This window comes from Phaeodactylibacter xiamenensis (genome assembly GCF_965229835.1).
GTDB classification, from domain to species: domain Bacteria; phylum Bacteroidota; class Bacteroidia; order Chitinophagales; family Saprospiraceae; genus Phaeodactylibacter; species Phaeodactylibacter xiamenensis.
Genome location: NZ_OZ245931.1, coordinates 6,198,835 through 6,253,857, shown reverse-complemented (window position 1 = coordinate 6,253,857; position 55,023 = coordinate 6,198,835). Strand labels below are relative to the sequence as shown.

The 55,023-nt window shown below is 50.7% G+C and carries 58 protein-coding genes (2 of these 58 cut by a window edge); 25 read left to right on the top strand and 33 right to left on the bottom strand.

Going from position 1 to position 55,023, the window contains the following annotated elements; all coding sequences use genetic code 11:
• Nucleotides 1-1,136 carry the 3' portion of a DNA polymerase IV gene (dinB, locus tag ACO08I_RS23925; RefSeq protein WP_421947334.1) on the top strand. 4 nt of this gene lie to the left of the window's left edge, so only the last 1,136 of its 1,140 coding nucleotides appear in the window; its start codon lies beyond the left edge, outside the window; it ends in the stop codon at nucleotides 1,134-1,136.
• A gap of 70 nt (nucleotides 1,137-1,206) precedes the next feature.
• On the opposite strand, the gene ACO08I_RS23920 is transcribed toward dinB, so the two are convergent.
• Nucleotides 1,207-2,730 (bottom strand): PKD domain-containing protein, encoded by a 1,524-nt coding sequence (locus ACO08I_RS23920; protein WP_421947333.1) that lies wholly within the window; start codon nucleotides 2,728-2,730, stop codon nucleotides 1,207-1,209.
• Between the two features lie 118 nt (nucleotides 2,731-2,848).
• On the opposite strand from ACO08I_RS23920, the gene ACO08I_RS23915 reads away from it, so the two are divergent.
• Entirely contained in the window at nucleotides 2,849-3,547 is a 699-nt protein-coding gene (locus tag ACO08I_RS23915) for a lysoplasmalogenase (protein ID WP_282778109.1), read from the top strand.
• 118 nt (nucleotides 3,548-3,665) lie between these two features.
• Nucleotides 3,666-4,136, top strand: a complete 471-nt coding sequence (locus tag ACO08I_RS23910; protein ID WP_421947332.1) for a hypothetical protein — start codon at nucleotides 3,666-3,668, stop codon at nucleotides 4,134-4,136.
• A 63-nt stretch (nucleotides 4,137-4,199) separates the two neighbouring features.
• Here ACO08I_RS23910 and ACO08I_RS23905 read toward each other — a convergent pair whose 3' ends face one another.
• From ACO08I_RS23905 to ACO08I_RS23890, 4 genes are read right to left on the bottom strand one after another with little or no spacing between them, the layout of a single operon-like run.
• Nucleotides 4,200-5,372: a thiolase family protein gene (locus tag ACO08I_RS23905; protein WP_044215644.1), complete on the bottom strand. Its 1,173-nt coding sequence runs from the start codon at nucleotides 5,370-5,372 to the stop codon at nucleotides 4,200-4,202.
• Nucleotides 5,373-5,385: 13 nt separating this feature from the next.
• The gene (locus tag ACO08I_RS23900; RefSeq protein WP_282778106.1) at nucleotides 5,386-5,802 is read right to left on the bottom strand and encodes a putative toxin-antitoxin system toxin component, PIN family; all 417 of its coding nucleotides are present in this window, start codon (nucleotides 5,800-5,802) and stop codon (nucleotides 5,386-5,388) included.
• Nucleotides 5,803-5,804: 2 nt separating this feature from the next.
• Nucleotides 5,805-6,023, bottom strand: coding sequence for a hypothetical protein (locus tag ACO08I_RS23895; RefSeq protein ID WP_282778104.1), 219 nt, complete (start codon nucleotides 6,021-6,023; stop codon nucleotides 5,805-5,807).
• A 40-nt stretch (nucleotides 6,024-6,063) separates the two neighbouring features.
• Nucleotides 6,064-8,457, bottom strand: coding sequence for a 3-hydroxyacyl-CoA dehydrogenase/enoyl-CoA hydratase family protein (locus ACO08I_RS23890; RefSeq protein ID WP_282778103.1), 2,394 nt, complete (start codon nucleotides 8,455-8,457; stop codon nucleotides 6,064-6,066).
• Between the two features lie 265 nt (nucleotides 8,458-8,722).
• Between ACO08I_RS23890 and ACO08I_RS23885 the strand changes: the two genes are divergently transcribed.
• From ACO08I_RS23885 to ACO08I_RS23860, 6 genes are all read left to right on the top strand, one after another.
• Nucleotides 8,723-9,421 carry a MotA/TolQ/ExbB proton channel family protein gene (locus ACO08I_RS23885; RefSeq protein ID WP_044145311.1) on the top strand — a complete coding sequence of 233 codons (699 nt, stop codon included), beginning with the start codon at nucleotides 8,723-8,725 and terminating at the stop codon, nucleotides 9,419-9,421.
• Nucleotides 9,422-9,432: 11 nt separating this feature from the next.
• Nucleotides 9,433-9,831, top strand: coding sequence for an ExbD/TolR family protein (locus tag ACO08I_RS23880; RefSeq protein ID WP_044215647.1), 399 nt, complete (start codon nucleotides 9,433-9,435; stop codon nucleotides 9,829-9,831).
• Nucleotides 9,832-9,847: 16 nt separating this feature from the next.
• Nucleotides 9,848-10,243, top strand: coding sequence for an ExbD/TolR family protein (locus tag ACO08I_RS23875; RefSeq protein WP_421947331.1), 396 nt, complete (start codon nucleotides 9,848-9,850; stop codon nucleotides 10,241-10,243).
• Nucleotides 10,244-10,337: 94 nt separating this feature from the next.
• Entirely contained in the window at nucleotides 10,338-11,219 is an 882-nt protein-coding gene (locus ACO08I_RS23870) for a TonB family protein (protein WP_282778098.1), read from the top strand.
• Nucleotides 11,220-11,377: 158 nt separating this feature from the next.
• Nucleotides 11,378-11,533, top strand: a complete 156-nt coding sequence (locus ACO08I_RS23865; protein ID WP_282778096.1) for a hypothetical protein — start codon at nucleotides 11,378-11,380, stop codon at nucleotides 11,531-11,533.
• Between the two features lie 146 nt (nucleotides 11,534-11,679).
• A complete protein-coding gene (locus ACO08I_RS23860) occupies nucleotides 11,680-12,972 on the top strand; it encodes a bifunctional folylpolyglutamate synthase/dihydrofolate synthase (protein ID WP_421947330.1) in 1,293 nt (430 codons plus the stop codon).
• Here the strand turns inward: ACO08I_RS23860 and ACO08I_RS23855 are convergent.
• The 4 genes from ACO08I_RS23855 to ACO08I_RS23840 all read right to left on the bottom strand — a co-directional run bounded on the left by ACO08I_RS23855 (nucleotide 12,969) and on the right by ACO08I_RS23840 (nucleotide 15,215).
• A complete protein-coding gene (locus tag ACO08I_RS23855; protein WP_282778093.1) occupies nucleotides 12,969-13,892 on the bottom strand; it encodes a YihY/virulence factor BrkB family protein in 924 nt (307 codons plus the stop codon). The genes ACO08I_RS23860 and ACO08I_RS23855 overlap by 4 nt on opposite strands.
• Complete coding sequence (locus ACO08I_RS23850) at nucleotides 13,889-14,224, bottom strand: hypothetical protein (RefSeq protein WP_282778091.1); 336 nt, start codon at nucleotides 14,222-14,224, stop codon at nucleotides 13,889-13,891. The genes ACO08I_RS23855 and ACO08I_RS23850 overlap by 4 nt, the downstream gene beginning before the upstream one ends.
• A 4-nt stretch (nucleotides 14,225-14,228) precedes the next feature.
• Entirely contained in the window at nucleotides 14,229-14,585 is a 357-nt protein-coding gene (locus tag ACO08I_RS23845) for a phage holin family protein (RefSeq protein ID WP_044215654.1), read from the bottom strand.
• 201 nt (nucleotides 14,586-14,786) lie between these two features.
• Nucleotides 14,787-15,215 (bottom strand): YtxH domain-containing protein, encoded by a 429-nt coding sequence (locus ACO08I_RS23840; protein ID WP_282778088.1) that lies wholly within the window; start codon nucleotides 15,213-15,215, stop codon nucleotides 14,787-14,789.
• Nucleotides 15,216-15,385: 170 nt separating this feature from the next.
• Between ACO08I_RS23840 and ACO08I_RS23835 the strand changes: the two genes are divergently transcribed.
• From ACO08I_RS23835 to ACO08I_RS23825, 3 genes are all read left to right on the top strand, one after another.
• The gene (locus ACO08I_RS23835) at nucleotides 15,386-15,907 is read left to right on the top strand and encodes a helix-turn-helix domain-containing protein (protein WP_282778086.1); all 522 of its coding nucleotides are present in this window, start codon (nucleotides 15,386-15,388) and stop codon (nucleotides 15,905-15,907) included.
• Nucleotides 15,908-16,079: 172 nt separating this feature from the next.
• On the top strand, nucleotides 16,080-16,607 hold the full coding sequence (locus tag ACO08I_RS23830) for an RNA polymerase sigma factor (RefSeq protein ID WP_044215656.1): 528 nt from the start codon (nucleotides 16,080-16,082) through the stop codon (nucleotides 16,605-16,607).
• Nucleotides 16,608-16,733: 126 nt separating this feature from the next.
• Nucleotides 16,734-17,408: a hypothetical protein gene (locus ACO08I_RS23825; RefSeq protein WP_282778083.1), complete on the top strand. Its 675-nt coding sequence runs from the start codon at nucleotides 16,734-16,736 to the stop codon at nucleotides 17,406-17,408.
• Nucleotides 17,409-17,692: 284 nt separating this feature from the next.
• On the opposite strand, the gene ACO08I_RS23820 is transcribed toward ACO08I_RS23825, so the two are convergent.
• From ACO08I_RS23820 to ACO08I_RS23800, 5 genes are all read right to left on the bottom strand, one after another.
• Nucleotides 17,693-18,823 carry an AI-2E family transporter gene (locus tag ACO08I_RS23820; RefSeq protein WP_044215658.1) on the bottom strand — a complete coding sequence of 377 codons (1,131 nt, stop codon included), beginning with the start codon at nucleotides 18,821-18,823 and terminating at the stop codon, nucleotides 17,693-17,695.
• Between the two features lie 211 nt (nucleotides 18,824-19,034).
• The gene (locus tag ACO08I_RS23815) at nucleotides 19,035-19,358 is read right to left on the bottom strand and encodes a hypothetical protein (protein WP_044215659.1); all 324 of its coding nucleotides are present in this window, start codon (nucleotides 19,356-19,358) and stop codon (nucleotides 19,035-19,037) included.
• A gap of 165 nt (nucleotides 19,359-19,523) precedes the next feature.
• Nucleotides 19,524-20,012 carry a Dps family protein gene (locus ACO08I_RS23810; RefSeq protein ID WP_044215660.1) on the bottom strand — a complete coding sequence of 163 codons (489 nt, stop codon included), beginning with the start codon at nucleotides 20,010-20,012 and terminating at the stop codon, nucleotides 19,524-19,526.
• Nucleotides 20,013-20,088: 76 nt separating this feature from the next.
• On the bottom strand, nucleotides 20,089-22,620 hold the full coding sequence (locus ACO08I_RS23805; RefSeq protein ID WP_421947329.1) for a sigma 54-interacting transcriptional regulator: 2,532 nt from the start codon (nucleotides 22,618-22,620) through the stop codon (nucleotides 20,089-20,091).
• A gap of 362 nt (nucleotides 22,621-22,982) precedes the next feature.
• Nucleotides 22,983-23,393 (bottom strand): hypothetical protein, encoded by a 411-nt coding sequence (locus tag ACO08I_RS23800; protein ID WP_044215661.1) that lies wholly within the window; start codon nucleotides 23,391-23,393, stop codon nucleotides 22,983-22,985.
• A gap of 280 nt (nucleotides 23,394-23,673) precedes the next feature.
• Between ACO08I_RS23800 and ACO08I_RS23795 the strand changes: the two genes are divergently transcribed.
• Nucleotides 23,674-25,209, top strand: a complete 1,536-nt coding sequence (locus ACO08I_RS23795) for a GH3 family domain-containing protein (protein ID WP_421947328.1) — start codon at nucleotides 23,674-23,676, stop codon at nucleotides 25,207-25,209.
• Here ACO08I_RS23795 and ACO08I_RS23790 read toward each other — a convergent pair.
• Nucleotides 25,206-25,781 (bottom strand): hypothetical protein, encoded by a 576-nt coding sequence (locus ACO08I_RS23790; protein WP_282778075.1) that lies wholly within the window; start codon nucleotides 25,779-25,781, stop codon nucleotides 25,206-25,208. The genes ACO08I_RS23795 and ACO08I_RS23790 overlap by 4 nt on opposite strands.
• Nucleotides 25,782-25,893: 112 nt before the next feature.
• On the opposite strand from ACO08I_RS23790, the gene ACO08I_RS23785 reads away from it, so the two are divergent.
• Both ACO08I_RS23785 and ACO08I_RS23780 read left to right on the top strand, forming a co-directional pair.
• A complete protein-coding gene (locus tag ACO08I_RS23785; protein ID WP_044215664.1) occupies nucleotides 25,894-26,127 on the top strand; it encodes a hypothetical protein in 234 nt (77 codons plus the stop codon).
• A 56-nt stretch (nucleotides 26,128-26,183) separates the two neighbouring features.
• Entirely contained in the window at nucleotides 26,184-27,329 is a 1,146-nt protein-coding gene (locus ACO08I_RS23780; protein WP_421947327.1) for a hypothetical protein, read from the top strand.
• Between the two features lie 136 nt (nucleotides 27,330-27,465).
• Here ACO08I_RS23780 and ACO08I_RS23775 read toward each other — a convergent pair whose 3' ends face one another.
• Nucleotides 27,466-28,203: a DUF4197 domain-containing protein gene (locus ACO08I_RS23775; RefSeq protein WP_044215666.1), complete on the bottom strand. Its 738-nt coding sequence runs from the start codon at nucleotides 28,201-28,203 to the stop codon at nucleotides 27,466-27,468.
• A gap of 70 nt (nucleotides 28,204-28,273) precedes the next feature.
• Nucleotides 28,274-28,711 carry a dihydroneopterin aldolase gene (locus ACO08I_RS23770; protein ID WP_044215667.1) on the bottom strand — a complete coding sequence of 146 codons (438 nt, stop codon included), beginning with the start codon at nucleotides 28,709-28,711 and terminating at the stop codon, nucleotides 28,274-28,276.
• A 157-nt stretch (nucleotides 28,712-28,868) separates the two neighbouring features.
• Between ACO08I_RS23770 and ACO08I_RS23765 the strand changes: the two genes are divergently transcribed.
• Both ACO08I_RS23765 and ACO08I_RS23760 read left to right on the top strand, forming a co-directional pair.
• Complete coding sequence (locus ACO08I_RS23765; RefSeq protein WP_044215668.1) at nucleotides 28,869-30,092, top strand: acyl-CoA dehydrogenase family protein; 1,224 nt, start codon at nucleotides 28,869-28,871, stop codon at nucleotides 30,090-30,092.
• Between the two features lie 264 nt (nucleotides 30,093-30,356).
• On the top strand, nucleotides 30,357-31,562 hold the full coding sequence (locus ACO08I_RS23760) for an OmpA family protein (RefSeq protein ID WP_282778070.1): 1,206 nt from the start codon (nucleotides 30,357-30,359) through the stop codon (nucleotides 31,560-31,562).
• A gap of 36 nt (nucleotides 31,563-31,598) precedes the next feature.
• On the opposite strand, the gene ACO08I_RS23755 is transcribed toward ACO08I_RS23760, so the two are convergent.
• From ACO08I_RS23755 to ACO08I_RS23745, 3 genes are all read right to left on the bottom strand, one after another.
• Complete coding sequence (locus tag ACO08I_RS23755) at nucleotides 31,599-32,840, bottom strand: 3-phosphoshikimate 1-carboxyvinyltransferase (protein WP_421947326.1); 1,242 nt, start codon at nucleotides 32,838-32,840, stop codon at nucleotides 31,599-31,601.
• Between the two features lie 66 nt (nucleotides 32,841-32,906).
• Nucleotides 32,907-33,083, bottom strand: a complete 177-nt coding sequence (locus tag ACO08I_RS23750) for a hypothetical protein (protein ID WP_282778067.1) — start codon at nucleotides 33,081-33,083, stop codon at nucleotides 32,907-32,909.
• Between the two features lie 12 nt (nucleotides 33,084-33,095).
• Entirely contained in the window at nucleotides 33,096-34,142 is a 1,047-nt protein-coding gene (locus ACO08I_RS23745) for a PhoH family protein (protein WP_421947325.1), read from the bottom strand.
• A 244-nt stretch (nucleotides 34,143-34,386) separates the two neighbouring features.
• Between ACO08I_RS23745 and ACO08I_RS23740 the strand changes: the two genes are divergently transcribed.
• The 8 genes from ACO08I_RS23740 to ACO08I_RS23705 all read left to right on the top strand — a co-directional run bounded on the left by ACO08I_RS23740 (nucleotide 34,387) and on the right by ACO08I_RS23705 (nucleotide 41,186).
• Entirely contained in the window at nucleotides 34,387-35,160 is a 774-nt protein-coding gene (locus ACO08I_RS23740) for an SAM hydrolase/SAM-dependent halogenase family protein (RefSeq protein WP_421947324.1), read from the top strand.
• A complete protein-coding gene (locus ACO08I_RS23735) occupies nucleotides 35,157-35,456 on the top strand; it encodes a putative quinol monooxygenase (RefSeq protein WP_421947323.1) in 300 nt (99 codons plus the stop codon). Before ACO08I_RS23740 ends, ACO08I_RS23735 begins: the two co-directional genes overlap by 4 nt.
• Before the next feature lie 569 nt (nucleotides 35,457-36,025).
• Complete coding sequence (locus ACO08I_RS23730; RefSeq protein ID WP_421947322.1) at nucleotides 36,026-36,805, top strand: YoaP domain-containing protein; 780 nt, start codon at nucleotides 36,026-36,028, stop codon at nucleotides 36,803-36,805.
• Between the two features lie 65 nt (nucleotides 36,806-36,870).
• On the top strand, nucleotides 36,871-37,947 hold the full coding sequence (meaB, locus tag ACO08I_RS23725; RefSeq protein WP_421947321.1) for a methylmalonyl Co-A mutase-associated GTPase MeaB: 1,077 nt from the start codon (nucleotides 36,871-36,873) through the stop codon (nucleotides 37,945-37,947).
• A 102-nt stretch (nucleotides 37,948-38,049) separates the two neighbouring features.
• The gene (locus ACO08I_RS23720) at nucleotides 38,050-38,637 is read left to right on the top strand and encodes a LemA family protein (protein WP_039723333.1); all 588 of its coding nucleotides are present in this window, start codon (nucleotides 38,050-38,052) and stop codon (nucleotides 38,635-38,637) included.
• Between the two features lie 75 nt (nucleotides 38,638-38,712).
• Entirely contained in the window at nucleotides 38,713-39,141 is a 429-nt protein-coding gene (locus ACO08I_RS23715; RefSeq protein WP_044215736.1) for a TPM domain-containing protein, read from the top strand.
• A gap of 10 nt (nucleotides 39,142-39,151) precedes the next feature.
• Nucleotides 39,152-39,997 carry a TPM domain-containing protein gene (locus ACO08I_RS23710; protein WP_421947320.1) on the top strand — a complete coding sequence of 282 codons (846 nt, stop codon included), beginning with the start codon at nucleotides 39,152-39,154 and terminating at the stop codon, nucleotides 39,995-39,997.
• A 55-nt stretch (nucleotides 39,998-40,052) separates the two neighbouring features.
• The gene (locus ACO08I_RS23705) at nucleotides 40,053-41,186 is read left to right on the top strand and encodes a hypothetical protein (RefSeq protein WP_421947319.1); all 1,134 of its coding nucleotides are present in this window, start codon (nucleotides 40,053-40,055) and stop codon (nucleotides 41,184-41,186) included.
• 2 nt (nucleotides 41,187-41,188) lie between these two features.
• Here the strand turns inward: ACO08I_RS23705 and ACO08I_RS23700 are convergent, their stop codons facing one another.
• The 13 genes from ACO08I_RS23700 to ACO08I_RS23640 all read right to left on the bottom strand — a co-directional run.
• The gene (locus ACO08I_RS23700) at nucleotides 41,189-41,692 is read right to left on the bottom strand and encodes a flavodoxin family protein (RefSeq protein WP_282778047.1); all 504 of its coding nucleotides are present in this window, start codon (nucleotides 41,690-41,692) and stop codon (nucleotides 41,189-41,191) included.
• Nucleotides 41,693-41,851: 159 nt separating this feature from the next.
• A complete protein-coding gene (locus ACO08I_RS23695) occupies nucleotides 41,852-43,087 on the bottom strand; it encodes a hypothetical protein (protein WP_421947318.1) in 1,236 nt (411 codons plus the stop codon).
• 126 nt (nucleotides 43,088-43,213) lie between these two features.
• Nucleotides 43,214-46,393 carry an esterase/lipase family protein gene (locus ACO08I_RS23690; protein ID WP_421947317.1) on the bottom strand — a complete coding sequence of 1,060 codons (3,180 nt, stop codon included), beginning with the start codon at nucleotides 46,391-46,393 and terminating at the stop codon, nucleotides 43,214-43,216.
• 22 nt (nucleotides 46,394-46,415) lie between these two features.
• On the bottom strand, nucleotides 46,416-46,952 hold the full coding sequence (locus ACO08I_RS23685; RefSeq protein WP_282774416.1) for a hypothetical protein: 537 nt from the start codon (nucleotides 46,950-46,952) through the stop codon (nucleotides 46,416-46,418).
• A 721-nt stretch (nucleotides 46,953-47,673) separates the two neighbouring features.
• On the bottom strand, nucleotides 47,674-48,777 hold the full coding sequence (locus ACO08I_RS23680; protein WP_421947316.1) for an Rpn family recombination-promoting nuclease/putative transposase: 1,104 nt from the start codon (nucleotides 48,775-48,777) through the stop codon (nucleotides 47,674-47,676).
• Nucleotides 48,778-48,853: 76 nt separating this feature from the next.
• Nucleotides 48,854-49,405, bottom strand: a complete 552-nt coding sequence (locus tag ACO08I_RS23675; RefSeq protein ID WP_421947315.1) for a hypothetical protein — start codon at nucleotides 49,403-49,405, stop codon at nucleotides 48,854-48,856.
• Nucleotides 49,406-50,032: 627 nt separating this feature from the next.
• A complete protein-coding gene (locus ACO08I_RS23670; RefSeq protein ID WP_421947314.1) occupies nucleotides 50,033-50,434 on the bottom strand; it encodes a hypothetical protein in 402 nt (133 codons plus the stop codon).
• 101 nt (nucleotides 50,435-50,535) lie between these two features.
• Nucleotides 50,536-51,090: a hypothetical protein gene (locus tag ACO08I_RS23665; protein WP_421947313.1), complete on the bottom strand. Its 555-nt coding sequence runs from the start codon at nucleotides 51,088-51,090 to the stop codon at nucleotides 50,536-50,538.
• Nucleotides 51,091-51,718: 628 nt separating this feature from the next.
• Nucleotides 51,719-52,096 (bottom strand): hypothetical protein, encoded by a 378-nt coding sequence (locus tag ACO08I_RS23660; RefSeq protein ID WP_421947312.1) that lies wholly within the window; start codon nucleotides 52,094-52,096, stop codon nucleotides 51,719-51,721.
• 16 nt (nucleotides 52,097-52,112) lie between these two features.
• Nucleotides 52,113-52,661: a hypothetical protein gene (locus ACO08I_RS23655; RefSeq protein ID WP_421947311.1), complete on the bottom strand. Its 549-nt coding sequence runs from the start codon at nucleotides 52,659-52,661 to the stop codon at nucleotides 52,113-52,115.
• Between the two features lie 627 nt (nucleotides 52,662-53,288).
• Nucleotides 53,289-53,516, bottom strand: coding sequence for a hypothetical protein (locus ACO08I_RS23650; protein ID WP_421946934.1), 228 nt, complete (start codon nucleotides 53,514-53,516; stop codon nucleotides 53,289-53,291).
• Nucleotides 53,517-53,793: 277 nt separating this feature from the next.
• Nucleotides 53,794-54,342, bottom strand: coding sequence for a hypothetical protein (locus ACO08I_RS23645; RefSeq protein WP_421947310.1), 549 nt, complete (start codon nucleotides 54,340-54,342; stop codon nucleotides 53,794-53,796).
• Between the two features lie 550 nt (nucleotides 54,343-54,892).
• Nucleotides 54,893-55,023: the 3' portion of a hypothetical protein gene (locus ACO08I_RS23640; protein WP_421946934.1), read on the bottom strand. 97 nt of this gene lie beyond the right edge of the window; the window shows 131 of its 228 coding nt (coding positions 98-228); its start codon lies beyond the right edge, outside the window — the gene reads right to left on this strand; it ends in the stop codon at nucleotides 54,893-54,895.

The following is a 55,023-nucleotide window of genomic DNA, read 5'->3' as shown; positions in this document are numbered from 1 at the left end:
TTGAACGAGCCATCCTGCACCTGGACCTCGATGCCTTTTTTGCGTCCGTAGAGCAGCTGCACAACAGCGACCTGCAGGGTAAACCCCTAATCATTGGCGGCAGCAGCGGCCGGGGCGTGGTCGCAAGCTGTAGTTATGAAGCGCGGCGCTTTGGTATCCGATCCGGCATGCCTATACGCCATGCACTGCTGCGCTGTCCGGATGCAACTGTACTGCGGGGCGATATGGAAAACTACCTGAAGCATTCCAGGCTGGTCACAGAGATACTGGCAGAGGATGCGCCCGTGCTGGAGAAGGCTTCCATTGATGAGTTCTACCTGGATATTAGCGGTATGGACCGCTACTTTGGCTGTTGGAAATGGTCGCAGGAGCTGCGGCAAAAGGTGATTCGCGAAAGCGGTCTGCCTTTGTCCATTGGCCTATCGGTCAACAAGCTGGTTTCGAAGGTCGGCGCGGGGGAAAGCAAACCTAACGGCGCACAGCTGGTGGAATCGGGACGGGAGCAGCAGTTTTTGGCGCCACTGCCCGTGCGCCGCTTGCCGGCGGTGGGGCAGGTGACCTGCCACCGGCTGAGCCAAATGGGCATACGCACGGTGCAGGCGCTTAGTCAGGTGCCGCCGTTGTTACTACAGCGCGAATTTGGCAAGCCCGGCAAGCAATTATGGGAAAAGGCGCACGGTATTGACCACCGGCCCGTCGTGCCTTATACCGAACGGCAGTCCATCTCCACGGAGCGTACTTTTCAGACCGATACTACGAATGTTGAATTCCTCCGCACCACCCTCAATCAGATGGTAGCTCAGCTGGCTTTCGAGCTCCGGCAGTCCGGGCGGCTGACCGCCTGCATCACCGTGAAGCTGCGGTATACCGATTTCAATACCTTCACCCGGCAGCACCGCCTGTCTTATACAGCTTCCGACAGCACGCTGCTGCATCATGCGCAGAAATTGCTGGAACAACTGTATGAGCGTCGTCAACTGGTCCGCCTGTTGGGGGTGCGATTCAGCAAACTCGTGCCCGGCCACCCACAACTAAGCCTTTTTGACGCCTCAGCGGAGGAGCAGCGCCTGCAGGCGGCGATGGATGGAATACGGGAGCGGTTTGGGAAGGGGGCGGTGGAAAGGGGAGTGCGCTAGTGGTCTCTATTGAGACGGGGAGAATGGCAAGCGTAGTTGCCCATCGCCACCGCTTCGCAGCACCAATGCCCTACCGCACCGTCACCGGTAACGTCTGCACCTGTCCCTCACCCTGTATGCGAAGGTAATACGTGCCCGCTGCCCACTCCGTCACATCCACTTCAAACGAAGCCGGAGTTTGTTTCAGATCACGGCTGAAAATTTGCTGGCCGTTTACTCCGAAGGCATTCAGGGTAACAGGCCGGCCCTGCCATGCTCCGAAGTCAATCCGGAGCCAGTCTGCTGCCGGGGACGGAAAGGCATTGGCGAAAGCTACGGTTGCAAAGCCGTCGGCGCTGACTACCACTACGGATATCTCGGTACAGCTTATATCGCTGCCTGCACTGTTCATGGCGGTCAGGCAGACGTTGTAGGTGTTATTTGCCGTGTAGGTGTGGGTTGGGTTTTGCAGGGTGCTGCTATTGCCATCACTAAAATCCCAGAACCACTCAGTGGGGTTATTGGCGGAAGCATCGGTGAACACAAGCGTACCTTCTCCCTGGTCTTCAAAAGTAAAACTAGCGGTGGGTGGCAGTATGACCACAACTTCCTGGCAACTAATATCACTGCCTCCCAGATTAGTGGCAGTCAGGCAAACGGTATAGGTGCCGGGGGCGCTGTAGGTATGCAGTGGGTTTTGTTCCGTACCCGCGTTGCCATCGCCAAAGTCCCAGGACCAGCTGAGGGGCATATTGGTGGAAGCATCGGTAAACTGTACCTGCCCATCGCTGAGCAGCTCCGCAGAAAAATCAGCGACCGGGGGTTGGTCACTTGGATTAATAGCGGCAAGGTAAGTGGCAGAGATGGGGTTGCCATCCACGTCAAAGTCGACGCTGCATACGGTGCCTACCCCATCAGCACCCCACCATTCGTAGGAGACAGTCGTGTTTTCAATTACATCGATCAGGATAAAACTGCCGAAGATTTTCACGTAAATAGAGTCGGCTGTAGTAATGACACTACGTTGTCTCAGTACTTCAAAGGTACCCGCAGGAACCGTAATTTCACCAAAGGCATCCACCTCAGCTTCCACGGTGCCCCCGCCAATCAGGCGGACGGAGTCAGCGCCAAAAGTTCCTCCATCAATTTCCAGCCGATAGCTGAATTCATCTTCGAATACCGCTCCGTAAGTAGCAGGCAGGGGAAGCAATTGCTGTTGATTTTCGAAAGCTACCGTAAAAATAGTGCCGTCCGGGCCGGGTGCTGACCCTCCTGCGGCAAATAAGGCATCAGAGGTGACCTCGGCAAAGCTGTACAGCTCATTGCTGCCTTCAAAGGCGAAAGTGGCTGTGGGAAAAAGATCAGCAGCCGGTGTTTCGGAAGGCATGACGACTGTATTGGTGAATACTTCATCGGCATCAAAATTGAGGAACGACCAGGTTTGAGCATCAGCGCTGGCCGGGCCTACATCAACGCTTGTCAAGAGGGTATCCACGGCATTGGCGTAAACTTCACCAAAGTCGGGTATATCATCGGCAGTGAGGGTTATCTGCGCCGTAGCACCAATAGAAAGGAGGCCAAAGAAAAGGAGGAGGATGGAGCTCTTGAGTTTCATAGTTCAGTTTTTGGTAATTTGTTCCAATATTTTGGAGCGTTGGTACCGATGCAATACAGGATCGAAACGAACGGAAGTCCCAAAATTACATTTAATTACCTTCAAATTCAATTTGCCGATGATGCCACGCTACCTGATCCCCCTCTATTGGACCCTTGCACTGACAGAACTCTACGGGGAGTATACGCTTACCGAACCGGTTATTTTGGCTGTGAAACCGCTTTTGCTGACGGTTTTGTCGCTTTGGTTTTACCTGGAATGCCGGCCAATAGGCAGTCGATTCAGTGGGTTGGTACTGGCCGGGCTGATCTTTTCCATAGGTGGGGATACCCTGCTGATGTTTGTGGAGTACGGGCCCCGGGCTGAGCAGTTTTTCCTGTTTGGGCTGGGCAGCTTTCTCGTCGCACAGGTAGGTTATGCAGTCGCTTTCTGGACTTATCCGGGTGCAAAATCCGGGGACATACGGCAGAAGCCCTGGCTTACCCTGCCATTTCTGTTCTACCTCGTGGGGATATTAGGCATGCTCTGGGCAGGTATACCTGCGGGCATGAAAGTACCGGTTGCAGTATATGCCACTGCGATTGTCACCATGGCAATGGGCGCGTTCAATCTGCGGGGACGGCTGAGCCGGGAGCACTTTCTGGGGCTGATGGCCGGGGTGCTGCTCTTTGTACTTTCCGACAGCCTGATTGCAGCTAATAAATTCGGGCAGCCGGTGCCTTATGCGCGGGTGCTGATCATGAGTACGTACCTCACGGGGCAGTATTTCATTGCGCGGAATGCGGCGGCGATCCGCGCGGAAAAGCAGGCAGGTTAGCAGCTTTGAATGATATATACATAGCTTTTGGTACCCTGTAGAGGGCTTCACCGTGCCATTTGCACCTCTGCACATTTATACCGATATTTAACCAATTGATTGATCTGAACACCAAGCTATGAAATTCAAAATCTTAATCTGCCTGCTGCTCACAGCGGGTGCGCTCTCTGCCCAAAATGGACTGGAAGGGCTCTGGACAGGTTCCATTATTGATAAAAGCACCGGGGAAACGCTGCCGGTCGAACTCTACCTTACCCTTGAAAAAGGCTACATCAAAGGGATGTCTTACATCCACGTTACTAAGGATAGCGTGGTGACACAAGAGCTCGTTGGCAAGATGTACCAGGATCGCTCCATTTATATGCGGGAAGTGACCGACAGGGAGTACAGCATCGATAACCTCACCCCTGAGATACTGGAGGGTGGCAAGTATGTCCGTAAATACCAGTTTGAATTCAAGCGGAGCATCTGGGAGTCTTCGCTCAATGGTTTCTGGCAGGAGATTACGCCTACCCCGTTTTCGGTAGAACGGAAGCTGGGGCAAATCAAACTGGAGCGGAAGAAATCGGGCGATTCTTCCAGGGTATAGGAAGCCCCCGCTCTACAGCAAGTAAAACGAGGGCTTTGCTATTCCAATTGAGTTGTGATCCTCTTAATTCAATAATTCGTAGATGCCGGCGATACCTTGCCCGCCACCCACACAGGCGGTCACCATACCGTATTTATTGCCACGGCGGCGCATCTCGTTGAAGAGCTGGGTGGAAAGTTTCGCACCGGTACAGCCCAGCGGGTGGCCGAGTGCAATGGCCCCTCCGTTTACATTCACGATATCGGGGTTGAGACCGGCTTCCTGAATGACGGCCAGGGCCTGGGCGGCAAAGGCTTCGTTGAGCTCGATCAGGTCAATATCGTTGAGCTTCAGCCCGGCGTATTTCAGCGCTTTGGGGATAGCGGCGCAGGGGCCAATGCCCATGTACAACGGATCTACACCAGCTACGGAGCAGGAAACCAGGCGGGCAATCGGCTCGAGGTTGAGCTTTTTGACCATTTCTTCGCTCATCACCAGGGTGAAAGCCGCACCATCAGAAGTTTGGGAAGCGTTGCCCGCAGTCACCACGCCGCCCTGCGCAAAGACCGGGCGTAACTTGCCAAGCGCTTCGACCGTGGTGGAACGGCGTACGCCTTCATCCATGCCTACGGTGTGCTCACTGCTCACCCGTTTGCCGTCTTTTACGAATACATCTTCCACTTTTACCGGCACAATTTCATCATTGAATTTCCCGCCGTCGATGGCCTCAGCCGCCTTTACGTGTGAGCGGTAGGCAAATTCATCGGATTGATCCCGGCTGATGTTATACTTATTGGCTACGGCCTCGGCCGTCAGGCCCATACTCGCCAGGTAGTTGGGCGTGGAGGAAGCGACCTTGTAGCTGGGTGCGAGCTTGTAGCCCGTCATTGGTATGGAGCTCATGCTTTCGGTACCGCCGGCAACGTAAATTTCGCCCATGCCTGCGCGGATTTTGGCAACCGCAATGGAGATGGTCTCCAGGCCGGAAGCACAGTAGCGGTTGACGGTCACGCCGGGGACTTCCTTGCCCAGGGCGCGCATGGAAATCTGCCGTCCGATCTGTAACCCCTGCTCACCCTCTGGGTTTGCGCAGCCAACGATGACGTCATCGACCAGCTTAGGGTCAAGTTCCGGAGTTTGTTCCAAAAGATGGGTAATGATATCCACCGCCAGATCATCCGAGCGGTAGTTTTTGAAGCCACCCTTTTTGGCTTTGCCTACGGCGGAGCGGTAGGCTTTTACGATATATGCATCCATGATAATTTCTATTTTATGAATCCAGATTGAGCAGGCTTTTAAAAGCCTCTAACCGGATTACTTTGACTTTAGGAAATTTGATTTGATCAAGAATATTGAAATCGTTGTCGTGAGAAACGATGAAATCAGCATGACCAGCAATTGCGCAATCTACAAACTTGTTATCGTCAGGATCCTTTACAATTAATCTCCATTGATAAAAGGGGCTGATCCTGATAACATTTTTGAAATTGGTGAGATCATCAAGCAAGACTTTAGTAAATGGAACACCATATTTCTCTTGCATTTTTTCATTGTACTCCATCATAATGTCTGTGCTTACGCAAAGCTCATAGGAACTATTAATAAGCTCTCTCATAACCCAGCCGTACTTGTGCTTTGGCAAAAGCCCGACCAAGAATACATTTGTATCAAGTACAACTCTTAGCATGATTACTGCTGGTTATCTTCATTCAGCCATTCATCCAGCGTTTCATCAGAAATTCCACGTTCTGCTGCAGCCTCATCCAGTTTACTTTGAAAACGTTCCATGAAAAAGGTTGCTAGCATATGGCGTACTTCCTTCAACTCCGCTTCTGATGGCTCAAAGGAGTATAGCTTTAATAGCTCCAATTGAAGTGAGGTGAATTTCTGACTACTTTCGATTTCCATAACAGACTTGATTTTATGATAAAACTGGATTTGAAAGCCCCTAGTTCCTCAGCGGCTTATTCGTCTGCAGCATGTGCTGAATGCGCTCCAGGGTCTTCTGCTCACCGCAGAGGCTCAGGAAGGCTTCCCGCTCAATATCAAGGAGGTACTGCTCTGACACTTGCTGCTGCCCGGTGAGGTCGCCACCGCAAAGCACCCAGGCTACCTTGTGGGCAATCTTGATGTCATGCTCGGAGGCGTAGTGCCCCAGGCGCAACTCGTTGGCGGCAGCGTAGAGGGCGGCGAGGCCTGTACGGCCCAGTACTGTGATGTCCTCGCGCTGTATAGGCTTGGTGTAGCCTTCCGCAAGTTCCAGTACTTTCGCTTTTGCCTGAGCGATGTTGCGGTCGGTATTGAGTACGATGTGGTCTTTCTCCGGCAGCAGGTAGCCATAATCGTAGGCTTGGTGGGCAGAAGTCGCCACATTGGCCAGCGCGATGGTCTTGAACTGCTCGATGAGGGTCGGGATTTGCACATCCCCTTCAAAGAAGCGGTCGGAAGCACGCAGGGCAAATTCCTTAGTGCCACCGCCACCGGGGATGAGGCCTACGCCCACTTCTACCAGGCCGATGTAGGATTCTGCGGCAGCCAGGGTGGCATCGCAGTGCATGATGGTTTCGCAACCTCCGCCAAAGACATAGCCCTGTGTGGCAGCTACTACAGGCACGGAGGAGTACCGGCAGCGCATCGTCGTTTGCTGGAAGAGGTTGACGGCCATGTTTAGTTCGTCGAACTCCTGCTGATAGGCCAGCATGGCGATCATCATCAGGTTGGCGCCTACGGAGAAATGCTGGGCGTTGTTGCCAATGACCAGGCCTTTCCAGTCACCTTCTTCGGCAATTTGGATGGCTTCGTTCATGCCGCGGAGTACGCCCTCCCCTATGGAGTTGTGGGGGCTGACGAATTCCAGGCAAAGAACGCCGTCGCCGATGTCGTGCAGGACGACTTCGTTGTTTTTCATCACCGGTGCGCGGTCGCGGTAGTTGTCGAGGATGATAAATTCCTCAGCGCCCGGCACGACTTTGTACCCCTTGGATTCGAGGTCATAGTATTTCTTAACGCCACCTTCACGCTTGTAGAACTGCGTATGGCCGGCAGCGACCATGTCCTTCACCCAGGGCGCAATTTTTTCTCCCTGCTCTTCCGCCAGTTGGATACCTTTCTCAATGCCAATGATGTCCCAGTATTCGAATGGGCCAACGTTCCAGGCATAGCCGGCTTTCATGGCATCATCGATGCTGTAGAGGTTATCTGAAATCTCCGGGATGCGGTTGGAAACGTAGGCAAAAAGGCCAAGGAGAGATTTGCGCACCAGTTCTCCGCCCTTATCGTCAGCGTCAAACATAGCAGCGATGCGCTTTTCCTGATCATCAATCTGCTTAGCCATTTTCAGGCTGGGCAGGTCCGGCTTTTGGCTGGGCTCGTATTCGAGGGTTTCCAGGTTGAGGGCGAGGATGACGCGGCGGCCATTCTCATCCTTTTCCTTGGTTCTTTTGTAGAAGCCCTGCCCGGTTTTGTTGCCAAGGAATTTATTGTCCAGCAGGAACTGCAGGTATTTTGGGATTTCGAAAGTAGCGGCTTGTTCATCATCGGGGCAGTTTTGCTTCAGGCCGTTGATGACGTTGGCCGCTGTATCGTGGCCCACAAGGTCGCCCAGGCGGAAGGTGCCGGTTTTGGGGCGGCCAATGGTCGGACCGGTGAGTTTATCGACTTCTTCAATACGCAGCCCCAGCTCAGTGGTGAGTTGGTAAATCTTTGCCATAGCGTATACCCCCACACGGTTGGCGATGAAGGCAGGCGTGTCTTTGCAGAGGACGGTCTGCTTGCCCAGATAGACATCACCGTAGTGCATAAAGAAATCCACCACTTCGGGGTCCGTTTCCGGGGTGGGGATGATTTCCAGCAGGCGCATGTAGCGGGGCGGGTTGAAGAAGTGGGTGCCGCAGAAGTGCTTTTTGAAGTCGTCGCTGCGCCCTTCCAGCATCATGTGTATGGGAATGCCCGAGGTATTGGACGTGATGAGGGAGCCCGGCTTGCGGTGTTGCTCCACCTGATCGAATACCTTTTTCTTAATATCCAGGCGCTCTACGACCACCTCAATGACCCAGTCGCAATCTTTGATCTTAGCGAAATCGTCCTCGAAATTGCCGGTCGTGATCCGGCTGGCGAAATCCTTGTGGTACAGCGCGGCAGGTTTGCTCTTAATGGCGCTCTTCAGGGCGGCGTTGACGATACTGTTTCGGGCAGCCGGGTCTTTCTGCTGATCTTCCGGCAAGTCGCGGGGCACGATATCCAGCATCAATACCTCCAGGCCGATATTGGCAAAATGGCAGGCAATGCCAGAGCCCATAACACCGGAACCCAGTACGGCTACTTTAGTGATTCTTCTGCTCATTGAGTGATGATTGGTTTGATTTGATATTTTTTAAGGGATTGTTTTGAGACAACAACCCGGATACGTTTTAGTGCTCCAATATTAGCGAATTTTCGCTAGAAAGGCAAAATAATCACATCTGAGGCGCCTACATTCTAATAATTTCCATTTGTTTGATAATTTGGCGTACTTGGAAAGCGTTGAGCTTTACATTACAAAAAATGTCCGCTGTACTCCTTGCCGGGGACAGACGCACCCATCAAAACTAAAAACCATATCAGACATCATGCTGCAACACACGCTATTGTTGTTTCAAACTGCTGAGGGCCTCGACCGGGAAGGTGAAGGGGTTGGTACTCAGAGTTTCTTTGACATTATCACTCAGGGTGGCCCACTCGGAATTATCATCGTACTTGTGCTGTTGGTACTTTCGGTGATGGCCATCTACATTTTTGTCGAGCGCTACCTCACCATCAAGCGGGCCGGTAAGATCGATGAGAACTTCATGAATAACATCCGGGCTAACGTACAGTCGGGCAATATCAATGGTGCGAAGGCACTGTGCCAGACAACAGACTCTCCCGTGGCCCGTATGGTGGAAAAAGGCCTGCAGCGCATCGGTAAGCCGCTTCGCGATATCGACGCCGCTATTGAGAATGTAGGCAACCTTGAGATTTTCAAGCTGGAGAAGAACCTTTCCACCCTGGCCAGTATTGCCGGTGCCGCGCCTATGATCGGCTTCTTTGGTACGGTGACGGGTATGATCCTGGCCTTCTACAAAATGGCAACCGAGCAGAACGTAACGCCGGATGTACTGGCGGGCGGTATCTATCAGGCCCTGATCACCACGGCTTTCGGGCTGTTCATTGGTATTCTGGCTTTCGTTGGTTACAACCTTCTGGTGGCCAGTGTAGAGAAAGTCGTCTTTAAAATGGAGCGCACCACAGTAGAGTTTATGGACCTGCTGCAGGAGCCTTCCGCCTAAATTAAAGTACCATGGGACTAAAAAAGCGGAGCAAGGTGAGCGCGGAATTCAGTATGTCGTCGCTGACGGACATCATATTTCTGTTGCTGATCTTTTTCATGCTCACCTCCACACTTGTGCGCATTCAGCCTTTTGAGCTACCAAAGTCGGACTCCAAGACGGTAGCTTCCACTTCTATTGTGGTGACGCTGGAAAAGAACGGGCGCACTACCGTCAACAACAACGAGACGGCTGCCCGTAACCTGGAGCGTGCCTTGCGCATGGAAGTCCGCACCTCCGACAACCGCGACAATGCGGCCATTACCATCGTTGCGGAAATAGGCACGCCTTTTGACCGGGTTGTGGAGGTAATGGAAATCGCCAATCGGTTGAAAGTCAATGCGATTATCGCAACGGAGCCTCGATCATAAGCTAAAAAACGAAAGTATGGGCATTAAAAAACGAAGTAAAGTTTCTGCGGAGTTTAGTATGTCTTCTCTGACGGATATTATTTTTCTGTTGTTGATTTTCTTTATGCTGACTTCTTCTCTTGTGGCGCCTAATGCCCTGAACCTGAAGTTGCCGAGCAGTTCCCGGAGCAGCCCCCCCAGCAGCAGTCAGGTGGAAGATGTGCGCATCAGCCGTTCGGGCAATTACTTTCTGGACAACCGGCGCCGGTCACTGGGAGACATGGAAAAAGAGATCCGCCGCATTTCCAGGAGTAGTAAGCCCAGCATTACCATTTCCCCGGAGGAAGGCACCCCGACTGAGCATGTCGTCGCTATTATGGATTTGGCGATGCGCTACAAAGTCAATGGTGTGCTGGCTATGGAAAAGGATTAGACGTTAAGTTTATGTGAATCCCGGCCTTCGGAAGAGGATTTGTGCTGAAAAGGCGTTAAGTTGTTTATACGCCAATGCTTAAAAGAAAAATACTATGGCAGTAGATACCCGAGTAACCCAGGAAGACGAGCAGAATAAGAAACGCGGCATGATTGTCAGCGTTGCCGTGCACGTCGTGCTTTTGATGCTGGCTGTTTTGCCCCTGTTGACCTTCCCGGACCCGCCTCCGGGGCAGGAAGGCATTTTGGTCAACCTTGGCTTGCCGGATGTGGGCGAAGGCAGTGAAAACGCCGGCCCGGCTCCGGCGGTAGAGGAAGACCCGGTGGACGTCCCTCAGGAGGAGACCGCTCCTCCCCCACCCGCTGAATCCGAGCCTGAGCCGGAGCCCGAGCGTGAAGTCATCACTGCAGATGACAGTGAAGTAGCCATTCAAAAAGAAAAAGACCGCAAGCGTAAGGAGCAGGAAGCCAGGGAACGCCGGGAGCGCGAGCAGGAAGAAGCCCGCAAACGTGCCGAGGCAGAGGCCCGCCGCAAAGCGGAAGAGGCTCAGCGCCAAAAAGAAGCCGAAGCAGCTAACCTGAAAGAATCCCTGGGCGGGCTTTTTGGTGATGGAGACGGCAAAGGCAATACCGGTACAGCCGGCAACCAAGGCGACCCGAACGGGGACCCGAATTCTGATATCCTGACGGGGATCAGCACTGGTTCTGGCACCGTTGGTGGCGGACTCGGCAGCCGCGGTGTAGCCCGCACCCACAAGCCACAGGATAACTCTCAGGAACAGGGCGTTGTGGTGGTGAAGGTTTGCGTAGACCGGTCCGGCAATGTAACTTCTGCTGATTTCACACAGCGTGGGTCAACAGCGACCAGTTCCCGCCTCAAAAACCTAGCGATCAGCTCAGCCAAGCGCTGGCAATTCGCGCCCGGCCAGGTGGATAAGCAGTGTGGTACGATTACTTATAATTTTAGGGCGCAGTAAGAGCTGCTTACTTAACAAATACAATGCCCGGAATTCGTTGAATTCCGGGCATTGTATTTGTTAAGCTACACGTTAATTTTATGTCAAGGTGCTCCAAACTTTGTGACGCACTAAGCCCCCCTGCGTTATAAAGAGGTATCATCAAACGACACTTGTTTATGACCAATCGTGAAATCCGTGGCGTTGCCGGGCAGTTATGCTTAGTCTTGCTTTCTTTGCTGCCGATGTATGTTTGCGCTATGCAAGACCGTAATGATGCTCCTGAGGAGCAGTATGAACAACAGCTTGAATCTTCCCGCGATGAGCGCGCTTAATGCTGCTTTTACTTCGTAGCTTTGCCCCCCTATACTGACGATTAAGTGGTTTGCCACAGCAAACCTACTCAATGTCAGCATTTACGCAGGGAAGTGGCTTGCTTCGATGTCGCAAACCACTTCGTATTGCGTGTAATCCAACTCTTATGGCAAAGCGGACTTACCCTGAAACTTTAGCTTTTCTTTTTGAGCAACTGCCCATGTTCCAGCGGGTGGGGCCTATGGCTTTCAAAAAAGACCTGACCAATATCAGGGCGCTTTGTGAAGCCCTGGGGCAACCACATGAGCGACTGCGGGCCATTCACATCGCCGGCACTAACGGAAAGGGGTCTACTGCGCATATGCTGGCATCGGTATTGCAGGCAGGAGGGCTCAAAGTTGGTCTTTATACTTCCCCTCACTACCGCGATTTTCGTGAGCGGATAAAAATTAACGGGGAACTGATGCCCGAAGAGGCAGTGGTGGATTTTGTGGAACAGTATGAAACGCTTTTTCAGACCATTAAGCCTTCCTTTTTTGAAATTACGGTAGCTATGGCATTCGACTATTTTGCGAAGGAGCAGGTCGACTGGGCAGTAGTGGAAGTTGGCATGGGTGGGCGTCTGGACTCTACTAATATCCTGATGCCGGAGCTGTGCGTTATTACGAATATCAGCTATGACCACATGCAATTTCTTGGAGAGACCCTGCCGGAAATTGCCGGGGAAAAGGCAGGCATTATCAAGCCGGGGATACCGGTAGTGATTAGCGAGACGCAGGAGGAGACACAGGAGGTTTTTCTCAAAAAGGCCGCAGAGGAGAGTGCGCCAATCATTTTTGCGGACCAGTATTACGAAGCACGTTTAGTTCAATCCGGATTTGAAGTAAGTCACTACGATATTTATAAGAAGGGTACTCTGCACCTGGAGCAACTGGAACTGAACGCCTACGGCGACTACCAGCGAAAAAACTTACAAGCCGTGCTGCAGGCTATAGAGTCGCTTCACCCCAAACAGCCGGTTTCAGAAACTAACCTTCGGACCGGGCTCCGGGAGCTTCGGACAAGCACCCGCTTCATTGGCAGGTGGCAGGTTTTGGGCAAAGCGCCCCTGATACTTTGCGATAGCGCACATAACGAAGCCGGAATTTCCCTGGCTATGCAGGAGCTCAACCGCTTGTCCTTTGAACGGTTGCATATAGTTTATGGCATGGTCAGCGATAAAGATCCCGAAAAAGTCTTGCGGCTATTACCCAGGGAAGCTACCTATTATTTTGCGCGCCCTGACATACCACGTGGACTGGAAGCGGAGAAATTGGCGCAGGTCGCTCAACGCCTTAGCCTCAAAGGCTTAGTGTACCCGAGCGTGAATGAAGCCCTCGAAGCAGCCCGCAATAAGGCAGGCGCCGACGATTTGATTTATGTAGGCGGCAGCATCTTTGTGGTAGCAGAAGTAGTTTAATCTTCTTCAATCTTTTCGTAACGTACACGTACAGCGTAATCGGTTGTTTCGAGCTTCCCGCGTTTCTTTTCGGCATAAACAGCAGTAAAGATACCACCAAAGAGTAAGATTAAGGACGCGTAAAAGACCCACAGCATAATCACCATCACGGAACTGGCAGCGTCGTAGAGGTCGGTGGTCTGAGACTGTTCTATGTAAAAGCTGATACCGTAGCGGCCAATGCCGAAAAGAACGGTGGTCAAGAGAGCGCCAACGATTGTATCCCGCCACTTTAAGCGTGCATCGGGCAGGTAGCGGAACAGCAAGGTGAATAACACACTGACTACCACTATAGGCAGAGCGACGGAAGCAACCTTGGTAATGAGCAGGGAAATTTCCGGGATAAAACGCCCGAGGTAGCCGCTTAAAGCATCAAGCAGGGTTTCTATGACCAGCGATACCAGGAGAATGAAGCCAATGCTCAACAGCAGGGCAAAAGAGGTCAACCGGTCAAACAGCATCTTTAGGAGACCTGCCTTTTCCGGCTTGGGCTGCACCCCATACATTCGATTGAGCGCGCGCTGAATCGTCGCAAAAACCGTAGTGGAAGTAAACAGCAACGCTCCTATACTCACTGCGGAGGTGACCCAGCTTCCCTGAAACAGCCCGATCTGATCTAAGGTAGTCGCCAGCTGCGCGGCACTGTCCTGTCCCACAATCTCAGCAATTTCTCCAAAAATGGTTTTCCGGATCGCGTTGCGGTCGTAGAACACCGTTGTGGAATAAATAATGACCATCAGCATAGGCGGCAGAGAGAAAATAGTGTAGTAAGACAGGCTTGCTGCATAGGTAAAAGCCTCCCGCTCTGAGAAACGCTGTACGGTGGTTTTGAGAATTTGGAAGTAAAACTGACCCTTTGATTTGAGTTGGTCGATGCTCATGATGGTGGTGGTTGTTCTTCTGCCGGAGCAGCTTCATCAGTCGGCGGGGTGTAGTGTTCGTTTACCTTTTCCAGCATTTGCTCCAGAAACAGCAGCCAGGAAGGTTTATCAGCACTTGCCGCACTTTCTCTGTAAAGCATTGATGCCAATCCTCCGGCTCCCAGCGGGATGAGAATTTTGCGGATGATATTGCTCTTGACGGTTGCCTCTGTGTTTTTGAAACCCGCCCCGATAGCCTGACGCGTCACTTTCATTTCCAGCTTAAGGAGTTCCTTCCGGCGACGAAGGTCCGACAGGCTATTAATTTGGCGGTTAGGTTTTTCGTGTTCCATAGGGCTAATCATTTTGGAAGAATACTTTAATAATCCGGCTCAGTATAGGATTGGTAATGAGGATCCTGCGGAAAATCAGCAAGAACAAAGTGAGCACTGCATAACCCCCACTTACCGCGAGGAATGCCCTTGGGTAAGACCCCCACTCCTCGCCCCAGTAAATGCCGAGCGCCAGAGAGGCAAACATCAGAATCATGAGAAAGAGCAGAGCGAGCACAAATATGGTGATCGCCAGGGACAGGCTTCGGGAGACCCGCTCTGCCATGTCCAGCTTGAAGTATTCCAGCTGCTGTTGAAAATAAGCTTTGGAGTAACCGTAGACTTCTCCCACGGCCTCAGAAATGGAATCCGTTGGTTTCATATTGCTTTTGTACTAATGAGGTGCAATCGTGTGGACATCCAATTTACAAAAAATGGGCAATTGGAGCGGTCCCATTTGCCCATCCTGATTACTAATGCTTTGGTCAGCCTGTCATATTAAGGCTTCTTAGCAGGTTTCAGGCTTTAAGAATGTGCAGGAGCACAAAGCAGTAAGTATTGTGGTTCCTGATTGGTGTATTCGTTATCGGCTTCCGTTTTGCTTACTCAGTTCTCTTGCTTTACGCTGTATATTGTCGATAGCGTAGTTGATGCCAGCCTGAAAGTCTTCACTTGCACCTTCTACATTAGATGCAGTACGCTGGAACTGATTCTTTAGCGTATCTCCGGTTTTGCTCAGGTAATCACGGCTTTGCTCGTAAGCCTGATTGAGGTTGGAGGACAGCCGGTTGGTCTGATCATTCAGCTTAGCGGATAATTCTCCTGCCTGGCGATTTAGGTTTTCTGAAATTTGATCAGCCTGCTCCTTAGCGATCTTGCCATATTCGTTGGCTTTATCGGCTGCCTCAGAACGTACTTCGCGTCCTTTGTCACTGTTTAGCCAGTAACCGAGTGCTCCACCGGCGATCAATCCTAATCCTAATGCTATCTTTTCTTTAGTTGACTTTTCCATCTTACAGATTTTTTGGTTTGTAATTAGTTTTACTCTTTTCTACATAATAAAAACAACGAAATCCTGGCGTACGTTCACTTTTTATCAACTAAATGAGAAAAAAAAACACATTTTGCGGATTATTTTTTCATTTTTGATTTAATTCGTCTTACGAAAAGAAATTTTGGTCAATGGAAATAGAAAACCACTTATCCAGGAATATACGGTTTCTTCGCAAGGCACGGCACTGGAGCCAGGAAGAGCTCGCCAATCAGCTGCAAATTAAGCGGAGCAATATTGCTGCATACGAGAGTAAGAATGTGGAGCCCCGTCTGGGCCTTATATTAAGGATGGCTAAACTTTTCGATGTAAATATGGCAGAGCTGATACACACCGATATTGGGCTCAACGGTGGGGTCCGTCAGGCTTTTCAGCAGCCGGAGCCCGATAATACACCGCCACTTTTCTCTGCAGCCCTAAGCGGGCAGATTTCAGCCGAAGCACTTGACAGCTTTGTGGAACAATCACTGAGCGTGCGCAAAATGCTGGAGGGGTTCAAGATATTTTATGAATACAAAAAGGAAGCGGGCACTACTGCCCCCAATGCAGGAAGCGCTGTGGATATTGATAATTTTCTTGACCTTATTGGGCACATGATCAAACTCAATGAGTCACTGATCGATCTTTTGCGGCAGAACGACGCTGAGGAGTAGCGCTCCATTCACAAAAAATGATTAAATAAAATCACTTTAATCCTATTTAGTCATTGGCTGTGTTTTTCTTTAACCAAAATCCTTGAAAACGCTGGATTTCAGACTTTGGCATGGCTTTTGAACTATTGTTTGTGTATTTAATCAACAATAGATCATTAACCAAACTAAATATATGTCAACCTTAGAATTCAGTCAAGCATTTAATGGATTGGAAAGTATTCTGTTCTCTTTTGCGATGAAGCTGACCCGGAACCGGGAAGACGCAAAAGACCTGATGCAGGAAACTGCCATGCGTGCCTACAGGCACCGCGAGAAGTTTACGGTCGGCACAAATTTTAAGAGCTGGTGCTCTACCATCATGCGCAATACCTTTATTAATCAGTACCGCAAGAAAAAACTGCGCCGCAATGTGAATGAGCCGATTGAAAGCTTTCTGTTTGCAGTTGAGAATAAAAATGTCATTCCTAACCGCGGTGAGATGAATATCCGCATGAAAGAGTATAAAACCATCTTCGGCGATATTGGAAAAATTTATAGTGTCCCGTTCCTGATGTTTTATAAGGGCTATGAGTACAAGGAAATTGCCAGCCACCTGGAAATCCCAATTGGCACGGTGAAAAGCCGGATCTTCCTGGCGCGGAAGAAACTCAGAGACCTGATCAAAGAGCGCTACGGCGTCCGTCCGGACCATAATGGTTAATGTTTGACGATGCCCATTTACCGATGAAGACAAAAAACAACCCCAATTAACCCTTGAAAGATCACAATGATGACAAATGGGCATTGCTTCGGCAGTGCCCATTCTTTTTTTATATAAAACCAACATATGAGAACCATAAATTCTATTGTAACCTGCCTGTTAACTATCCTGTTTCTAACCACCCTAAGCAACTGTGGATACGAAGCCAATGAAGGCGCGACAAACCAAACGGTAGCAGAAGCCGCCGATAGCATTTCCCCACCGGCTGACGAAACTGATGGTGCGGATAATGTCGAAGGCTACCACACGGTACAAATGTCTACGGTTTATAAAGATCTTATGCCGGTACCGGAAGCCGTTATGGAAGGGGAAAACACTTATGCCGCCTACTACCCCGGCGAAGCTGTTTTTGATTTTTCACCAGACCGATATGTTTTCCGATATCTGATTCATGATAAAAATGTGGATGGAGACCTGCTCAACCAACAGGAACGGCAGCCCCCGCTTTTCAACACTTCCTGCGCCCGGGCTGAAGTGCCTTTGGAGTGTTCTAATTCCGCTTACCTCGCTTACAACGATGCTCAGGAAACTCCTTTGAACCGGATCGTTTACGCTTACATTACCCTGAATGAAAACGGGGAACTGGAAAGAATAGACCACATCCAACCTGCCAATAATGCCGCCTGTGGCCCATGCAGAGTGAAAGCGCAGGCTTATCTCGAAGACCTGCCCAAATGGGAACCCGCTACTTTTAATGGCTTGGCAGTGAAAGCTCAGGTAATCCTACCCATCAGAATCTGAACCCCACAAAACGAAACCCAGTACACCGTGTATTAAGTTAGTGGGTATTTTTTTCTCAATCAAGGCGCTGCAGAGCCTCGTAGCCTAAGCTACGAAGGCGAGCACCTGCCTGCGTGCCGGAAGCGGCAGGCGCAACGATGAGTGAGGGGAAAAGAGCCCTTCAAAATGCTTAAAAAACTTATTACACATCTTCCTATAACCTTGATTAGCATATACTTATGACTTAAGCCCCTGAAATGTACTGAGACCAGGTTGCCTTTCGGATGAATTTCCGAAAGGCTTTTTCAGGACTTATACTTCCGGTTGAAATAGTTGGAAATGCGGTACCGGGCGTGGTCATATTCATTCAGGAATTTTCCTGCATCACTGTAGACATCGCTGCTCAGCAGTTCGCTAACGGGCTGCAGTGGAGCAATGTGTTCCATGACTACTTTAAGTACAGCAACGAAAGGAAGTGCCAGAATCAACCCGGAGACACCCCAGATCATACCGCCCACGAATAAAAATATGATAGCCGCAAATGGATTGATGCTCACACTGCTACCCACTACCTTTGGCGTGATAAAGTTGCCCTCCAGCGTTTGAATACTCATATACAGGAGTACGACCGCAGCAGGTTGCCATAGCGTACCCGTTGTAGCCAGTGCATAAACGAAGGGGAACGTGCCGCCCAGCGTGGTCCCTATGTAAGGTATGATCGCCAGGCAGGCCGCCAGAAAGCCCCAGAATGCAGCATAGTTGATGCCAATCAGCCACAACCCAATGCTATTTAATACTCCTAGAATCAAGATCACAGACAACAGCCCGGTCAGGTATTCCTTTAATACCCGCTCCACCTGCTCCATAATCACCATGGCTTCATCCCGCTTAGACCGGCTGAACTGCATAAGGAAAAAATTCTTGAAGGACGTGCGGTAGAGCATGATAAAGAACGTAAAAAGCACCGTCAGTAAAATGCTAATCAGAATATTCGAGCCGGAGCTCAGACTTTGCCCCAAAATCTGAAGCGGCGCCTCAATGAGCTGGCTAAAATTAGACTTGAGCGACTCTTCAATACTAAAGGTATCCAGGTTGATATATTGCTCCAAAAATGCAATGACCTGCTCTAAGCCACTCCTCAGCTTCCGCCCAATAGCCGGGATGTCGTTGATCACCGTTGCGAATTGCACAGAAAACAACACGAGCAGCCCGATGAGCGGCAAAAGAGCGATAACCATGGATAAAACAATAGCTAGCGGCATGTAGGAAATATACCGCTCCAGCCACCTTGAGATGGGCAGCAGCAGAAAAGAAAACAAAGCTGCAAACGCAATGGGGGACAGAATACTCTGACCGATAATGGTGATGTACCCGCCCAGAAAAAGAATGATCAGCAGGGAAGCTAATCGGTGCAGGTTTAGCGTATCGTTTTGCATATAGGTTCTTAGTTAAAGTAGGTGAGTAGGAATAACGAATACTCAAGGTATTCGGAATACCCCAAAATTGCAAAGGGCTCCCAGGGAAGCAACAGTGCAATTATACCTGATTATTTGACAGCGTATGAAACTATCAAACACTTGCAGCTCAATCCACCAGAAATGAATCCCTGAGAGCCCTCTTTTTTCTTAAATTAAAACCGTGCCTGTTTTAAGCGCTCGCACGCTCTTTGACGCGTACCTTGTCCAAAAATTCGACAAGGTCCATATCGGCGTAGATTCCGTAAGAAGAAACGATTATACCTTTATCCCCGCTATGGGTCTCAACAGCAAATAATATTGATAAATCGCTTGGGTTGGACATACCTTCGAACCTGTGATATTCAACAATTGACATATCGCCAGATTTGTACTTTTTCTTATTGCTCAGATTGCGCATCCACTTCTTATCTTCTAATTTAAAGTCGTCTTTGAAGCCTCGCTTCCTTAGTGCCTGTGTGGCATGCGCCACCGAAGTGTATTGATTGAGTTTCATTACATATGCATTTCTGTTTAATCAGGATATTATAATTGAAGACAGATAAAGGAAAAGGTACTGCCTATGCAAACAAAAGTGAACCTGACTCAAAATGTATCTTGTTTGTGGTTATAGTTAAGTATTACCGGGGGCGGTGACCTCCGGCAATACTTGTCCTTCAGGTTAGGCTGTGACGTTAGCTTCTTTCTTAGCTTTCCAGGCATCAAGCATCCAACTGGATTTCTCAATATCGGCCAGGAAACCGCCAATCATGTCAATCGTACCTTCATCTTCCACCTTGTCGGCACTACGGATAATCCCGCGCATGTTATCAATGATGATTCGATGGTTCTCCAGTATCGTTTCGACCATTTCAAATTCATCTTCGAGAATATCCGATTCCTTCACCGCAGCACGGTCGAGATAGGATGACAACTTACTGACGGGGCGCAGGCGCAAGGTCACTACACGCTCTGCAATCTCATCGATTTTCTCCCGGGCATCGTCATACAGTTCTTCAAATTTCTCATGCAAGTCAAAAAAGTTCTCACCATCCACATTCCAGTGGAAATTCCGCAGGTTCTGATAGTAGATATGGTAATTGGCCAGCAGGTCATTTAAGCGGTCTACTGTTTTCGCTACTTCTTTGCGGTCTAATCCTAAGTAATTCATATTCAGTTGTTTCGAATTTTATCTTCGCCTATAGAACGACTTCAGGCCATTCATGTTCGAAACAAACTGTGCCTGATTACTTATCGATAAAGTCCTTTCGGTTAATACCGAACTTGCGCATTTTGGAAGCTAGCGTCCGGGAATTCAGGTCCAGCAGCGTCGCAGCACCTTTAGGCCCGCTAATGCGCCAATTGCAGCGGCGCAAGGCTTCTATAATGTAATCCCTTTGCATTTCTTCGAAAGACTTAAAGACCCGGGAATGGTTTTTCTTATCTACGGCCTGACTGGAGGATTTATGGTAGGCATCGGCAAGCAAAAGAGACTTGCCTTTAGAAATAATGACCGCCCGTTCAATCATGTTTTCCAGTTCCCTGATATTCCCCGGAAACTCATAGCGCATCAACTCATCCAGGTCAGATTGGCTGATGTGTTCAATTTCTTTACCCTGCTTGCCAGCAAACTTTTTGACAAAATGCCGGACCAGCAACGGAATATCTTCTCTCCTTTCCCGCAAAGGCAGGTTCTGAATGGGAAAAACATTGAGCCTGTAGTAGAGGTCTTCCCGAAAGGCGCCTTCATTGACCAGGTCCACCAGGTTTCGATTGGTAGCAGCTACCACGCGGACGTCTGTGCTCAAGGTAGTGGTGCCGCCTACACGCTCGAACTCGCCCTCCTGCAGGACCCGAAGGAACTTAGATTGAAGCCCCAGTGGCAGCTCACCGACCTCATCCAGAAAGATGATCCCCCCATCTGCCAGTTCAAAACGCCCTTTTTTGCGCTGATAAGCGTTTGTAAACGCGCCTTTTTCATGGCCAAACAGCTCACTTTCGATCAAATTCGCCGGCAGTGCCGCACAATTGACTTTGATCATCGGCTCGTCCTTGCGCTTGCTCAAAGCATGAATTGACCGGGCCAGCAGTTCTTTGCCGGTACCCGTTTCTCCGATAATCAAAACAGTAGCTTCCGTAGCTGCCACCTGCTCTACCTGATGCAAAACCGTTTTATAGGCTTTGCTCTCGCTTATGATATTTTCGAAGTTGTAATTAACCTTGATTTCTTCCTTAAGCAGGGTGTTTTCTGTCTGCAGCCGGTCGGAGAGCTCCTGCACCTTATCCAGGGCAGCAGCCAGTTCTCTGTTTTTAGCCTTTCTGGCAGAGATGTCTCTCAGGAATGCGCAGGCGTAGTCTTTGCCTTCAAAGCTGATAAAGTTGATATAAACGTCTACGGGCAGCCACTGCCCATTTGCCTTGCGCACTTCTGTTTCTTTATAAATTACCTGGTGTGCGCCTGATGCTTTCCATAAATCCTGAAAAGCCAGCTCGGCACTTCTTGGGAAAAGCTCGTCCCAAAGCTCAAAGGCTTCATAGCCGAGGCTTTTATATGCTGTCTGGTTGACAAATTTGAGAGCGCCCGTGTCGTCCACCCAGAAGATCATATCTACCGCTTCGTCCAGTGTGAACAGGGAAAGGCGGAGACGTTCATCCCGGGCTTTTTTGCGGCGCCAGTCTTTGGCAAAAACGCAGTTGATTTCTTTGTCTTTGTACCGGATGAGGTTCATGGAACAATACACAGGGATAACCGTCCCGTCCTTTGCTTTAAGCTCCCCTTCCCAATCCAGTACCCGGTGTTCCCGCAGCGCAGCCCAGGATTCAGCTCTGTTTTCAACGGAGAAGTTATGTACCAGTTTGTCCACCTTCATTGCTTTGAGCTCCGTATTGGTGTAGCCCAGCTTTTCACGGGTTGCCAGGTTACCGTATAGAAATGAGCCATCTGCGGTTTCCCAGAAAATCATTTCCCGGGCGTGGTCCAATGTGTATTGGGTGAGCTCCAGGCCTTCCTGCCCGGACTTCAGCTCTGTAATGTCCTGTAAAGCTCCATATAATTTAATGGTTTGGAACTCAGACTTCTCCGGGACAATGGTCACCGACATTTTGCTGTAGTGGCCTTCAGGCTGCTGCACTTGCAGATCGAAACGGCAAGGTTCACCTGTCTCAATAGCAGTCCGGATATTGAAGTCGAAGGCTTTGTGGTCTTCTGGCGGAAGCCGGTCTTCCAGTAAGGCTGTCCACTGCTCCTTATCCATGTGCTTATTGGGAATACGCAGGAGGGCATAGACCCCTTCGGTCAGCATAATCCGGTCGGTCACCAGATCCCACTCCCAGCCGCCGACCTGACTGACCTCCGTGGTAAGGCGGAGCAGCTTTTTGTACCGGTTGGCGTGAAGCAGGTTTTTGACACTCACCAGGCAAAAAGGCTCTCCATCGTGCTCAATGAGGGACAGCCGCAACTGTACCGGGAACAACATCTCTGAGGCGTTCATGAACTCCGTCTCCATTTCCAGATGCCTGGTTTGCACCAGTTCTTTCCACTTTTTGCGCCACTGAATGAGGCTTAGGTGTGGGTTGATCTCAAAAATCCGTTTGCTGGACAAAAGTTGAGGTTCGTAGCCCAGTTCCTGTGCCACACGGTTGGAGGCCAGATGAATACTGCCGTCCTTGCGAACGATTAGCGTCCCAAAGCCGAAGGATTCCAGGACTTTCTGGTAATTGACCAAATTATTCGAGGCTCTAATTTCAGAACCCCCCGTTATGGAGAGCGAACGGCTCATCGTTGTCAGGTTTGTCTGTTTCCAGTATGAGTGTTTATTACCCACAGACATCTTCCTTCCACACTCAGGCAATACAGACTGCAAAGCCCTTGCTCCAAAGTGATGCAGGAACGGCGCTGTTGGTACTTTTCAGTAAATCAGGTTTTTTTGGCAATCTTGGCTTCTGCGGTAGAGAAAATAGATATTCCCGATCCGTAGTTGATCGTACAAACCCTGACTCAAACGATAAGAATAAAGGGTTTTCCTGAAAAAATCACGTTTCGTACCTGACCAAAAGGTATGACTTCTCGAATGCATACCCGACAAGGTTTCGGGCAATAAAGCATATTAGGCTTTACACGCGACTGGATTTCCGGCAAATACTAGTAGATTGAGGCATCCTTCCTGCGGCGGTCGAGTTCTTCTACAATAATTTTTTCTACCAGGCCTGCATCACGGACTGCCCGGTACTTTCTGTTTAGGAATATATTACCCGCTGTAAAGCCAATGATAGAAACCGGCACCATAGCAAGTGTTGCATAAACACCGATAGGATAGTCGAGGCTCTGAAATAAAAAACAGAAAGCAATCCAAAGCGTGGTGGAGGCTCCAATGATGAATACGATACGCCTGTAATAGGCATGCAACTGTACTTTCTTGTCTAACTGCCTGAGTAAATCCTGTAATTCGGGTGTAGAATAACACTGTGCCCCAAAAGACAGTATTTGCAGGAACTCATCATTGGCTTCCCGCTCTATTTTTTTTAACTGACGGTCGAGAAAGTACTGTTTCATCAAGCCGGTAACTTTTTTACGCTTTTACTATGGTTTTGACAGGATGACGATGGTTGGATGCATGGACGAAACACCTGCAATGCAGGATTTAATCTACAGCAACGGTATTTACGACCAAAAATAAGATAAATTAGCCGGAGAAGTCATCTCTTGACAGCTTCTTAACATCGGTTTAAGAAAGGTTGTTTAAACTTTGCTGCTGTTATCGCTCCGCAGGGCGGACTGAAGCGAACACCTGACATACGGAAGCCGTTTCCCGAGTGAACCAAACCAAACGTAAATGGCCATCCTGGGCAGCATTGTCAAATCTGCAATTACTTTAAAGCACAATCTTAGCACCGATAAGGAAGACCCCGTGAAACAGCAGCAGGAGCAACTTCTCAAGCTGCTACAAACCGCCAATACCACTGCTTTTGGCATCTACTACGGCTTCTCAGCCCTTAGCAAAGCTGACGACCCGATAGCCGCTTATCAGCAGATGGTCCCCATTTTCGACTACGACCGGATGAACAAAGCATGGTGGGCACAGCAGCAGCAATTGCCGGATATTACCTGGCCTGGAAAACCGGAGTACTTTGCGCTCAGCTCCGGCACCACCGGTAAAGCAAGCAAACGCATCCCTGTTACGGAAGCCATGCTGGACTCCATCAGATCGGTGGGCATTGCACAAGCAGAACATTTGGCGCAATTTGACCTGCCTCCCGAATTGTTTGAAAAAGAAATTCTAATGCTCAGCAGCTCTGCACAACTGCGGCAGCACCCCAACGGGCATATGGAAGGAGAGATTAGCGGCATCAACACCAATAACATACCCGCATGGTTTAGCGGCTTTTACCGTCCTGGACTGGATATTGCTCAATTGGATAACTGGGATGAGCGTGTGCGCGCCATTGCGGAAGCTGCACCAGACTGGGACATTGGAGCGCTCGCCGGCATCCCCTCATGGATACAGCTGATGCTGCAAGAGATTATCGATTACCACAAACTGGACAATATACATGATATTTGGCCAAGCCTTTCCCTTTATGCTACGGGTGGCGTAGCGTTCGGGCCTTACCGCAAAAGCCTGGAAAAACTACTGGCGCGCCCGTTGGTATATCTCGATACCTATCTGGCATCGGAGGGCTTCTTCGCCTACAATGCCCGCCCCGGCACTATGAATATGCGGCTTGCTGCAGGCCATGGCATCTTTTACGAATTCATCCCCTTTGATGAACGTGGCTTTGATGAAACCGGCAATCTGCTCGACAGCCCTGAAGTGCTCACCCTAGAGGAAGTAGAGGAAGGGGTGGACTATGCACTTCTGGTTTCCACACCCGCTGGCGCGTACCGCTATATGATTGGAGACACCATTAAATTCACGGACCTGGACCAGCTGGAAATCAAAATTTCCGGGCGCACCAAGTATTTCCTTAATGTGGTGGGCTCGCAGCTGTCTGAGGAAAAAATGAATGCGGCCATTCAGGAGTTGAGCGAAGACTTTGGCATGCCGGTTAATGAGTTTGCTGTGGCAGCGATGAAAAATGAGGATGGCAATTTTATTCATCAGTGGGTGATCGCCACACCGGGAGACGTCGATGAGGCCAAAGCGGCAGAGCGCCTCGACGAAGCATTAAAAACCAGGAATAAAAATTACGCAGTAGCCCGCAGCAAAGGGCTCAAGTCAGTTGAACTCACCGCTTTAGCTGAATCCACTATTTACGACTGGCTGGAACAACGAAAGAAGAAGGGAGGGCAAATGAAAATGCCCAGAGTGCTCAAAGCTGAACAAATGCAGGATTTGCTGGATTTTAGCCGAAAGGCAGTAAGCGTCTAGAGGATCTGATCAATAGTCAATGCATTGGCAGGAGCCCCCTGAGCGATCATTGCGACCTCGTCGGGCGACATATAATACAGCTCGATGCGGCGTTTGTAAGAGGGGGATAAACCCGAGTGGTCCAAAATGTACTTTTTGGTCGCAATGATTGATTCGGCAAAACCATGCTCCACGGCAAAGATGTCAGCAATGCGCTCTGCTCCAGCCCGGTAGTTGGGCAACAAAAGATACCCCAGCCCAAATTGCACCATTCTTAACAGCCCCCGGTGCAGGTAATCGCAGACGTGCCCGAGCTCATGGGCAAACCATCCCACCAGCACTTCCTCTGGTAGCTCGTGGATGGCAATGCGGTCTTCCACATGCATGTTGTCGGTAAAATTGATGAGGTAGGACCGCCTGGAACGGGAGAAAAATGCCCAGTTAAGCATGGGCTGTGCATTCATGGTCGTTTTGGCCATTTTGCGTTGCCTGACGACGACATTATGGCTGTGCAATTCAGGGAATGCCTGAAATGCTTTCAGAAAGCAGGCTTTGATGTGATCAGACTGTAATCCCTCGAAATGAACTGGCATGATCTGCTGGATTTTCTTTTTTCTCAAAACGGGATGCACTGCTGAGTGTTCGGCTTCGAACATGACCCCATTCGTCTCGTTCTATCTATAAACAACTCATTACAAATAACTTATGACAAACCTTTTGAATAAGCTGCTTTATGCTTTCTTTTCGGCTTTGGTCTTCGCGAACAGCCTGGTAGCACAGGCGCCTGCTTCCAGTGACAGTCCGTACAGCGATCAAAGATTCGCGACACCGGATGACCCGGCCTGGTATGAAACGCCTTCAATCTGGATTGCGCTTGTGTTGTTGCTGATCGTGCTGATCGTGCTCCGAATGCGCAAAAAGCAAGAAAAGTATACCTAAAGTGCATATTGGGACTAAACTTCAGTTTAAAAATTCAACCAAACCAAACCTATAATATGATTGACGAAAAGCAATTTAATACGCTGGCGAAAATGAAAGGCTCGAATTTGCTTTCCATATATATTCCCACTTATCGTGCCAACCATAGCCAGGAAGATCAAATTCGGTACAAAAATGCCCTGAAGACTGCGCACGCTCAATTGACGCAGAGAGGCATTAGCGAAAAGGATGCCCGCCAGTTACTCCGCCCGGCCCGGGAATTGCTGGAACAAGAACGTTTCTGGTCCTACCTTTCTGATGGCCTGGCTGTTTTTACTGGACCGGATGACTTCTTTCACTATGAGATACTGCCAGTTACTTTTGATACCTATGTATTTACAGGAAACAGTTTTCACCTTAGTCCCATGCTGCCGGTACTGGGCGGTAGCAGCCGGTTCTTTCTGCTCGCGCTCAGTCAGAACGAAGTCCGGTTTTTCGAAGGAGACCAGTACAGTATTACTCCGGTAAAAATCGAAGACCTGGTACCTACTGCCGGCATGGAAGATGCTTTTGTGCTTTCCGATTCACACGATGCACTGCAGCACCATAGCAGTGGTCGCGACGGAGGCGAAAACGCCATCTACCATGGACAAGGAATTGGGCAGGATGACAAGAAAAAAGATATTGAAGCTTACTTTCGCGAGGTCAATAAAGGGCTTATGAAAATGCTCTATGACGAAAAGCCACCTATGGTTATTGCCTGTGTAGACTATCTGCTGCCGATTTATCAGTCGGTTAACGAGTATGGCAACTTATTTACAGAAAACATTAGCGGCAACCCGGAACAACTTAACCCGGCCATGCTGCACGAAAAAGCCTGGAGCATCATCAGCCGGCACTTTGAATCGCAGCAGGCAGAAGACATGGAAAGGTTTCAACAAGCTATGGCTGATGACCGGGCATCAGCAGCCCCGCAACAAATTATACCAGCGGCAGCCTACGAAAAAGTAGATACCCTCTTTATCAAAAAAGGGGAGCACCTGATGGGGCAATTTGATTATGATAAAAACGAAATTGCGCTCGGTAAGCGTGAGGAATATCGTGATTTGCTTGATTTGGCAGCTGTTCAGACTCATCTCAATGGCGGGCGAGTCTACTGGCTTGACGCCGAGGAGATGCCTGTCCCGACAGCAAGCGCCAACGCGATATACAGATTTGAATAGTTTTGGTTTGTACAGCTCTCCCGTATGACCGGGTGAGCTTGCCATTAGTTTCAGGGCATTAAGTTGCCCAAATCTCGAATCCAAAGCTGGCTTTAATGCCAGTGAAGCCCGCCAATATTGGCGGGCTTTTTTATTCTTATCCGTCCTGCCGCGCGAAGACCCGCTTTAGCAGATCCGTGGTTCGTGCACTTACATTATTGCGAATTTCCCGCTCCTTTTTCTCCACCATGTCAAACAAGCCCGACAGGGCCTGACGCGTCACGTAGTCATCCAAATCAGGATCTGCTTTGTCTACGAATGGGATTTTGTTGTAGGCATTGACAGCGTCCCCCCAATATTGACGGGCATTGAACTTATCCAGTGAGTTCACGATTACGGGGTTGAATTCGTCGTACAGCTTGGTGTAGGTCACCCGGTTGAGGTAAGCAGTAGCCGCGTTATCATCACCGGTAAGGATGTCAAGCGCATCGCGGAAAGTCATGCTGCGGATGGCATCCACAAAGATAGGCTTGGCTTTGGCAGCGGCATCTTCAGCTCCGCGGTTTATTTTTTCAAGAATGGTTTCTTCCACCTGATTAAAGCCAGGAATATTCTGTAGCCTGTCCGCTACTTTACGGGCTTCTTCCGGCAACAAGATTTTGTAGGGGCTTTTGTAGTAGCCATTCTCCTGAGAAAGACGCTGGGCGCCTTCAGAAATACCAAACTCAAGGGCTTGCTTCAGGCCTTTGCCGATTTCCTCATTGGTAAGGCCACCACCTCCGGCATTGGCAAGGGTATCCAGTGTAGATTGAATTTGCTGGCTGGTACAGCCGATAAACAGGGAGGCTCCAAGCAGCAATACAGTTAGTTGTCGCACAATAGTAGTCCGGTTCATTGATTTTTTTTTGACTTGTGACGAAAGGGTTGTCCAAAAAGTAACGGCATGACCCCGCTGTTAAGTTTGGTCATTTAAGTTTTTTTACCAGTTGCAGGTACGAAAGGTCCATATCCCCTCCATTCACCATCACCCATGCGCCATCCACCCTGCCACCGAGCGGAGGGTTTAATTTCCGGAGCCGGACAAGGTACCCGGTTACGTTATCGAAAGCTACAATGCGGTCGACAATACGATCAACCACAGTCTCCAGGAGTTTGGCGGGCGTTTTCATCTCCAGCTGGCAAATAAAGTAGAGCAATTCGTAATTGACAGTAGTGGCAGCCGGTTCATCCTCCTCTATTTCCTCCTCCTCCAATTCCTCATATAGTTCGTCGGTCGCGGCAGCCAGTTCGGTATCTGCGTTGACAATCACGTCGAGCACAAATGTATTGCCCAGCACCTGTTCTTCTTCATAGTATCCGTGCCGGGCAAAAAAGCGTACCCCTTCGAGTGCAATAGTGGCCATGGTGATGCATTTTTGTCAAAAATAGGCACCTGCTGCCTCAAATTACAATTGGGCGAACCTCAGTTGTCAAAAAAACGTAGCAACTACGTGCGATGGTGGTGCAGAAACCCCTAAATGATTACCTTTGAGGCTACTTAGCCAAATAAAAGAACTTTTTATGCATAGCAATGGACATGCCCCTAACGGCACTATAGAAAAAAAAGCCCGGGAAGACCGCTTCCAGGGCCATGATTACTACATGCTGGATGATTTGCTAAAGGATGACCACCTCCTGGCGCGCGATGCTGTGCGCACCTGGGTAAAACAGGAAGTCAGCCCCATCATCGAGGAGTACGCAGAACGTGCGGAATGCCCCCAACACCTCTACAAAGGCCTGGCGGAAATCGGTGCCTTCGGGCCAAATATCCCGGCAGAGTACGGCGGTGGTGGAATGGACGAAATCGCTTACGGCCTGATTATGCAGGAGCTGGAGCGTGGCGACTCCGGTATTCGCTCCATGGCATCTGTGCAGGGCTCGCTCGTGATGTACCCGATTTGGAAGTACGCCTCTGAGGAGCAAAAACGCAAGTATCTGCCAAAACTTGGCAGCGGAGAGTTTATCGGATGCTTCGGCCTGACTGAGCCCGACCATGGCTCTAACCCGGGCGGGATGGTGACCAATATCAAAGACGATGGCGACGCTTACATCCTGAATGGCGCCAAAATGTGGATCACCAACTCTCCTGTGGCTGACATCGCAGTGGTATGGGCAAAGGATGAAGAAGGCAAAATCCGCGGCATGGTCGTTGAGAAAGACATGCCGGGTTTCTCCGCGCCTGAAATCCATGGCAAATGGTCCCTGCGGGCTTCCATCACCGGTGAGCTGGTGTTTGAAGACGTACGGGTGCCCAAAGCTAATGTTTTCCCGGATATCAAAGGCCTGCGCGGCCCGCTGTCCTGCCTGTCAAAAGCCCGCTTTGGTATTGCCTGGGGCGCTATCGGAGCAGCGATGGACTGCTATGATTCTGCATTGCGCTACTCCCTGGAGCGGGAACAGTTTGGCCGGCCAATCGGTGGCTTCCAGCTGACGCAAAAGAAACTGGCAGAAATGATTACGGAAATCACCAAAGCCCAGTTGCTGGCCTGGCGAATGGGCACCCTTGCCAATGAAGGCAAAGTGACCCCTGCTCAGATTTCGATGGCCAAGCGCAATAACGTACACATGGCACTGGAAGTGGCCCGGGAGGCCCGCCAAATCCACGGCGGCATGGGCATCACCAACGAGTACCCGGTCATGCGCCACATGATGAACCTGGAAACTGTGCTCACCTACGAAGGCACGCACGATATCCACCTGCTCATCACCGGCCACGATGTAACGGGCCTGAATGCCTTTAGTTAGAATAAAACAGCTAGCCGACAGCCTCTATTGCAGGGTGCTGTCGGCTTCCTACCTCCGCCCATACCGCCTCAGCAAGCAATTTCCGGGCATATTTATGCTAAAAGTCCGTTTTTCTTCGTTATTCGCGGAGCATATGTTGCCATATTTCGGATTTAAGTGCAACAATCATCAGATTCCTTTATTTTTACCCTTAACGGTTTGCAATAACCAAATAAACACGCAACGTTTAGGAATCGCCCGGCAGCGTAAGACAAAATTCATCACATGAGGAAACAACATTTTCTGTCTCTGGTCCTCCTGCTCAGTTCAATCGTTTCAGGAACGAGCCAGGGAGCTATTTATCTTAATAACCCCTCCTTTGAAGACTTTCCACGCCACAGCCACCCACCAACCGGATGGCAGGATTGTGGTTTCCCGGGGGAGTCGCCTCCTGATACTCAGCCCAGCGGAGATTTTGCCGTGACGTACCCCGCAACGGACGGGTCGACCTATCTTGGTATGGTGGTTCGTGATAATGAAACCTACGAAGCGGTCACCCAAAAGCTGAGCAGCCCTATGAAGCCGGGAACTTGTTACGAATTCAGCCTCCACCTGGCCAGATCGCCTTACTACGTGAGCATTAGCCGCACCACAGAGCAGCGCACCAACTTTAATCAGCCGGTTAAGCTCCGGATTTACGGCGGGTTTAGCAACAACTGCGACCGGTCTGTCCTCCTCGACGAAACCGGTCTGGTCAAAGCCTCGCAGTGGATGCAGTATAACTTCAAATTTGAGCCCAAACAGGCCTACTCACATATTCTGATCGAGGCCTTCTACGAAACGCCTACCTTGTTTCCTTACAATGGAAATGTCCTGGTAGACAATGCCTCGGCAATTACCCCTATTCCCTGTGCGGAAGATATCCCGGAGGCTCCTCAGGAATTACCGGAAGTGGAGCAGCCTTCTGAAGAAGTCTTAACCACGGAACCAATAGCCAGCAATATACCTTCCAATACTCCAGAGGCAGATCCGGAACCTGCCTCTGAGCCTGATCCCAAACCACAACCGCAGGAGGTGCAACCCCCAAAACCGGAGCCTACAATTGCAGGGGTAAAGCGCTCCGAAATGGAGAAAGGTAAAATTATTACGCTGGACAAGCTATACTTTCCGGCAGATAGCTCCAGCATCACCAGCGATTCGCGGAAAGTGCTGAATGAAGTGTTTGAGTTCCTCAAAACGAATAAGGATGTAGCGATCGAAATCGGTGGGCATACGAATGACCTGCCACCAGATGACTACTGTTTCAAACTGTCCACTGCCCGGGCTAAATCAGTCGCCGAATACCTCATTAACAGAGGCATCAACCGCGACAGGCTGGAGTACAAAGGCTATGGCAAGACCAAGCCGATCGCATCCAATAAAACCGCCTACGGGCGAAAACGCAATCAACGGGTAGAAATCAAAATCCTGGATATTTCCTCTGATGGATAATAAAAAAGGCCGGTTGAGTTGCTCAACCGGCCTTTTTTATCTGACTACCTCAAAACCTATCTTCTGCAGGTCTTTCCAAAAGTCCGGGTAAGACTTGACGACTACCTCCGGCTCCTCAATTTCGATGGGATGCTGCATTGCCAAAGGTGCGAAAGCCATCGCCATACGATGATCTTCATAGGTAGCAAAGGTTGGAGTGGAACCAAAAAGCGTTTTGCCTTGTGTCTGAAAGTAAGTACGCTCTCCGGTAGGAGGCAGCTCGATTAGGTTGGCGTTGACTTTTTGCAGTTCCTGCTGAAGCGCCAGAATGCGGTCAGTTTCTTTAATGCGCAGGGTTTCCAAGCCACAAAACGTACCACTTGTGCCCACTGCAGCACAGCATACAGCAAGCGTTTGCGCCAGGTCAGGACACTTCAGGAAATCCCAGGTAAACTCGTCCGGCACTTCTGCACCTGCTCTCTTTTTCAACCGGACGCCAGCCTCGTCAAAGTGGGTTTCCACTCCAAATTCGGTCATCATTTCCGAAAGGACGGCATCGCCCTGCAAACTTTCCCGGAAAAGCCCATTCAGGCGAAGGTCCGTCTCCGGGGCAATGGCAGCCATAGCGTAGTAGTAGGAGGCTGCCGACCAGTCTGCTTCTACAGTGAAAGGCTTGCCCACATAAGACTGAGGCGGCACAATAATGGTCTGCCCCTCCCATTGATGGCTCACACCAAAGTAGCTCATTAGGGAAAGGGTCATTTCTATGTAAGGGCGGGAGACGATCTCGCCTTCGAGCTGCAACCGGAGCCCTTCCGGAAGGGTTGGTGCCAGCATGAGTAAGGCAGAAATGTACTGACTGCTGGTATTCGCGGCGATAGACAGGGTATTAGCTTTTCCAAACCCGTCGGGAGCACCTATCCGAAGAGGCGGGTAACCCTGTTGCTCGAGGTAGTCAATTTTGGCGCCCAGCTTCCGCAGCGCATCCACTAATACACCAATAGGCCGTTGTTTCATCCGCTCAGTGCCGGTAAGCACCTGCTCTCCGGGCTGCATGGACAGATAAGCCGTGAGGAACCGGAAAGTCGTCCCGGCGGCACCGGCATCAAGGGTGTGGTCAGTGGTTTGCAGTAATGCCTCCAACAGTACGGTGTCCCTGGCATTCGCCAATTTATGAATAGGAAAACCGGCGCCGCTCAGCGCTCTGATCATCAGTGCACGGTTGCTAATGCTTTTAGAACCGGCCAGGGTGATTTCCCCGGTAAGTGTGCCCTCAGGCCTGCTTAAAGTAAGTGTCATAGTCAGGATAAACTCTAAAGGGCGACAAAATGAGAAAAAACCTGAAAACCTCAGAATTTAGAAGCGCTAATCTACCAAATCGCGGTACTGATCTGCAACTTCCTCAGCTTTATCTTTCCTGTCTTCATCGGCATCTTTATCCAGGCGCTCATACTCCAGAATCACCCCCAGGGCTTCCAGTGCACTCAGCATTTTATGGAATGCAGCCTCTTTCTTTTTATTGATACGAACTCGGTAATTCATCGTTGTATGCAGTTATTCTTCTTGAGCAGCCGCCTTTGATTGGACCGTCTCTTTTTCCGCTTCTTTCTTTTTGTCACTCTCACGCTGTTCACGGCGTTTACGCATTTCTTCGTCAGAACGCTCGTAGGCCAGAATGATTTCCTTGACCAGGCGGTGGCGGACCACATCGTCCGCATCCAATTTGATTGCAGCAATCCCGGTTAGCCCTGCCAGAAGCTCAATGGATCGGCGCAGGCCCGATTTCTGATGGAAGGGCAAATCCACCTGAGAAAGGTCTCCGGTAATAATACACTTTGCTGACGGGCCCAGGCGGGTCAGAAACATCTTGAGCTGAGCCGTCGAACAGTTCTGCGCCTCATCCAGGATGATGAATGCATTATCCAGTGTACGCCCACGCATAAATGCCAGGGGCGCGATTTCAATAACCCGGTTGGCCATGAACTGCTGCAGCTTTTCAGCGGGGAGCATATCATCCAGGGCATCGTAAAGGGGCCTGAGGTAAGGATCAACCTTTTCCTTAAGGTCACCGGGGAGGAAGCCCAGGCTTTCACCTGCTTCAACGGCCGGTCTTGTAAGGATGATCTTCTTGACCATTCGGTTTTTAAGCGCCTTCACAGCCAGGGCTACAGCAGTATAGGTTTTGCCCGTGCCAGCGGGACCAATAGCGAAGACCACATCATTCGTTTCGCTCGCCTCAATGAGCCGCTTTTGGTTGTGGGTCTTGGCTTTGATCTGCCGCCCGTTACGGCCGTGCAAAATCGTTTTATTTGATGCACTCTCTTTGCTGATCCGTGCTTCAAATGGATTATTGTCGTTGATCAGGTCCTGTACCATTTGCATAGGCAGCTCTTTGTGCTCACGCAACAGACGGACCATCATTTCGAATTTCGACTTGGCTCTCTGCGTGTCTTTCTTGTCACCTGCCATCTTTACGCTGCTGCCACGGGAGGTAATGGTGACAGAAGGGAAGGCTTCCCGAAGCAGATTCAGCTTTTTATTGTTTTCACCGTATAGCTCGACCAGGTCGACACTTTCCACAGTTAAAATGATCTCACTCAATATAATGGTATCCCTTTTGGTGAAGAACCTGGCGGTTACGCTTTATCAGGAAGGCAACTTAGCCAAGTTCAGATTAATGCTTTCAGAACTCTAATATATTCATAAAAGTTCAACCTTAGGCCGCCTCTTGCTTCAAGATTACGTTAATTTTGCCCCGGGCTGAATAATTTAGGAGTATGTCCGGAAAATTCGGATAAGTAGCGCATTACATTTAAATTTAGCCCTTCACTTCCACATTAAGCCTATGGCAATTGTAACGCTTACCACTGATTTCGGCGACAAGGGCTTTGACCTTCCCAAATTGAAAGGAGCGCTGTTGGCCGCTGCTCCCTCCGCACAGCTGATTGACCTCACGCATCAGGTGAGCAATTACGATATTGTACAGGCCGCCTTCCTGTTCCGGAATGCATGGCAAAGCTTTCCCAAAGGCACGCTTCACCTGATCAGTGTGAATGACTACCCTTCGGGCACGCCGCGGTTTCTCGCAGCAGCCTATCGGGGGCATTACTTTATTGCACCAGACAATGGTTTGTTCTCGCTTATCTTCCCGGAGGACGCACCGAACCAATATCACCTTTTGGAGTATGCGCCGGAGGAACTGATGTCGCTGGAACGTATCTACGCCCGGGCAATCGGGCACTTAGCGCAGGGACGGCCGCTTATTGAGCTTGGCCCGGCCACAACCGAGGTCATGAAGCGCATCACTCTGCAGCCGGTCATCGGGCCCTCCCAAATCAGGGGCTCCGTTATTTTTGTGGACAGCTTTGACAACGCGATCACCAATATCAACCGCTCCCTGTTCGAACAGGTAGGTGCGGACCGGTCTTTTGCCCTCTACTTCAAGCGCAACGACCCTATCCGAACGCTATGCCGGCAGTACCACGAAGTGGAGATCGGGGAGCCGCTTTGCCTGTTCAACTCCTCCGATTTACTGGAGATTGCCATCAATATGGGCAAAGCCAGCAGCTTGCTGGGGATTAATGTAGAAGACACCGTTCAAATCGAATTCCGCTCATGATCAAACGAATCGTCAAACTGACTTTCCAGCCTGAAAAGACAGCAGATTTTCAAGGTATTTTTGAATCCAGCAAAGCGCTGATCCGGGGCTTCCCCGGCTGCCATCACCTGGAGCTTTGGCGCGACAGGAATCAGCCGGAAGTTTTCTTTACTTACAGCTACTGGGAGGACGAGGCTGCTTTGGAGCAGTACCGGCATTCGGAGTTGTTCAAGCGGACCTGGGCGAAAACAAAAGCCCTGTTTGGCGGCAAGCCTGAAGCATGGAGTGTGGAAGTGGCTTCACAGGTGGAGCAATAAAGCCCCCACAGCGGGTTGAGCGCTACCGGCAATTCACCTGTTAAGGAATAAATGCGATAGTTGCTGCAGGGGCGGCGTCTTTTGGGTAGTGAAAAGGGGAACCAAATGGCTCCCCTTCTTGTCAATTGGGGCTTCAATTAATTTCACAGCTTTACAAAACAGGGTTCAGGGTTTTTAGGTGTGTAGATTGTTTTCAATCGGTACATCACAAAGAAGCACAGAATAAACGGGCGGGTCAATAGCCTGTACCCACCCTCACCGTGCCTTAGCAGAGTTTAACGGAAATACCCGGCCTCAACCGGAAGCGTTAAACACAAAACACACTCCAATACCTTGATATCCAACCCGATGCAAAAATTGTTAATTTCTTAATATCAAGACATTAAGAACTTTAACAGGTGCAAGGGAAATGTTAGGCAGGCTGTTTGGAGCGCTTTTCCGGTTATTTCTGTAGCTGTTTGTTTGTTTTGCCCTGCATGCAAAAATATTCCAAAGGGTGACTATTCACATTGACAGGCAGAGTTGGAGGTATCTATTTTGTTTGTGATCTGACCAGATATAATTCCAACATGGCTGAACTCATAAATCTCACTCCTGAAACCCTGGCAGAGGAGCATATTTGCTGTGCGATATCTGACAAAAAGTGCATCAAAGGGTACAACGACAAAAAAGCATGGCTGCGAGGGGAGATGGAGCATGGCTACGTCTTTCGCAGGCTTGATGCCCGGGCAAAGGTATTCATAGAGTATGGGCCTGCTGAGACCGCATGGATACCCATTTCTGCACCAGGATATTTAAACATCAACTGCTTTTGGGTCTCAGGAAAATACAAGAAACAAGGCTACGGCAAGCTTCTATTGCAATCTGCATGGGAAGACGCTCTGGCACAGGGCAAAAAAGGGCTGGTCACTGTAGTGGGCACCCGGAAGTTTCATTTCATGTCGGATACCAAATGGCTGCTGCGGCAGGGCTTTGAAGAAGCAGACCGCATCAGCAGCGGGTTCAGCCTGCTGGTTAAAAAGTTAACCCCCAACGGGCAAAACCCGGGCTTTAAAGACTCCGTACGGTCAGGCACGTGCCCAAACCTCAAAGGTTTGACCGCCTACTATTCCAACCGCTGCCCGTTTGCACCTTTTCATGCAGAACAATCCCTTTCGGAAACGGCAGAAAAGCGGGGGCTGCCACTAACACTTATTAAGCTGGAAACCCCGGAGCAGGCTCAGTCCGCCCCCAGCCCTGCAACCATTTTCAGCCTTTTCCTGGACGGGCAGTTTGTAACGACTGACCTTAGCGTTTGTATGGACAGCCGCTTTGATAAGGTGATGGACAAATGGAAACAGCGGCAATAGGTTAGGCTATTAATTACCAAAGGGATTCCTTAAGTTAGCTGCTGTACCAAATATTCGAATCCAACATGCCTGATGATCAAAGCCCTACCGGCCGGCATACCCAAAAAGGCGTTATTTCTCCCGGCAGCCTCAACCCTAATCTCAGGCGTATCCGGAAAAAGCTATGGGGGCTGGAGGATTACACCTCCGGCATCCAAAAGGGAGACCGGGTGGCACTGGCTAAAGCCATCACACTTGTAGAGAGCACTCGTCAGGAGCATCAGGCGCTGGCGCAACAGATCATTGAAGCCTGCCTGCCGATGAGCGGACAGTCGGTCCGGATTGGCATTACGGGAACGCCGGGCGTGGGAAAAAGTACCTTTATTGAAGCTTTTGGACTGCATGTGCTGAAGGAGGGTCGAAAACTCGCTGTGCTCGCTGTAGACCCTACAAGCCAGGTGACACAGGGCAGTATTTTGGGAGACAAAACCCGTATGGAGCAGCTGGCGCATCAGGAGAATGCCTTCATCCGCCCCTCACCGGCAGGAGAATCCCTGGGCGGGGTGGCCCGGAAAACACGGGAGGCGATTATACTATGTGAGGCGGCGGGCTACGATACGATCCTGATTGAAACCGTGGGCGTGGGGCAGTCCGAAACAGCGGTGCATTCCATGACGGACTTCTTTCTTTTACTCCTATTACCCGGTGCGGGTGATGAACTACAGGGCATCAAGCGGGGCATTGTGGAAATGGCGGACCTCGCCGTAGTCAACAAAGCAGATGGTGAACGCCTGCCGCTTGCCAAACAAGCCAAACAGGAGTACCGCAATGCTATGCATTTATTCCCGCCCAAGGAAAGTGAATGGGTGGCCCGGGTGGAAATCTGCTCTGCCACTACCGGGATGGGCATCCCGGAAGTCTGGAAAGACATTCAGGCTTATCAGGAACAAACCCGCGCCAATGGCTACTTTGAGCACAACCGCCGCGCCCAGGCCCGGTATTGGCTGCACGAAACCATAAACCGGGAGCTGAGACAGTTGTTTTTTAATCATGAAACTGTACGCAGTCAGCTTGAAGAAGTGGAACGGCAGGTGATGAACGGGCAGCAGTCCTCCTTTCATGCCGCTGAGGCCCTGCTTCAGGCTTTCCGGGAACAAAAATGACTTCCCGGCCTGCGTTCGTCTAACAATTTGGCAGTCCTGGCGAACCGAATGGAACCTTAACTGCTTTTCAATCAACTTTAGACTCTAAAATTCAAAACACCAATGAGATCATTACTTCTTCCAATTATCCTGATCGGCCTGGGGCTGGTACTTTTTGTAAGTGGTTGTAACAGCTACAACGGCTTCGTCGAAATGGATGAGGATGTGGAAAATGCCTGGTCAAAAGTACAGAGTGCCTATCAGCGCCGCGCTGACCTGATCCCAAACCTCGTCAATACTGTAAAAGGAGTGGCAGAGTTTGAGAAAAGTACCCTGACCGAAGTGACGCAGGCACGCTCCCGGGCAACAAGTGTCAATATCGATCCTTCCAACCTGAGTGCAGAGAAGCTACAGGAGTTTCAGCAGGCGCAGGGCGCACTGTCACAGTCGCTGGGCCGTCTGCTTGTCGTGTCCGAGCGTTATCCCCAGCTACAAGCCAACCAAAACTTCCGCGAGCTGCAGGCACAGCTGGAGGGCACCGAAAACCGCATTAAAGTGGAGCGCGACCGTTTCAATGATGTGGTAACGGAATACAACAAAAAGGTACGCCGCTTCCCGGGCAGCCTCTTTGCCGGCCTGTTTGGCTTCGATCAGAGAGCCCAGTTTGAAGCAGAGGCCAGCGCGCAAAATGCGCCAAAAGTAGAATTCTAGCATTTCTTTAAACCGGGCGGTTCAAAGAGACGGTAACAAACTGCTAAATTGAACTGCCCGGTCCAATTCCACTGTATGATCCGCTTTTTCCAACCCGAAGAAGAAGACCGTATTATTGATGCCATTCAGGAAGCTGAGCTTAGTACCTCAGGCGAGATCAGGGTACACCTGGAGGACAACCTGAAAGGCGATGTGCTTCAGGCGGCCCAGAAGACTTTCCTGAAACTGGAAATGCATAAAACGGAGGCCCGCAACGGCGTACTCATCTTCATCGCTCCGGAACAGCGCAAGCTGGCGATCCTGGGCGATAAAGGCATTAATGAAAAGGTGCCCAAAGATTTCTGGTCGGAAGAACGGGACATCATGCTTGCCCACTTCAAAAGCGGCAACTACGCTGATGGGGTTTGTGCAGCTGTACAGCAGGTCGGTGCTAAATTGAAGGCCTTCTTCCCCTATCAGTCCGATGATGAAAACGAGCTGCCCGATGATATTTCGTATAGTTAAAACTAAGACGTTGAGATTACAGACCTGGATTTTTGCCCTTTTCACACTAATTGCCCTACCGCTTAGCGCTCAGCAACCGGTACCTGCGCCCACCAATGAGGTGGTCAACGATTATGCAGGGTTGTTGTCCCGGCAGGAGGATGAACAGCTGACCCGAAAGCTGGCACAGTATGCCCGGCAGACTTCCACGCAGATCGTTATCGTGACGGAACCATCGCTTGAGGGTGGTGACCCGTTCAACCGGGCACTCGAATACTACGAAGCCTGGGGCATTGGCGGCAGCCGGGAAAAGAGCAATGGCGCACTCATTTACGTAGCCCGTGATGACCGCAAGGTTCGCATCATGACGGGCTACGGCGCTGAAGGCTTTCTGCCGGATGCCCTTGCCAAACGGATTATTGACGAAATCATCACGCCCAATTTCCGGGAGGGCCGCTACTACCGCGGGCTCGACCGGGCGACAAGTGCCATTATGGAACTGGCGCAGGGCGAATACACCAATGACACCCCACAGCAGGCTGATGGCAAACAAGAGGCCAAAGGTGGTATTCCGGCCATTCTGGTCATCCTCTTTGTCATTATCCTCATCGTAGTGCTCAGCCGTATGGGCGGTGGTGGAGACGATGATGACGATGGCGGCTATTACCGCGGCGGGCGCTACGATATGGACCGCAGGCGGCGAGGCCGGCGCGGTGGTGGCTGGATGATCTTCCCCTTCCCCTGGATTGGCGGCGGTGGCGGCTGGTCTGGAGGTGGTGGCGGTGGCTGGTCCGGCGGTGGCGGTGGCGACTGGGGCGACTTCGGTGGCTTTGGAGGCGGCCTCACCGGTGGCGGCGGGGCAGGTGGGGAATGGTAAAGCAAAGCAGGTAGTTCAGAAATCTTCGCTATCTTGCCATAAATACCGAACCCCTATGGCAACACCTAAAGAACTCCGCAAATGGCTGATCGAGGGCGAACTGGAGCGTGTAGTTGATGCGCTGACCCAACTCGCTGAAGTATCCGACGATTCCTATTTCCAACGGGATGTCATTCATCAGGCCGGACGCTACAACGGCATTAAGAAACGCTACAACAGCGGCACGCTGGATGCGGATAGTTATCAGTTGCAGCTCAATCAGATACAGCAGTCCCTGCAAAGCCTGATTGAAAAAATACCAAAATCCACTGATGAAACGAAGCTCCAACAAACCGCAGAGGAAGCAGCGAGCCTGGCCGGAGCTACCCCGGCAGCAATATCAGGCGCTCCATCCGACACCACGGACTTTTCCCAAAATATACCCTGGATAGCCGGGCTGGTCCTGCTAGTGGGCACGGCGATAGTGGTTGGCGCATTTATCCCCTGCCCTACCGCCGCCCAGGCAATGGTATTCCGATTGCTAATGGCGCTGGGAGGCGGCCTTGCAGCCATCAAGCTACCGGGACTATTGCAATTTGAGATGCAGGGTGTTAAAGCAGGCAGTGCTGCGGCAGTCTTTGCCCTCGTATACCTCATCAACCCGGCCAGCGTAGTGGCCACGGATGGTTGCGGCCCCTTTGAATTTACCATTAGCCTGAAAACCAAGGTGACCGGAGCCGGACTTTATCCAAAACTCAAGGAGGGTTCGGTACAATTATTTGTAGAAAATAAATGGGAAAGTGCTGATATTGATGCAGACGGGCTGGCAGATTTCAAATCCCTGCCCGGCACCCTGAGAGGTAACACCGTCCGGGTACGGCTGAATGCAGATTACTGGAAGCTTGAAGGAAATTCGTTGACCCTCAACGGTAAAAGTACGACCCTTGAAGTGCTACCGGATGGAAGCCTGGAAAAGGTGTCCGGGCAAATCCTGAATGAAGATGGGACAGAGCCATTACCCGGCGTCAGTCTGCTTATCTTGAACCAAAGGGACACCACCGACGAATTTGGGAAATTTGAAGTGTCCATCCCAATGGACATGCAGCGGCTGAACCATTCCATCTCCGCTCAAAGGGCAGGGTACCACCCCCTAAGCCAAAACTTTACGCTGGATGGGGGCCCGGTTGAGTTCCGGATGAGGAAAAAATAATTCTACACCACCACCATTTCTTCTCCCACGATCTGCCCGATAGTATTGCCCCAGGCCCGGGCACGCTGCAGTTCGCCTTCCATCAGTGGACCTTCCTTATCTGTCACGCAAAAGCCATCCGGCGCGATAACCGCTTGTCCGTCATGGCGCAGCAGGCTTTTATGAATGGTGCTTGCAGCATAGCCCCCGGTTTTGACAATCCACCGGAACAAGCCATTCTCGATGGTATGCAGGGCAATCCGGGTGTCAAAGGCAGCTACCCACATCCCTCTTAGCGCGTGGCGCGGCAGTTGGCGCAATAGCGTTTTAGTATCTTCAGAAGGTTGGAAGCCGCGAGTGGGCGATCCGACAATCAGAATATCAGCCCGCTCCACATCCTCTGGGGAAGCATTCTGAATACGCTGCAGCTCCACCACTCGCACATAGGGGCGGATGGCTTCGGCTACTACTTCTGCAATTTGCTGGGTATTACCAAAGAAAGAATCGTACCAGACTAAGGCTTTCATTGTGGTTTGGTTTCGTGAAAGCTTAAGGTAAGCTGGTGGTGGGAAATTGGCAATGATTTATGTCAGAGGAAGCGCGCAGCCTTGTTGTTGTAAAACAGACAAGCCCCGGCAGCCAATACCGCCGGAGCTTGTCCATAAAGCCTTATTCCTCTTCATGCCTTACCGCTGCACCATCACTTTTAGCTGATGGGCGCGCTGCCCGTCTGTGGTAGTGAAGTGCAGGAAGTACCAGCCTTCTGCCCAGCTGTCCACCGGCAAGCGGTGGGTGCCGGACGGCAGCAGGCCTGACCATACCTCCTGCCCGGCTGCATTAATGGCGCGCAGAGAGAATTGGGTGCCCGGGCTCCACTCTACCGCCACTTCGTCCTGTGCCGGGTTGGGGAAGGCGGAGGGCTGCCCTGATAAGCCAGGGCCCTGACGCTGCTGCATGCCCTGCGGGCTGCCGCCTGCCGATTGAAGGTTTTGGCCACCGGTATGGGGCACAAATACCCGCGCCACGTCGATGTAGTGCTTGCATTGATCGGATGCGGTGCCCCGCTCTGTGTTGGACTTCTGGGCGACAGCTGCAAACAAGCTGTACGTGGTTTCCGTCAGCTCCTCCTGTTCCAGCCTGTCCTGATAGGCGAAAAAGGCATCAAAGAAGCTGCCGCCAAGCTGCTCGGTTGGCGTAGCCATCAGACCGCTGCAATCTTTGGACGGTGGCACGTGCGGGCCGGTAGGCGGGCCCGATGGGCAGCTCGTAGGCGCACCGGTGGCTTTGGTGCCAAATCCCAGGCTGATTTCCGGGAAACCGCTGCAGCCGCCAAAGTTGGTTTTGTCAAGGGCGTAGTAGTACAGCCCACCGCCCGGCTCCGGGTTCGCGTGGTCGGTGCCCCAGTAGTTGCCTTCAGCGGGGATGGTATTGATCGTTTCAGCAAGGGTGCCATCGTAACAAATATCGAACCAAAGCGCATCATTGGGCCCGCGCTGGAAATGGTTGGACCGGGCGAAAGCCAGGTTGTCCGTCTGAGAGTTGATGAATGCGTCAATGTTCAGGATGAGGTTTTGCCCCTTGATGCCGGCCAGCCCGTTATTGAGCAGCTTGGCGCAGTCCATCGTGACCAGCCCATAGTTGCTGCCTTCCCGGTTGCCCTCTACGATATGGAGCCCATAGAAATCATTATCCGCCACTTCAGCCTGCCCGCGGAGGGTGACATTAACATAATTGCCCGGCGGGCAGTACAAGCCCACGTCATTATTGGACAGCTCGCCCCCGCTCATGATGTACTCGCCTACGTTGGAGACGTGGACGGCGCCCCAGGTCATATATTCAGGCTCCGTTGGCACGTTGTAGTTTTCAATGACACTTGCGTCTACCCGCACAGACTGCAGTTCGTCGAGCAGCATCGCATTCACACCGGTGCCGGTGCCATTGAAATGGCAGTCCCAAACCCGCGCATTGCTGCCGTATGAGAGCCAGATAGAATTCCGGTTATCAGAAAAGCCGCTCTGGAAGAACAGGAAGTCCAGCGCATTGGCCGGTTAAGTATTGTAAGCCTCCACAGCATTGGCAAACCCGTAGGCTTCGTTGTACACAAAACGGATTTTAGTCGCCCCGTCAGCCAGCAGGTCCACCGCCGTCTGCCCGCCGGTCTTCAGCTCCATGTTGGAGATAAAGGCTTCGCCCTGCCCTACGGAGATTTTGGCATAATTGCCGTATTCCGCCAGGCCTTCCAGCAGCTCTACGGTATTGTCTCCAATATCCAGGGTCGTATTGTTGCGCAGGCGCAGGAAGCGCTTGCCGATGCCCCGCCCCTCAATGCGGAAGATGCCGCCCGTAAGGCTGAGGATATGGCTCTGGAAAAAGTCAAAGAAGCCATTGCCGCTGAAGTCGATGCTGCCCTGTACCTCCAGCTCGCCCTGCACTTCGAGCACAGCACGCCCGAAGGGGTCGTCCCCGTCCCAAAGCTGCACGATGGCGCCCGGCTCCAGTACCAGCTTGCCACCGTCTTCCACCACGCACTTGGAATCCTGGCTGACGCGCAAAATGCCCCCGCTGCCAATGCGGGCTTCGCCCCCTTTCTCAATGCGGACCTGCCCGCCAAAGCCTGCGCTGAGCAGCCCATCGGAGAGCACCTCGGCGTAGCCCCCATTTTGCACAATAAACCGGGAGTCTTTATTGATGTACAGCTCGCCCTGGGCTTGAATGGAGACCGTCGCGTCTGCCTGCACGTAGACCTGGGCGGTGTTGGTGATGCCGGCGGCGGCGTCCCATTGGCCGAGCTCCATGCTGCACCCGTTTTGTACAGTAACCGTGACTGGGGTGCCACCACAGAGCGCAGGCCTGATCCAGAGATCAAAATTAGAGCCATTCGAATTTATTGGGTTATTGGGATTATTTGTGAAACCTATCAACCCACTCTTGTTAACGCATATTTTTGAATTATTGGTAACAAAAACAGAGTTATCGATGATATGTCTTGTTGCGACAAAGGAAAACACTGGGGATGGTTCTGTTTGATAATCGTATTTCTGGTCGGATTCCCCAAAATTATAGATTCTGTTGAATAAAATATTGAACCCGGCCAAGCCGTTATCCGTTAAAACTTCAGAAAGTAGAACACCTGCCATGTCAACATTTAAGGTAGGGTGCTCCGTATTATCGTCTAATGCAGAGGCAGGGTCTGGATCATTATCCATAGCGACGAAACGGTTGATAGTGGTCAAAGGATTATTGACCACGGCAGTATTATCGCTTACATCTTCGAATGGGTCTCCTAGAGGCTGCCCGGGACCTTTGTAGGGCCCTATTTCAAGAGCGCTTACGGAAGGGATGAAACAAAATTGATTATGGATTATAGGATTCAATGGTACTTGCCCAACTCCGGGTATGATTTCTGAGATTACTTGAATAGCAGCATCCGGTAATTCTATAGCGTCTGCCGTATTAAAACCACCAGGAGCATTGTCTAAAGGAAGGTAGTTGTTACCGGCGATCCTTACTCTAAAAGAAGAATTTACAATAGGAATTATCAAAATGCTATAAAATAGTCTTCCTTCATAAATGGTGGTTAAACTAGAAGGCCGGTCAGGAACTGCATTGACCGAAAAATTGCCAAAAGACAGCGCCCCGTCAAAAGAGAAAAAGTTGAGCCCCATCATCTCATCCCCGGCCTCAAAACCTTGGTTTCTTCCTATCTGAGAGCCGTTACAAACGGCTATATGCTCGCAGTTTTCCAAGGCACCGAGCTGCATCAGTTTTGAATAAAAAGCCTCGAATGGGGCGGAAGGGATGTTATAATCTCTGTGGTGCAGCAGCATTTGGGTGACAGATGGCGAGCTCAGGACATTTTGTGCTTGTTGTAGATCATCGACAATACTTCCTAAATTAGACACCCCGCCTACCTGTATATTTACCGCGTGTTCTAACAAGTACTGGTAGCCCAGAGGGATGTTTGCACCGCGTAGCGGAGAGTCAAACGTGAAAAACTTTTCTGCGTCATGCGTTTCTCCATCCCGCTCCATCTCCAGAAGGGCCAGCTTGCCTACAACGCCTCCCATACTAATGCCAATAATCGTATTGGGCTCTGAGCTGCCGGCGGCTGCCTTTCTAATGTTGACTGCTTCAATCACATCTTTGACAATTTCTGCATTCGTCTCTAATGAATTTAGGGCACCTTCGTTAAAGTCTACAAACACAATGTCGTAGCCTTCGGCTTCTAGTTCGTCCAAAACTGAACCAATACCCAAGGGGGTATTGGTAGTATTCATATCAGGTATAAAATTATCAAAATCATACTCGAACCCAAGCACAGGCGCTTCAAAGCCATTGATCACAATCAGAGGCTTGTACAAGGAATTGTCGCAGCAAGGGGACAAGCCGGTTACGGTCAGCCCATCTGTGTTGGGAAACTCTGTAAGCTCAAACGGGTTGCAGTACACCGTTGGGCCAGTGGGTTGTTGTGCAGGTTGGCTGCTACTACCAGGCACTACATCAATTGGGCAATGGCTGTAGAGTAAATCTCCATTCCGGCAGGTAATTTTGACGGTGACAGTTGTCAATCCTGTACTCAGGTCAACACTTGCGGTTTGGCCCTGAGAAAGGCTGACATAGCCATTGCCAAAATCTGCTTCAATGGACAGTATCTCAAAGGGGGAAAGGTTAGAAAAAACCTCAGCCTTGAAATGATTGACACCAGCCTCTAATGGTTTTTGATTCCAGAGCGTACTGGCCATAAGCCTTCTTTTGGTATGCCAGCCCAAGTTGAAGTTTGTCCCTGCGACCAGTTGATTACTAACCACTTGAAGAATGTCGTCTTCGATGGCAGTGGGTTTTATCCGGTGATAATCATACACCAATATTTTGACCGGTGTGATGGTATCGGGAAATGCATCCTCTGATAATACACTCTGGGGAGGTGGTGGCGTATATCCACCAGTCTGCATATCGAGCAGGGTGGCATAGATTAACTCAAATGACAGCCTGTCGACCAATGTGCTATCTGCCAGTACAGTGCCATCTAAGGCAGGAAGATTTGCAAAGGGGAAGGCGTTTTCCCAAAGCAGCCCAGAGGGCACCTGATTGAGATTAAGATTAGCCAATGCATAGTCTGCTGTTACGTAGCCCGGAGGCAAAGTAGTATCTATCTGCACCTGCTGTTGTGCGGACAAGCTTCCCAAAGCAAGGATACAAAATGTTGTGATAAAGAGAGAAGTTTTCATAAAATGATAGTTTTGGAATGGTTTAGTTTGCGAATTTAATATCATACCGCCCTTCTGAAATGACTATAGTGTCTTCTTGACATTCTGAACTAATGGCAGTGAAATAAAATGTCCCGGAAACGATTTTTTCTTCAAGGTCTAGAAACTCAACCTGAAAACCATGAGGCGATAAGGTGTCTAGATGGTGGGTTATATCAATAAAAGAACAGTCAATGTCTAAAAAAAAGGCAGTATTGAGGTACTTAACCTCACTGTTTTCTTCATTTAGGACAAGTTCAAATGAAATACCCTCATGAGTAACGTCATTTTCCTTAAAAGCAGTAACGCCCAATTGATTACTCGGATAATGAAATGATGCACGAAGCTTTGTCCCCGGCCCAAAAGGGTTCCCTCCCTCCGGGAGCCAGGCTTCCCCATTGACCAGGCAGCCGAAGGTGTTTTCACCGGTGATGGTCAATCCAGGCAGTTGCTGCTCCGGAGTGGGGGTGGTGGTTTCGCACCCGCCCCACAGCAGGGGCACGGCGAGCAGCCAGGTGAGCAGTAGGAATTTGTTTTTCATAAGTGAAAGGTTTTTTATGTGTGTTATTGAAAGTACGCCGGGTGAAGGACATCGACTTCGTTGTAAAACTACGTCGAGCGGCGAGTGCACCCGGCGAAAAAAGGTTTTTATGTGTTAAAAAATAGGAATTGACTTGGATCCACCCCCGCCCTACGGGCACCCCCGTGTCCCGGCGCTGTAGCCAGCGGTGCTGTCGGAAGCGCCCAGCGGGGGATAGCACAGACAGGGGATTCAGCTACTGACTGTCCCAGGCATATCTGTTTAATGCCAATACTAATGGTACTGCTATAGCTCAAGGCTTTAGCAGTGCTGTTATGTTTTTTGTTCAAGTAAGTGTGGCGGTCACACAGGGAGCGCCGGTTGTTGTTGCTGCGCGCAGTGATTCGTTCAATTGATTGGTAATATACTGCTTAGCCTTGGTAATGTCAAGATAAGGGGTGAAAACATTGTTGTTTTTAGGGCTTGGGTGGGGGGTAGGTGGAGCGTTGGTTCTGGCTGGGTTGTACATGCGACTTCTACGAAGTCGGGCTGCCATAAGGGCCCTGAGAGACTAGGATGTGACTTCTACGACGTCTTTTGTCCGTTTTGTCCGGCTCATTAGGCAGACTACACTTCCTTTGAGTAGCTGAAGGTGTCTGCGCCGGACTCCTGAGGAGGCGCTATAGGTTGTGCTATAAGATTAGGTACTGAAGATGCATCGGCAAAGCTTTTCTTCATCGCTTTATCCATCCACCAACTGGCCAATCAGCCCGTGCAGTTTATCCTTCTCTTCGCCGCTCAGGGGGATATCTGTAAGTAAGTCTTCGCGAACATATTTTTTCAATGCGGCGGCATCTCCCTCTGATTTGACAGACAGAAAAGCGGCCACCACCTCCATGCTCAGCTCCGTGAAGTCTGCTAATTTTTCAGCGGGCCAGTCTGGGAAATGCACAGCGGTTTTGAGGAGGTTGAAGATACTATTTTTGTATACCCCCCTGTCCATACCTTTTTCTATGCCCTTCTCTATGCCCTTCTCCATGCCCTTCTCCATGCCTTTTTCCAGCCCTTCTTTTCGGCCTCTCTCCAAAATTTGCTCCAACGTACTCATGACTTCTGGCTTTATCGTGAATGTTGTGTCTTGGATCTGCTTTAGGAACTCTTCTTCCGAACGCTCTGCCACCCCCAGGATGTAGGTCGTCACTGCGCTGACTTTTTCTTTCCCGTCCGTCCCTTCAAAGATAAGCTGAAGGTACTTGAATATCAAGTGCTGCCGGTGCCGGAAAGCCATCGACATCAGTACGCTGCGGAAATAGCTCAGGTCGAGCCGCAATAGCTCCTCCGGGCTAAGGCGCGTAGCATCCTGAAATAAAAAACGGAAATTAGGGATATAGGGTTCCAAAACAGCGTAATGCGGATGCCCCTGAAATAGCTCGCTCAGCGTTTGCGGCATCCATTTTTCCTTACCGTTATAAAAAATGAGGGGAAGCACGGGCTCCAATTCCCGGCCTTGCTTTTTCACCATGCTGGACAGGAGCTCCATGATGTATGAGCCGACCTGCACTGCAATGTACTTATCGGGCTTGGACTTATGCTCAAATAGCAAACAGAAATAGAAGTGGTCATCTGCCTCTCCCTGAAACCGGCAGCGGTAAATGACGTCCGCCTCGAATCGCTTCAGGTTGGGGCGCAGACTGACACTGTTTTCCAGCTTCAAGCTTGCAAGATCTGCAATAGCAGCAATATTAGGATAGAAATGCTGAAGATAAGCTTTGACCACCTCCGGGTCGCTCATAGCCGACTTAAAGAAACGGTCATCGGGTTGATGGACATTCAGATTTTGGGGCATAGTACAGAGATTAAGCACACCCTAAAGATAAATAGCCTTGTATTAAAACCAAAATAAATTAAACAAATAAATTCAATCAATTGGCCCAGTCGTAATCGAAACGGCCATCGGTGATAAAGAGCGTGTCGCCGCATCCCTCATGCACCAGAGTGCACTGAAAGGTGCCGGAGACAATGAATTCGTCGGTGTCCAAATTGAGTATCTCTACCCAGTTGCTGGCACCTTCTTGTAGTACATATGGATCTGCAACATCTTGACAATCAAGATTAAAATCATCAAAGTGAGCCCTTTTCAAAGGATAAAATCCTGCTGAGTCAACTATAGCGTTTAAGTATATTGAATCATCAAAGCCCTCACAGCTTCGTCTCATCCCAGAAATCTGAAAAATCTTATAAACCGGGTGCCACTCTCCAATGATGCTACTCTGAAGGAACCCGCCCCCACAGCGCTGCCAGTTCACCCCATTGATTTTGCAGGCGAAGTTGCCCTCGCCGGTCGTGGTGATGGGCGGCAGCTCATCGGGCTGTGCGATGGAGGCTTCATCTGTCTTGAAGAGTGGCTTGTCGCACCCGGCCCACAGCAGGGGCACGGCGAGCAGCCAGGTGAGGAGTAGGAATTTGTTTTTCATAGGTGAAGGTTTTTATGTGTTAAAAAATAGAAATTGACTTGGATCCACCCCCGCCTTTCGGGCACCCCGTGTCACGGCGCTGTAGCCAGTAGCGCTTCCGGAAGCGCCCAGCGGGGCATAGCACAAACAGGGGATTCAGCTACCGGCTGTCCCGGGCATATCTGTTTAATGCCAATACTAATGGTACTGCTATAGCTCAAGGCTTTAGCAGGGCGGTTATGTTTTTTGTTCAAGTAAGTGTGGCGGTCACACAGGGAGCGCTGGTTTTGTTGCTGCGCGCAGTGATTCGTGCAATGGATTGGTAATATACGACTTGGCCGTGGTAATGTCAAGGTTGCAGCGTTAAAACATTGTTGTTTTGGGCTTGTGGTGAGGGGTAGATAGAGCGTTGGCCCTGGCTTGGTTGGGAAACATGCGACTTCTACGAAGTCGAGCTGCTTTGGGTACCTGAAAGATCAAGATGTGACTTCTACGAAGTCGGGCTGCCACAGGGGGGCCTGAGAGATTAGGATGTGGCTCTACCTGTCTGCGCCGGGTAGACAGGTTCTATGAAGTCGGGCTGCCTTGGGGGCCTGAGAGATTAGGATGTGACTTCTACGAAGTCGTTTGACCGTTTTGTCCGGGTTATTAGGAATACTGCCAGTGTTTTAAGTAACTGAAGGTATCAGAGCCAGACTCCGCAGGAAGCGCGGCCGTATCCACCTGCGCGTTGGCATTGACGGTGGCGCTGAGCAAGGTAGCCTGCACGAGGCGGCAGCGGAGGGGCGTGGAAACGGTGGTGCTGTCCGGGTCGCCGTTGAAGGCGCTGAGGCGCGTGAAGGGCGTACCGTGCTCTTGCAGCAAGCCGGTAGACAACCCACTTAAATCGAGGTTAGCAAAGACCCAGTCCGGCGTGTAATATCCGGGGGGGGGGACGTATCTATGGTCTGTTGCGCGCAGAGCGCAGGCGCTGTCAGGATGAATACTCCAAGCAGCAGGTTGTTGAAAATAGCGGTTATACCGACGACGAAGTAATTTGGTTCCAAACATGACTTCGTGTCGGCATATACGCGTGCGTCGGGTTTGTGCCTTAGGCCCAAACCTCTCCGTTCCGAGTATAGTCGCATGTGATATTGGTTGAAATAGGTTAATTAATTGGCCCAGTCGTAGTCGAAACGGCCATCGGTGATAAAGAGCGTGTCGCCGCATCCCTCATGCACCAGGGTGCACTGAAAGGTGCCGGAGACAATTAATTCCTGAGTGTCGAGGTTGAGAATTTCTACCCAATTGTTAGCATCTTCTAATAAGCTATACCTATCAGGCCACATATCCAAACAGGCAAGGTCATGGTTACTATATGATGCATGATGCAGTTCATAAATCCCCGCACTGTCAACGTATGCAGTAATATAAACCGAATCATCAAAGCCCTCACAGCTTCGTCTCATCCCAGAAATCTGAAAAATCTTATAATTCGGAGACCAGTTTCCAAGTATGCTACTCTGAAGGAACCCGCCCCCACAGCGCTGCCAGTTCACCCCATTGATTTTGCAGGCGAAGTTGCCCTCGCCGGTCGTGGTGATAGGCGGCAGCTCATCGGGCTGTGCGATGGAACCTCTGTCGGGCTTGAAGAGTGGCTTGTCGCACCCGCCCCACAGCAGGGGCACGGCGAGCAGCCAGGTGAGGAGTAGGAATTTGTTTTTCATAGGTGAAGGTTTTTATGTGTTAAAAAATAGAAATTGACTTGGATCCACCCCCGCCCTACGGGCACCCCGTGTCACGGCGCTGTAGCCAGTTGCGCTTCCGGAAGCGCCCAGCGGAGTATAGCACAGACAGGGGATTCAGCTACCGGCTGTCCCAGGCATATCTGTTTAATGCCAATACTAATGGTACTGCTATTGCTCAAGGCTTTAGCAGGGCGGTTATGTTTTTTGTTCAAGTAAGTGTGGCGGTCACACAGGGAGCGCTGGTTTTGTTGCTGCGCGCAGTGATTCGTGCAATGGATTGGTAATATACGACTTGGCCGTGGTAATGTCAAGGTTGCAGCGTTAAAACATTGTTGTTTTGGGCTTGTGGTGAGGGGTAGATAGAGCGTTGGCCCTGGCTTGGTTGGGAAACATGCGACTTCTACGAAGTCGAGCTGCTTTGGGTACCTGAAAGATCAAGATGTGACTTCTACGAAGTCGGGCTGCCATAGGGGGCCTGAGAGATTAGGATGTGGCTCTACCTGTCTGCGCCGGGTAGACAGGTTCTATGAAGTCGGGCTGCCATAGGGGGGCCTGAGAGATTAGGATGTGACTTCTACGAAGTCGTTTGACCGTTTTGTCCGGGTTATTAGGAATACTGCCAGTGTTTTAAGTAACTGAAGGTATCGGAGCCAGACTCCGCAGGAAGCGCTGCCGTATCCACCTGCGCGTTGGCATTGACGGTGGCGCTGAGCAAGGTAGCCTGCACGAGGCGGCAGCGGAGGGGCGTGGAAACGGTGGTGCTGTCCGGGTCGCCGTTGAAGGCGCTGAGGCGCGTGAAGGGCGTGCCGTGTTCTTGCAGCAAGCCGGTAGACAACCCACTTAAATCTAGGTTAGCAAAGACCCAGTCCGGCGTGTAATATCCGGGGAGGGGGGACGTATCTATGGTCTGTTGCGCGCAGAGCGCAGGCGCTGTCAGGATGAAGACTCCAAGCAGCAGGTTTCTGAAAATAGCGGTTAGTCGCATGTGATAAAGGTTTTTATTAATTGGCCCAATCGTAGTCGAATCGGCCATCGGTGATAAAAAGCGTATCGCCGCACCCCTCATGCACCAGGGTGCACTGAAAGGTACCGGAGACAATAAAGTCGTCGGTATCCAGGTTGAGGATTTCTACCCAGTTATCAGCAGTTTCTAAAAGAAAATATTGGTCCAAAACGTCTTGGCACTCCAAGTTGAAATCATCATATTGACCTGCTTCTAGAGGGTACAACCCTATTGAATCGATGAACGCGTTTATGTATACTGCATCGTCAAAGCCTTCACAACTTCGAAGTCCTTGTAAAGAAAAAATCTTATAATTCGGAGACCAGTTTCCAAGTATGCTACTCTGAAGGAACCCGCCCCCACAGCGCTGCCAGTTCACCCCATTGATTTTGCAGGCGAAGTTGCCCTCGCCGGTCGTGGTGATGGGCGGCAGCTCATTGGGCTGTGCGATGGAACTTCTGTCGGGCTTGAAGAGTGGCTTGTCGCACCCGCCCCACAGCAGGGGCACGGCGAGCAGCCAGGTGAGGAGTAGGAATTTGTTTTTCATAGGTGAAGGTTTTTATGTGTTAAAAAATAGGAATTGACTTGGATCCACCCCCGCCTTTCGGGCACCCCGTGTCACGGCACTATAGCCAGTTGCGCTGCCGGAAGCGCCCAGCGGAGTATAGCACAGACAGGGGATTCAGCTACCGGCTGTCCCGGGCATATCTGTTTAATGCCAATACTAATGGTACTGCTATAGCTTAAGGCTTTAGCAGGGCGGTTATGTTTTTTGTTCAAGTAAGTGTGGCGGTCACACAGGGAGCGCCGGTTTTGTTGCTGCGCGCAGTGATTCGTGCAATTGATTGGTAATATACGACTTGGCTGTGGTAATGTCAAGGTTGCAGCGTTAAAACATTGTTGTTTTGGGCTTGTGGTGAGGGGTAGATAGAGCGTTGGCCCTGGCTTGGTTGGGAAACATGCGACTTCTACGAAGTCGAGCTGCTTTGGGTACCTGAAAGATCAAGATGTGACTTCTACGAAGTCGGGCTGCCATAGGGGGGCCTGAGAGATTAGGATGTGGCTCTACCTGTCTGCGCCGGGTAGACAGGTTCTATGAAGTCGGGCTGCCTTGGGGGCCTGAGAGATTAGGATGTGACTTCTACGAAGTCGTTTGACCGTTTTGTCCGGGTTATTAGGAATACTGCCAGTGTTTTAAGTAACTGAAGGTATCGGAGCCAGACTCCGCAGGAAGCGCTGCCGTATCCACCTGCGCGTTGGCATTGACGGTGGCGCTGAGCAAGGTAGCCTGCACGAGGCGGCAGCGGAGGGGCGTGGAAACGGTGGTGCTGTCCGGGTCGCCGTTGAAGGCGCTGAGGCGCGTGAAGGGCGTGCCGTGTTCTTGCAGCAAGCCGGTAGACAACCCACTTAAATCGAGGTTAGCAAAGACCCAGTCCGGCGTGTAATATCCGGGGGGGGGGGGACGTATCTATGGTCTGTTGCGCGCAGAGCGCAGGCGCTGCCAGGATGAATACTCCAAGCAGCAGGTTTCTGAAAATAGCGGTTATACCGACGACGAAGTAATTTGGTTCCAAACATGACTTCGTGTCGGCATATACGCGTGCGTCGGGTTTTTGCCTTAGGCCCAAACCTCTCCGTTCCGAGTATAGTCGCATGTGATAAAAGTTGAAATAGGTTAATTAATTGGCCCAATCGTAGTCGAATCGGCCATCGGTGATAAAGAGCGTGTCGCCGCACCCCTCATGTACTAGGGTGCACTGAAAGGTGCCGGAGACAATAAATTCTTTGGTGTCCAGGTTGAGGATTTCTACCCAGTTGTCGGCACCTTCAAGGAGCACGTAAGGATCTAAGACATCTTGGCATTCTAAATTAAAGTCATTAAAATCGGCCATTTCTAAAGGATAAGTACCCGCAGAATCTACTATAGCGTTGATACTAATCGTTTCATCGAAACCACTACATTCTCTTTTAGCTCCCAACTGAAAAATCTTATAATTCGGAGACCAGTTTCCAAGTATGCTACTCTGAAGGAACCCACCCCCACAGCGCTGCCAGTTCACCCCATTGATTTTGCAGGCGAAGTTGCCCTCCCCGGTCGTGGTGATGGGCGGCAGCTCATTGGGCTGTGCGATGGAACTTCTGTCGGGCTTGAAGAGTGGCTTGTCGCACCCGCCCCACAGCAGGGGCACGGCAAGCAGCCAGGTGAGGAGTAGGAATTTGTTTTTCATAGGTGAAGGTTTTTATGTGTTAAAAAATAGGAATTGACTTGGATCCACCCCCGCCTTTCGGGCACCCCGTGTCACGGCACTATAGCCAGTTGCGCTGCCGGAAGCGCCCAGCGGAGTATAGCACAGACAGGGGATTCAGCTACCGGCTGTCCCGGGCATATCTGTTTAATGCCAATACTAATGGTACTGCTATAGCTTAAGGCTTTAGCAGGGCGGTTATGTTTTTTGTTCAAGTAAGTGTGGCGGTCACACAGGGAGCGCCGGTTTTGTTGCTGCGCGCAGTGATTCGTGCAATTGATTGGTAATATACGACTTGGCTGTGGTAATGTCAAGGTTGCAGCGTTAAAACATTGTTGTTTTGGGCTTGTGGTGAGGGGTAGATAGAGCGTTGGCCCTGGCTTGGTTGGGAAACATGCGACTTCTACGAAGTCGAGCTGCTTTGGGTACCTGAAAGATCAAGATGTGACTTCTACGAAGTCGGGCTGCCTTGGGGGCCTGAGAGATTAGGATGTGACTTCTACGAAGTCGTTTGACCGTTTTGTCCGGGTTATTAGGAATACTGCCAGTGTTTTAAGTAACTGAAGGTATCGGAGCCAGACTCCGCAGGAAGCGCTGCCGTATCCACCTGCGCGTTGGCATTGACGGTGGCGCTGAGCAAGGTAGCCTGCACGAGGCGGCAGC

What these genes read in the sequence shown, in the direction of transcription:
- ACO08I_RS23920 (WP_421947333.1), bottom strand. Translation starts at nt 2,730, where the DNA reads ATGAAACTCAAGAGCTCCATCCTCCTCCTTTTCTTTGGCCTCCTTTCT.
- ACO08I_RS23915 (WP_282778109.1), top strand. Translation starts at nt 2,849, where the DNA reads ATGATGCCACGCTACCTGATCCCCCTCTATTGGACCCTTGCACTGACA.
- ACO08I_RS23910 (WP_421947332.1), top strand. Translation starts at nt 3,666, where the DNA reads ATGAAATTCAAAATCTTAATCTGCCTGCTGCTCACAGCGGGTGCGCTC.
- ACO08I_RS23905 (WP_044215644.1), bottom strand. Translation starts at nt 5,372, where the DNA reads ATGGATGCATATATCGTAAAAGCCTACCGCTCCGCCGTAGGCAAAGCC.
- ACO08I_RS23900 (WP_282778106.1), bottom strand. Translation starts at nt 5,802, where the DNA reads ATGCTAAGAGTTGTACTTGATACAAATGTATTCTTGGTCGGGCTTTTG.
- ACO08I_RS23895 (WP_282778104.1), bottom strand. Translation starts at nt 6,023, where the DNA reads ATGGAAATCGAAAGTAGTCAGAAATTCACCTCACTTCAATTGGAGCTA.
- ACO08I_RS23890 (WP_282778103.1), bottom strand. Translation starts at nt 8,457, where the DNA reads ATGAGCAGAAGAATCACTAAAGTAGCCGTACTGGGTTCCGGTGTTATG.
- ACO08I_RS23885 (WP_044145311.1), top strand. Translation starts at nt 8,723, where the DNA reads ATGCTGCAACACACGCTATTGTTGTTTCAAACTGCTGAGGGCCTCGAC.
- ACO08I_RS23880 (WP_044215647.1), top strand. Translation starts at nt 9,433, where the DNA reads ATGGGACTAAAAAAGCGGAGCAAGGTGAGCGCGGAATTCAGTATGTCG.
- ACO08I_RS23875 (WP_421947331.1), top strand. Translation starts at nt 9,848, where the DNA reads ATGGGCATTAAAAAACGAAGTAAAGTTTCTGCGGAGTTTAGTATGTCT.
- ACO08I_RS23870 (WP_282778098.1), top strand. Translation starts at nt 10,338, where the DNA reads ATGGCAGTAGATACCCGAGTAACCCAGGAAGACGAGCAGAATAAGAAA.
- ACO08I_RS23865 (WP_282778096.1), top strand. Translation starts at nt 11,378, where the DNA reads ATGACCAATCGTGAAATCCGTGGCGTTGCCGGGCAGTTATGCTTAGTC.
- ACO08I_RS23860 (WP_421947330.1), top strand. Translation starts at nt 11,680, where the DNA reads ATGGCAAAGCGGACTTACCCTGAAACTTTAGCTTTTCTTTTTGAGCAA.
- ACO08I_RS23855 (WP_282778093.1), bottom strand. Translation starts at nt 13,892, where the DNA reads ATGAGCATCGACCAACTCAAATCAAAGGGTCAGTTTTACTTCCAAATT.
- ACO08I_RS23850 (WP_282778091.1), bottom strand. Translation starts at nt 14,224, where the DNA reads ATGGAACACGAAAAACCTAACCGCCAAATTAATAGCCTGTCGGACCTT.
- ACO08I_RS23845 (WP_044215654.1), bottom strand. Translation starts at nt 14,585, where the DNA reads ATGAAACCAACGGATTCCATTTCTGAGGCCGTGGGAGAAGTCTACGGT.
- ACO08I_RS23840 (WP_282778088.1), bottom strand. Translation starts at nt 15,215, where the DNA reads ATGGAAAAGTCAACTAAAGAAAAGATAGCATTAGGATTAGGATTGATC.
- ACO08I_RS23835 (WP_282778086.1), top strand. Translation starts at nt 15,386, where the DNA reads ATGGAAATAGAAAACCACTTATCCAGGAATATACGGTTTCTTCGCAAG.
- ACO08I_RS23830 (WP_044215656.1), top strand. Translation starts at nt 16,080, where the DNA reads ATGTCAACCTTAGAATTCAGTCAAGCATTTAATGGATTGGAAAGTATT.
- ACO08I_RS23825 (WP_282778083.1), top strand. Translation starts at nt 16,734, where the DNA reads ATGAGAACCATAAATTCTATTGTAACCTGCCTGTTAACTATCCTGTTT.
- ACO08I_RS23820 (WP_044215658.1), bottom strand. Translation starts at nt 18,823, where the DNA reads ATGCAAAACGATACGCTAAACCTGCACCGATTAGCTTCCCTGCTGATC.
- ACO08I_RS23815 (WP_044215659.1), bottom strand. Translation starts at nt 19,358, where the DNA reads ATGAAACTCAATCAATACACTTCGGTGGCGCATGCCACACAGGCACTA.
- ACO08I_RS23810 (WP_044215660.1), bottom strand. Translation starts at nt 20,012, where the DNA reads ATGAATTACTTAGGATTAGACCGCAAAGAAGTAGCGAAAACAGTAGAC.
- ACO08I_RS23805 (WP_421947329.1), bottom strand. Translation starts at nt 22,620, where the DNA reads ATGAGCCGTTCGCTCTCCATAACGGGGGGTTCTGAAATTAGAGCCTCG.
- ACO08I_RS23800 (WP_044215661.1), bottom strand. Translation starts at nt 23,393, where the DNA reads ATGAAACAGTACTTTCTCGACCGTCAGTTAAAAAAAATAGAGCGGGAA.
- ACO08I_RS23795 (WP_421947328.1), top strand. Translation starts at nt 23,674, where the DNA reads ATGGCCATCCTGGGCAGCATTGTCAAATCTGCAATTACTTTAAAGCAC.
- ACO08I_RS23790 (WP_282778075.1), bottom strand. Translation starts at nt 25,781, where the DNA reads ATGCCAGTTCATTTCGAGGGATTACAGTCTGATCACATCAAAGCCTGC.
- ACO08I_RS23785 (WP_044215664.1), top strand. Translation starts at nt 25,894, where the DNA reads ATGACAAACCTTTTGAATAAGCTGCTTTATGCTTTCTTTTCGGCTTTG.
- ACO08I_RS23780 (WP_421947327.1), top strand. Translation starts at nt 26,184, where the DNA reads ATGATTGACGAAAAGCAATTTAATACGCTGGCGAAAATGAAAGGCTCG.
- ACO08I_RS23775 (WP_044215666.1), bottom strand. Translation starts at nt 28,203, where the DNA reads ATGAACCGGACTACTATTGTGCGACAACTAACTGTATTGCTGCTTGGA.
- ACO08I_RS23770 (WP_044215667.1), bottom strand. Translation starts at nt 28,711, where the DNA reads ATGGCCACTATTGCACTCGAAGGGGTACGCTTTTTTGCCCGGCACGGA.
- ACO08I_RS23765 (WP_044215668.1), top strand. Translation starts at nt 28,869, where the DNA reads ATGCATAGCAATGGACATGCCCCTAACGGCACTATAGAAAAAAAAGCC.
- ACO08I_RS23760 (WP_282778070.1), top strand. Translation starts at nt 30,357, where the DNA reads ATGAGGAAACAACATTTTCTGTCTCTGGTCCTCCTGCTCAGTTCAATC.
- ACO08I_RS23755 (WP_421947326.1), bottom strand. Translation starts at nt 32,840, where the DNA reads ATGACACTTACTTTAAGCAGGCCTGAGGGCACACTTACCGGGGAAATC.
- ACO08I_RS23750 (WP_282778067.1), bottom strand. Translation starts at nt 33,083, where the DNA reads ATGAATTACCGAGTTCGTATCAATAAAAAGAAAGAGGCTGCATTCCAT.
- ACO08I_RS23740 (WP_421947324.1), top strand. Translation starts at nt 34,387, where the DNA reads ATGGCAATTGTAACGCTTACCACTGATTTCGGCGACAAGGGCTTTGAC.
- ACO08I_RS23735 (WP_421947323.1), top strand. Translation starts at nt 35,157, where the DNA reads ATGATCAAACGAATCGTCAAACTGACTTTCCAGCCTGAAAAGACAGCA.
- ACO08I_RS23730 (WP_421947322.1), top strand. Translation starts at nt 36,026, where the DNA reads ATGGCTGAACTCATAAATCTCACTCCTGAAACCCTGGCAGAGGAGCAT.
- meaB (WP_421947321.1), top strand. Translation starts at nt 36,871, where the DNA reads ATGCCTGATGATCAAAGCCCTACCGGCCGGCATACCCAAAAAGGCGTT.
- ACO08I_RS23720 (WP_039723333.1), top strand. Translation starts at nt 38,050, where the DNA reads ATGAGATCATTACTTCTTCCAATTATCCTGATCGGCCTGGGGCTGGTA.
- ACO08I_RS23715 (WP_044215736.1), top strand. Translation starts at nt 38,713, where the DNA reads ATGATCCGCTTTTTCCAACCCGAAGAAGAAGACCGTATTATTGATGCC.
- ACO08I_RS23705 (WP_421947319.1), top strand. Translation starts at nt 40,053, where the DNA reads ATGGCAACACCTAAAGAACTCCGCAAATGGCTGATCGAGGGCGAACTG.
- ACO08I_RS23700 (WP_282778047.1), bottom strand. Translation starts at nt 41,692, where the DNA reads ATGAAAGCCTTAGTCTGGTACGATTCTTTCTTTGGTAATACCCAGCAA.
- ACO08I_RS23690 (WP_421947317.1), bottom strand. Translation starts at nt 46,393, where the DNA reads ATGAAAACTTCTCTCTTTATCACAACATTTTGTATCCTTGCTTTGGGA.
- ACO08I_RS23685 (WP_282774416.1), bottom strand. Translation starts at nt 46,952, where the DNA reads ATGAAAAACAAATTCCTACTGCTCACCTGGCTGCTCGCCGTGCCCCTG.
- ACO08I_RS23680 (WP_421947316.1), bottom strand. Translation starts at nt 48,777, where the DNA reads ATGCCCCAAAATCTGAATGTCCATCAACCCGATGACCGTTTCTTTAAG.
- ACO08I_RS23675 (WP_421947315.1), bottom strand. Translation starts at nt 49,405, where the DNA reads ATGAAAAACAAATTCCTACTCCTCACCTGGCTGCTCGCCGTGCCCCTG.
- ACO08I_RS23670 (WP_421947314.1), bottom strand. Translation starts at nt 50,434, where the DNA reads ATGTTTGGAACCAAATTACTTCGTCGTCGGTATAACCGCTATTTTCAA.
- ACO08I_RS23665 (WP_421947313.1), bottom strand. Translation starts at nt 51,090, where the DNA reads ATGAAAAACAAATTCCTACTCCTCACCTGGCTGCTCGCCGTGCCCCTG.
- ACO08I_RS23660 (WP_421947312.1), bottom strand. Translation starts at nt 52,096, where the DNA reads ATGCGACTAACCGCTATTTTCAGAAACCTGCTGCTTGGAGTCTTCATC.
- ACO08I_RS23655 (WP_421947311.1), bottom strand. Translation starts at nt 52,661, where the DNA reads ATGAAAAACAAATTCCTACTCCTCACCTGGCTGCTCGCCGTGCCCCTG.
- ACO08I_RS23645 (WP_421947310.1), bottom strand. Translation starts at nt 54,342, where the DNA reads ATGAAAAACAAATTCCTACTCCTCACCTGGCTGCTTGCCGTGCCCCTG.